Origin of the sequence: Patulibacter sp. (genome assembly GCF_030655195.1) — a bacterium.
Lineage (GTDB): Bacteria > Actinomycetota > Thermoleophilia > Solirubrobacterales > Solirubrobacteraceae > Patulibacter.
On record NZ_JAURWA010000151.1, the window covers coordinates 1 to 55803 of the forward strand.

The window sequence follows — 55803 nt, forward strand, 5'->3', positions numbered from 1 at the left end:
GGCGAGCGCGGCGCCGGTCCCGGCCCCGCGAGCGCGCGGCGCCACCACGGCTCGGGCGGCTGGACGGCCACGGAGTCGCGCGTGGACTGCTCGCGCAGCACGGGGGAGAGCGCGACGCCGCGGGACGCCAGGCCCCGGCGCAGCGCGCGCTCCAGGTCGAGCACCGTGCCGCGTGCGCCGGGGTCCTCGGCCACGACCCGGTCGATCGCGTCGAGGACGCCGTCGGGCAGGTCGGGTCGGCGCGGGCGCAGCGACGGGATGTGCGCGTGGGACCGCACGAGCGCGTCGGCGCGCTCCGGCTTCCCGGCGGGGTGCTCGCCGACGAACGCCTCGTGCAGGATCACGCCGAGCGCCCACAGGTCGCCCGCCTCGTCGCCCTGCCCGCCCGTCAGGCGCTCCGGCGCCATGTACGACAGGGTCCCGACGATGCGGCCCCTGCGGGTCTCCTCCTCGAGCTCCGTCGCCCGCGCGATCCCGAAGTCGGCGAGCTTCGCCGGCGGGACGTGGGGGTGGCAGGCGGTGCCCGGTCCGGCGCCGCGCCGGACGCCGCGCGCGAAGGCGTCCGCCGGCACCAGGACGTTGCGCGGCGTGACGTCCCGGTGGACGATCCCGTGGTCGTGCGCGTGGCGCAGGGCGACGCAGAGCGCGACGCCGATCTGCAGCAGCTCGTCGTCCGTGTGGGTGTCGTCGCGGATCGTCCGCCGGAGCGTGTCGCCGGCGACGAACTCGGTGACGAGCCACGTGCAGCCCTCGGCGCTGGCCAGGCCGTAGGTGGTGACGACCGTCGGGTGCCCGAGGCGGGCGGCTGCGCGGCCCTCGCCGAGTGCGCGGTCCCCGCCGTCGTTCGGGAGGCACTTCAGCGCGACGAGCCGGCCGAGGTTCTGGTCCTCCGCCATCCACACCGTGCCCGCGCCGCCGCGGCCGAGGATCCGCACCAGGCCGTAGCGGCCGAGCACGACGTCGCCGGGCCGGCGGTCGCCGCCCGCGAGCGGCCGCAGGCGGGCCGCCGTCGGGGCCGCGTCGTCCATCACCGGTGGGGTGACGGGCGCGGCCTCGGAGAGAGAGGGGCCGTCCGTTCCGGGGGCGGCTGCGGTTCCCGTGCGCACGGCGCGGTCTTCGCCCCCGTGCGGGACACTCCTCCCGTCGGGCCGCGATCGGCGCGCTCGCGCCGGCGGCGTCCGTCCGGCGGTCGTCCGAGGACCGGAGCGATCCCGGTTTGCAGGTGTTCCCGAAAAGAAGGACTCGCCGCCGGAAGGACGAAACGGCAGGCAAGACCGTCGGTAGCGTCCCTGAGGACCCGGCCGCACGCACCCCTCCCACCTTCCCCAGGAGCACCCCGTGTCGTTCTTCGACGACGACGACTTCGATGAGCCCACCCACGTCGCCGATGCCCCTCGGCGCGATGGCGGGCGCCCGGGCGGGCTCGCGGGTTTCGTCCGCAACGCGGCCGGTGGCCGGGGCGGCGGCGGTGGCGGCGGTCGACGGACGGCCCCCGGCGGGATCGACCCGCAGACCGCCCGCACGCGGCAGCTCGTCGCGCTGGGCGTCATCGTCCTCGTCCTCATCCTGCTGGTCTTCGCGGTCAACTCCTGCGTGAAGTCCGGGCGCACGTCCGCGCTGAAGGACTACTCCCGCGACGTCACGTCGGTGCTGCAGGAGTCGAGCTCCGAGGTCGCCGAGCCGATGTTCGCGGCGCTCTCCTCCGGCGAGGACGCGACGACGATCCAGTCCGCGCTGAACCGCCTCCGCGGCGTCGCCGAGGAGCAGGCCGAGACGGCCAAGAGCTTCAGCGAGCCGGGCGACGACAACGGCAAGGCCGCCCAGCGCGACCTCGAGCTGGCGATGAACCTCCGCGCCGAGGCGATCCGCGTGATCGCCGAGCAGGTGCCGGCGGCCAAGGCCGACGAGGGCACCGCCGACGCGGCGGTCCGCCAGATCGCCGGGCAGCTCAGCGCGTTCCTCGCGTCGGACGTCGTGATCCTCCAGCGCACCAAGCCGCTGATCGACCAGGCCCTGGCCGACAAGGACGTCAGCGGCGCCGACGTCAGCGCCCCGCGCACGGTCACGGACGTGACGGTCCTGGACCCGGTCACCGTGCAGGGCGCCCTGGGCGGCGGCGGCAGCTCGAGCGGCTCGTCGGGCAGCTCCTCCGGCCCCGTCCGCGACCGCTCCTCCGAGACCCCGACCGACCCGAACGTCACGCACGGCACCAACCTCGCCGGCGTCTCGTTCGGCAGCACGGCCCTCACCGCAGGCACCCCCGCCGACGTCACCGGTCGGGCGATCTCGGTCCAGGTCCAGAACAGCGGCCAGGCGGACGAGACGAACCTCGAGGTCGGTGCGACGTTCACGCCGTCCGGCGGTCGGGCCGCGTCGACGAAGAAGGCGCTGGCCTCGATCGCCCAGGGCGCCACGAGCACCGTCGAGCTGGAGCTCCCCTCGGGCGTGCGGTCCGGACAGAGCGGCGAGCTGGTCATCACCGTCGGCGGCGTCCCCGGCGAGGAGAACCTCGACAACAACGAGGCGACCTACACCGTGACGATCGGCGGCTGATCGGGTGGCCGGGAACGACGAGACGTTCCACCTGCTCGCCGTCGTCGGCGCCGGCCTCGCGCTCCTGGCCCTCGTCTGGCTCCTGGTGCTGTCGCTCCGGGTCCGGCGGCTGCGGCGCGACCAGGTCACCGTCCTGGGCGACCACGGCACGGACGACCTCGTCGCGCACGCGGCGGCCCTCAGCCGGCTCGTCACGCTCGAGACGGCCGAGTGGCGCACCGCGTCCGCCCGGCTCGCCGAGCGCATGGGCGGCATCGAGGGTGCCCTGCTGAACGTCTTCTCCCGCCACGGCCTCGTCCGCTACGACGCCTACGGCGAGCAGTCGGGCCAGCAGTCCTGCTCCCTGGCCCTGCTCGACGTGCGCGGCGACGGCTTCGTCATGACGTCGATCCACCACCGCGACCAGGCGCGCCTCTACATCCGGCGGATCAGCCGCGGCAAGCCGGAGCACCGCCTCGCCCCCGAGGAGGAGGACGCGCTCGCGCACGCCCTGCGCACCGGGGCGATCACGGCGGACGGCACCATCGACGGCGTCGCCGCCGAGCCGCGCGAGGGCGTCGACGAGGCCTGAGGTCGACCACCGGGCACGAACCCGCGTGACCCGTCGGTGAAGTGGGTGGACATCCGCAGGCCGGCGAGTATTCTCGATGGCCGGAGTGCGGGTGTTGCACACGGGAGAGCCCTCAGCCACCGTCGTGACCCTGCCGCCCCGCGGCGCCGGAGCTCCTCCGGTCCAGCCCAGGGGTGGTGGACACGCCACTGCGCGCCAACGCCGCTCGGGGACCAAGGCCGGTCCCTCGAAGGGTGCGCCGGTCGCCTCCGCGACGACCACCGAGGCGTCGCTCTCCGCCGGACCCGCCACGGCGCCCAGCTCCCACGTGCTCGTCCTGAACGCGACGTACGAGCCGATACACGTGTGCGGCATCAAGCGCGCGGCCGTGCTCCTGCTGAAGGAGAAGGCGGAGGTCATCGAGAACGGCGACGGCGAGCTGCACGCCGAGCACACCGCCATGGCGCGCCCCGCGATCATCCGGCTGCGCACCTACGCCCCGGTGCCCCGCCGCAGCCGCCGGCGGCTGACGCGTCGCGCCGTCTTCGCCCGCGACGACTGGACCTGCCAGTACTGCGGCGACCATCGCGACCTCACCGTCGACCACGTCATCCCGCGCTCCAAGGGCGGCTCCTCGGAGTGGGAGAACATCGTCGCGTGCTGCTCGTCGTGCAACCGGCGCAAGGCCGACCGCCTCCCGCACCAGGCGCGCATGTTCCCGAAGACCACGCCGCGCCCTCCGCACCCGTCCGTCTTCATCCAGGTCGCGTGCCCGCGCATACCGCCGAGCTGGGACTACTGGCTCGACGCCGCGGCGTAGCCTCGCCCGAGCCGGGCAGGGCGCCGAGGTCGGCGCAGCTCCCGGTGGTCTCCCGCCGAGATGCGCACCGGCATCACCTCGTCGCGACGATCGTCGTCTCGTCGGTCGGCCCCGAGGAGACGACCATGGTGGACCGGCTGTCCGGTCACGTCCACGGCGGGAACCGCACGCGCTCCCCACAACGACGCGCGGCGCCCCGAAGGACGCCGCGCTGAGTGTGCCGGGGGTGATCCCGACCGAGGTTCCGCTCCCCACCGTGCCAGTAACACGGGTGCGTATCCGCTGGGACCAGGGCTGACCCTCGATCGGCAGTGACGCGTGAGCGTCACCGACCTCCCGGATGACCGTCGTCAGACGACGGCCACCTCCTGAGTCCCGGAATTACTGTCGTAGATTCGGACCACCTCCTTTCTCTGGTGCAGTTCCTCGAACCTAGCAGGACGATTCGCGGAGGTCGAACGACAACCGGATCACCGTCCCTCACTCGTCCTGCGGGTTCGAGTCCGACCCGCCGATGCGGGACGGACCGTCCCGGCTGCGGGGCCCCCGACGGCCCTCGGACCGCGCGCGATCCGGCTCCGGGGGATCGGCACCGCCGACCCCCGGAACGACGGAGGGGGCACGACCGACCGGCCGCACCCCCTCGTCACCGCATCTCCGGGCCCGAGGCCCGGAACCGATCACTCCCCGTCGGGGACGTCCTCGTCCTCGTCGCGGTTGACGGTGCCGGGCGTGTCGTCCGCCTCGTCCTCGGGCGCCTCGTCGGAGCCCTGGTCCACCGGCTCGGACTCCACCACGTCGTCCGGCACCGGCGCGTCGGCGGCGGACAGGTCGACGGGGCCACCGCTGACCAGCGGGTTGCCCTCGGCGTCGACGAGCTCCTCGACGACGTCGGTCGTCTCGTCCTCGAGGATCCGGGCGATCGCGGAGACGCGGTCGTCGGACTTCATGTTCATGACCTTGACGCCCTGCGAGTTGCGGCCGTAGCGGTTGATGCCGCGCACGGCGGTCCGCTGGACCATGCCGCCCTCGCTGATGAAGACGAGGCCCTCGTGCTCACGGACGACCAGGGCGCCGGCCAGGCCGCCCTTGCTCTCGGTCAGCTGGATCGTCTTGACGCCCTTCGCCCCGCGCGAGGTCTTGCGGTACTCGCGGATCAGCGTGCGCTTGCCGAAGCCGTTCTCGGTGATCACGAGCAGGTCGAAGTCGTCGCGGGCGACGTCCATCGCGATGACCTGGCCGTCCCCGACGTCCATGCCGCGGACGCCGGAGGTGTCGCGGCCCATCGAGCGCGCGTCGTCCTCGGAGAAGCGGACGGTCAGCCCGGCCTTGGAGACCATCACGACCTCGTCGCCGTCGTCGACGCCGCGGACGGCGACGAGCTCGTCGTCGTCGCGGATCTTGATGGCGATGATGCCGTCGGCCTTGATCGGCGTGTTGTACTGCTGCAGCTCGGTCTTCTTCACCGTGCCGGAGCGGGTGGCGAAGATCAGGAACTCGGTCTCCGTGAAGTCGCGCGTGGAGAGCACGGACTGGATGCGCTCGCCCTCGCGCAGCGGCAGCACGTTGCCCAGGTAGCGGCCCTTCGCGGTGCGCGAGGCCTCCGGCAGCTCGTAGACCTTGGAGCGGTAGACCTTGCCGCGGTTGGAGAAGAACAGCAGGTAGTCGTGGCTCGAGCACACGAAGAGGTGCTCGATGTAGTCGCCGTCCTTCATGTCCATCCCGGTGACCCCGCGGCCGCCGCGCTGCTGCTGGCGGTAGGTGGCCAGCGGCAGGGACTTGATGTAGCCGGACTGCGTGATCGTGATGACCATCTGCTGGTCGGCGATCAGGTCCTCGATGTCGATGTCGCCTTCCGCGTGGGTGATGAGCGTCTTGCGCTCGTCCCCGAAGCGGTCGCGGATCTCGGTCATCTCCTCCTTGATGAGGTCGAGCACCTTCTGCTCGTCGCCCAGGAGCTCGCGGAGCTCCTTGATGCGCTCCATGACGTCGGCGTGCTCGCCGCGGATCGCGTCGCTCTCCAGCGCGGTCAGCTGCGAGAGGCGCAGGTCGAGGATGGCCTGGGCCTGGATCAGCGTGAGGCCGAACTGGGCGATCAGCTCGCCGCGGGCCGTCTCGCGGTCCTTCGACCCGCGGATCACGGCGATCACGGCGTCGAGGTTGTCCAGCGCGATGAGCAGGCCCTCGAGGACGTGCGCGCGGGCCTCCTTCTGCGCCAGCTCGTACTTCGCGCGGCGGACGACGACCTCGCGCTGATGGCCGACGTAGGCCGTCAGCACCTGCTGCAGGTTCAGCGTGCGCGGCACGCCGTCCAGCAGCGCGACCATGTTGACGCCGAACGTCGTCTGCATGTTCGTGTGCTTGTAGAGCTTGTTCAGCACCACCTTCGGCAGCACGTCGCGCTTGAGCTCGATGACCAGGCGCATGCCGCGGCGGTCAGTCTCGTCGCGGATGTCGGAGATCTCGGGGATCTTCTTGTCGCGCACCAGGTCGGCGATCTTGACGATCAGGCCGTTCTCGCCGCCCTTCTTGACCTCGTAGGGCAGCTCGGTGACGATGATCGCCTCCTTGCCCTGCGCCAGCGGCTCGATGTGCGCCTTGGCCTGGACGCGGATCTTGCCGCGACCGGTCTCGTAGGCGTCCTTGATGCCCTGGTACCCGAGGATGATCCCGGCGGTGGGGAAGTCCGGGCCCTTGAGGTGCTGCATGAGCCCCTCGACCGAGATCGACGGGTCGTCGATGAACGCGATCGTGGCGTCGATCGTCTCGCGCAGGTTGTGCGGCGGGATCTTCGTCGCCATGCCGACGGCGATGCCGGCGGAGCCGTTGACCAGCAGGTTGGGGTAGCGCGACGGCAGGACCGTCGGCTCCATCTTGCGGCCGTCGTAGTTCGGCGTGAAGTCGACGGTGTCCATGTCGAGATCGCGCAGCATCTCGAGGGACAGGCGCGTCAGGCGCGCCTCGGTGTACCGCATGGCCGCGGCGTCGTCGTCGTCGATCGAGCCGAAGTTGCCCTGACCGTCGACGAGCTCGTAGCGCATCGAGAAGTCCTGGGCCAGGCGCACGAGGGTGTCGTAGATCGACGCGTCGCCGTGCGGGTGGTAGTTGCCCATCACCTCGCCGACGATGCGCGCGCACTTGGCGTACGGCCGGGTCGGGCCGATGCCCAGCTCGGACATCCCGAAGAGGACGCGGCGGTGCACGGGCTTCAGGCCGTCGCGCACGTCCGGGAGCGCCCGGCCGACGATGACGGACATCGCGTAGTCGAGGTACGCGGTGCGCATCTCGTCCTCGAGGGCGCGGGGCTCGATGTTGCCCCCGCTGAGGGCGTCGGTCGTCGCCATGGATCAGGCTCCGGGTACGTGGGTGGTGAAGGTCGGGTGGGGCCTAGACATCGAGGTTGGCGACCTGGCGGCCGTGCTCCTCGATGAAGTCCCGGCGGTGCTCGACGTGCTCGCCCATGAGCATCGAGAACAGCCGATCGGCGCCGGCGGCGTCGTCGACGGTCACCTGTTGGAGGGTCCGGTGCGCCGGGTCCATCGTGGTGATCCGCAGCTGCTCGGCGTTCATCTCGCCGAGTCCCTTGAAGCGGGACAGCGCCACGCCCTTCTGGGCGACGCTGAGCACCCCGCGGCCGAGCTCCTCGAACGTGTCGGCGTCCTCGGTCCGCTCGCCGAGCCTGATCGTGAACGACGGCTGGCCGAAGATCCCGACGAGCTGCTGGTGGACCTTGACGAAGCCGACGTACTCCGGCGAGTCGAAGAGCGTCCGGTCGAGGTCCGTCGTGCGGGCCAGACCGGTCTTCTTCTCCGTCGTGCGGATCCGCAGGTGCGTGCCCTCCTCGGAGAGCAGCTTCACGTCGATCGCGGCGTCGATGCCCGAGACCTCGGCGGACTGCAGGCGCGAGAGGACCTCGGCGGAGCCGGTGATCCCGTCGTGGACGAGGCCCGTCGAGGCGAGGAAGTGGACCGTGTCCATGCCGTGCTCGGCGCGCAGCGCCGAGGCCCAGCCCTCGTGCTGCTTGCGCAGCCGGGCGAACTTCTTCCACTTCGCGTCGTTCAGCGCGACCTTGTCGCCGGCCGCGTTGATGATCTCGAACTTCTCGAGCTTGTCCGAGAGCAGGAACTCCTCGAGCTCGTGCTCCTTCTCGATGTAGCGGTCGTTGCCGCCCTGGCGCACCTTGTAGAGCGGCGGCTTGGCGATGTAGACGAACCCGGCCTCGATCAGCTCCTGCATCTCCCGGAAGATCAGCGTCAGCGCGAGCGTGCGGATGTGCGCGCCGTCGACGTCGGCGTCCGTCATCAGGATGATCTTGTGGTACCGGGCCGCGGTGATGTCGAACTCCTCGCGGATGCCCGTGCCGATCGCGGTGATCAGCGACTGGACCTCGGTGTTCTGCAGCACCTTGTCGATGCGGGCGCGCTCGACGTTGAGGATCTTGCCGCGGAGCGGGAGGATCGCCTGGGTGTGGCGGTCGCGGCCCTGCTTGGCCGAGCCGCCGGCGGAGTTGCCCTCGACGATGAACAGCTCGGCCAGCGACGGGTCCTTGACGGAGCAGTCGGCGAGCTTGCCCGGCAGACGGGAGTTCTCGAGCGCGCTCTTCCGGCGGGTCAGGTCGCGCGCCTTGCGGGCGGCGGACCGCGCCTGGGAGGCCTGGACGGCCTTGCGGACGACGGCGATGGCGTCGGAGCGGTTCTCCTCGAAGAACTCCATCAGCTTCTCGTTGACGACCTTCTGGACGAAGCTCTCGATGCCCGGGTTGCCGAGCTTCGTCTTCGTCTGGCCCTCGAACTGCGGGTTGGTCAGCTTCGCCGAGATGACGGCGGTGAGGCCCTCGCGGACGTCCTCGCCGGAGAGGTTGACGTCCTTCTCCTTCAGCTCGCCGTTCGTGCGCGCCCAGGCGTTGATCGTGCGGGTCAGCGCCGAGCGGAAGCCCGAGAGGTGCGAGCCGCCCTCGTGCGTGTTGATGTTGTTGGCGAACGAGTGGACCGACTCGGTGTAGGTCGAGTTCCACTGCATCGCGATCTCGACCGCGGCGCCCTCCTTCTCGTCCTCGGAGTCGAAGGCGATGACCCGCTTGCCGATCGGGTCCTTCGACTCGTTGAGGTACTCGACGAAGTCGGCGATGCCGCCCTCGTAGTGGAAGTCGACCCGCTTGCCGCTCTCGCGCTCGTCCTCGATGACGATGCGCAGGCCGCGGGTCAGGAACGCGGTCTCGCGCAGGCGGCTCTCGAGCGTCGACCAGTCGTACTCGGTCGTGTCGAAGATCTCGGTGTCCGGGAGGAACCGGATCGTGGTGCCGGTCTGCGCGCCCTTCGGGAGCGCCTCGCCCTTGGCGAGGTCCGCCGTCGGCGCGCCGCGAACGTAGGACTGCGTCCACACGTGGCCGTCGCGGCGGATCGTGACGTCGAACTCCTCCGACAGCGCGTTGACGACGGACGAGCCGACGCCGTGCAGACCGCCGGAGACCTTGTAGCCGCCGCCGTCGCCGAACTTGCCGCCGGCGTGCAGGACGGTCAGGACGACCTCGACGGTCGACTTGCCCGTCTCGTGCATGGCCACGGGGATGCCGCGGCCGTCGTCGGAGACCGTGACGGAGTTGTCCGGGTGGATGACGATCGTGACCGTCGAGGCGTGGCCCGCGAGGGCCTCGTCGACCGAGTTGTCGACGATCTCCCACACCAGGTGGTGCAGGCCGCGCACACCGGTCGAGCCGATGTACATGCCCGGGCGGTGACGGACGGCCTCGAGGCCCTCCAGCACCGTGATGTCCGCGGCGTCGTAGGTCGCGTCGGTCGCGGTGCGGGCCTTCGCGGCCTTCGTGGCCTCGGAGTTGGCGGCCTTGGCGGCCTCCTTGGCCGCCGCGAGCATCGCCGCCGCGTCTCCTGCGCCGGTGCCGGCCTCGCCGTCGCCGGCGGAGACGACCTCGACGGTCTCCTCCTCCGTCGTCGGCTCGTCGGGGGTGGTGTTCTCGTCAGTCGCCATAAGCCTCCATGCAGCGAAACGCCTCGGTCCCGTGGCCATCGAGGGCCGACCGAGGCGGAGCGTGCGAATCGTCCTCCAGGATACCACAGGGACCCCCCGCAAAACGGGGCGCGGACGGCCTCGAATCAGCCGTTGAGGCGTCGTTTGCGCCGCGTCTGTCGCCACGGGCCGCGACCTGCCCGGTCCCCCCTCATCCCCGCCCGCCGCGAGGCCGCCGAGGGCCGCCTGACGGTCGCCCGGTCCGGGGCCCGCCGCCGCTCCCGCCCGCACGGGTACGGATCGAGGTCACGTCGATGACCCCGGCGGCCCGCAGTCGACCCAGCAGCGTGGCCTCCAGCATCGAGATCTCGTGGGCCCAGGTGGCGTCCTCGCAGGCGACGTGCAGCGTGCCGTCGACGAACGCCACCGGTCGGCCGGCCCCCGAGATCGCCGGTCCGACGGCCCCGGGCCACGCCCGCTGGAGCCGCGCCAGGCCCACGTCGCCGGCGTCCTCCGGAGCGATCTCGTCGAGCAGCGACTCGAGGCCGGCCGCCGCGGAGTGGGGGGTCGACCGCCGCCGGCCCCTCACGACGACGACCCCGCCCGCCGGCCGCCGGCCACCGCGGTGGCGACCGCCGACCCCGGCGTCACGTCGATGCGCCCCACCGCGGCGTCGTCGGCGCCGGGGACGTGCGACGCCTCCGTCACCGTCACCAGGGCCTGACCCCGCTCGCTGATCAGCCCGACCAGGCGCTCGCGGCGGTCGGCGTCCAGCTCGCTCATCACGTCGTCGAGCAGCAGCACCGGGCGCGATCCCGACGCGTCCTCCATCACGTCGGCCTCCCCGAGGAGGAGCGCCAGGAGCGAGAGCCGCTGCTCGCCCTGCGACCCGAAGCGCGTGATCAGCCGCCCGTCGCGGCGGACCGCCAGGTCGTCGCGGTGCGGCCCGTGGTGGGTGAAACCGCGCTCGAGGTCGCCGGCGTGGCGCTCCTGCAGCGCGGCGAGCACGACCTCCGGATCCTCGGCGGCACGGGGCCGGTACGAGATCTCGAGCTCACCCGACAGCCCGAGCTGCGCGGCCCGCTCGTTCACGGCCGGACGGATCGCCTCCGCCGTCTCGCGGCGCGCCACGGTCAACCCGGCCGCCGCCTCGGCCAGCGTCCGGTCCCACGGCGCCAGCTCCTGTCCCGCCCGGTCGGCGTCGACCCCACGCGCGCGGAGCGACGAGAGGAGCGCGTTGCGCTGCCGCAGGGCCTCGTGGAACGCCCGCCGGACCGGCATCGAGGCCGGTCGCAGGACCGCGAGGAGCTGGTCGAGATGGGCGCGCCGCAACGCGGGACCGCCCTTCACGAGGACCATCCGATCCGGGAGGAAGACGCTCATCCTCGGGCGGGCCGGGTGGTCGAGCAGCGTCTCGACCGGGGACCCGTCGACCCGCAGGCGCCTGCCGCGGGGGGCCGCGGGGTCGATGCCCACGGAGAAGACGCTCGGCCCGGACGGGGCCATCACCGTCGCGGCGGCGTGACCGATCTCGGCGCCGCGACGGACGAGGTCCGCGTCGGCGGCCTGCCGGAACGACCGGCCGGTGCACGCCAGGTACGCGGCCTCGAGCAGGTTCGTCTTGCCGGCGCCGTTGGGGCCCGCGACGACGGTGAGCCCCGGTCCGAGCTCCACGTCCGCCTCGACGTAGGTCCGGACGTCCCGGACCCGCAGGCCGACCAGGTGCGTCGCCACCGCCGCCGTGCCCGCCCGGGGCGCGTCCGTCGTGGCCACGTGGTCGCCGGAGGCCGGGATCCCGCCTGCCCTAGGAGTTCAGGCGGATGGGCATGATCAGGTAGAGGAAGCCCTGATCGTCCGTCGTCTGCAGCAGGCCGGGACGGATCGGGCTCGTCAGGCGCAGCAGCACCTCGTCGCCGTCGATCGTGTCGAGACCGTCGCGGAGGTACTCCGGGTTGAAGCCGATCGCGAAGGGCTCCCCGTGGAACGGCACCGGCAACGCCTCGCGGGCCTCGCCGACGTCCTGCGTCTGCGCCGACACGACGAGCTCGCCCTCGGAGAACGACAGGCTCAGCGCCGCGGCCTTCTGCGCCAGCAGCGAGACACGCGAGACGACCTCGCGCAGCTCGCTCGTCGACACCCGCAGCTCGTGGTCGAACGTGTCCGGGATCAGCGAGCGGTACTGCGGGAAGGTGCCGTCGACCAGCCGGGAGCTGAGGACGTGCTCGCCCACCGTGAAGAGGACCTGGTTCTCGCCGCGGGCGACCGTCAGCGTCTCGGCGCCGCTGGCCGGCACGAGCCGCTCGAGCTCCTGCATGACGCGGGCCGGCACGTTGGCCTCGAACGAGCCCTCCAGGGCCTCCTCGAGCGTCGTCTTCTTCTCGGACAGCCGGTAGGAGTCCGTCGCCACCATCGTCAGGACCTCGCCCTCGGCGCGGACGAGCACGCAGGCCAGGAGCGGCCGGGTGTCGTCCTTCGCGGCGGAGCGGACGACCTTGGCCGTCGTCGCCACGAACGCGGCGGCGGAGACCTCGACGCCGGCGGCGCCCGACGGCTCGGGCAGCGGCGGGAAGTCCTCGCCACGGAGGGTGCGGAGGTGGAAGACGGCCGAGCCGGCGGTGACCTCGACGTCCTGCTCCTCCGTCCGCAGCTCGAGCGTCAGCCGCGGGCCGGGGGCCTGACGGGTGATGTCGAGGAGCAGACGGGCGGGGAGGACGACGGTGCCGGGGCGCTCGACGTCGCCCTCGAGGGCGATGCGCAGCCCGACCTGGAGGTCGGTGGCGCGCAGCTCGATGCCGTCACCCGTCGCAGCGATCTGGACCCCCGACAGCGTCGGGTTGGCGAGGCGCCCCGACGCGATGCGGCTGAGCGACTGGAGGTGCCCCAGCAGGTCCTGTGCGGCGGTGTGCAGTTTCACCTTGAAGTCCTCGGGAGAGAAGAGTGATCAGGAGTCGTAGGAAGGCCTGTGCGTCCTGTGCGTCCGACGGTCGGTCGACCCGCATCGCCCGTGGTCGACGGGAGACGGAGGACGGCCACCACGCACAGGGCGCTGTGCAGTCTGTCACCCATGCCGGTCGGCCTGTGGACCGTCCGCGGCCGGGCCCTCGCCGGCGCGCACGTCGAGCAACAGGGAACGCACACGCGTGAGGTCCACCTGTGCGCTCGGATCGCGGTCGATCCGCTCCTTGACGCTGCGGCAGGCCGTCATCACGGTGGTGTGGTTGCGGCCCCCGAAGTCGCGACCGAGGGACGGATACGACGCACCCGTCTCCTCGCGCGCGAGGTACATGGCGAGCTTGCGGGCCCACGACAGGCGACGGTCGTTGCGCTTCGACAGCAGGTCGTCCTGCGAGACGTCGAAGGTCTCGGCGATCGCCGCCAGCACGTGCGGGACGGTGACGGGCGCGAGGACCGGGTCGTCGGTCCGCTGGCCGGGGGTGCGCGGGCGACCGGGGTACAGCGACCCGAGGACCTCACGGGCCAGGCTCGCCGTGAGCGGCCGGTCCGTCAGGGACGCGTAGGCGACGACCCGGACGAGCGCGGCCTCCACGGCCCGCACGCTCGTCGAGACGTGGCGGGCGATCTCCTCGAGCGCGCCGGGGTCGGCCAGCTCGATGGCCTGTCCCGTGATCCGCTTGCGCAGCACCATCAGGCGCGTCGCGACGTCGGGCGGTTCCACCTCGGCGGCCAGGCCGGACGCGAAGCGGTCGCGGAGGCGCTGCTCGAGGTCGCCCATCTCGGGCGGCACGCGGTCGGCCGTGAGGACGAGCTGGGCGCCGGCCTCCTGCAGGGCGTTGAAGGTGTGGAAGAACTCCTCCTCCGTCTTCTTCTTGCCCATGAGGAACTGCACGTCGTCGACGAGCAGCAGGTCGAGCTCGCGGTAGCGCTCCTTGAAGGCGGCGATGCCCTTCGTGCGCAGGGCGCCCGTGAACTCGGTGGTGAAGGTCTCGGCCGTGCAGTACCGGACCCGCATGCCCTCGTGGTGTTGCCGGGCGTACTGCCCGATGGCGTGGAGGAGGTGCGTCTTGCCCGTGCCCGGGGGGCCGTGGAGGAACAGCGGGTTGTACGTGATGCCCGGGTTCTCGGCGACCGTCAGCGCGGCGGCGTGGGCGAAGCGGTTGGACGGACCGAGGACGAACTCCTCGAAGCGGAACCGCGGGGTGAAGGGCCGCTCGGCCGGCGGCGGCTCGGCCGGCGCCTGGTCCCCGGCGGCGGACCAGCCGCCGGTCCGTCCCGGCGCCGTGGGGCGCGGAGCCTCGTCCGGCGCCAGCACCACCTGGAGCGGCCGCCGCATGACGCGCGTGGCGCTCGCGCTCAGGAGGGGCGTCAGGCGGGCCTCGATCCACGTGCGCGCGTGGGAGGGCGCCTGGACCCAGAGCTGGTGCCCGTCGGTGGAGACGGGGCGCAGGACGGCGAGCCAGCTGTCCCAGGCACCGTCGCCGATCTGTCTGCGAGCGTCCTCGATGATGGCCGCCCAGGCGCGGTCGAGGTCGGAGTGGGTCACGGCAGCAGGAGGTGGCCGCTCGAGGAGCGACGGAGGATCCGGTGTGGGGCCGCGGACGGGCCCCGAGGAGGCCGTCACCATGGGTGACGGCGAGCCGCGAATATACCAGCGGCCCGCCGCCACGACGGCTCGATCGGGCCCGTCCCGACCGGACTTCCCGGAAAGAGCGCGAAAGCGTCGCGGAGGGTGCCGGGACGTCCGTCCGAGGGGTGCTCTATGCCGCTGCGCCCGTCCGCCGTCCGATCGCTAGACTGCCCGTTCCGTGCCCGCGCCGGGCAGGCCGTCGTGCCTGCCGTCGGAACGCGAGCCCCCCGACCCGAGCTCTTGAGATGAAGCGCACCTACCAGCCGAAGAAGCGCAAGCGCGCCCGCACCCACGGCTTCCGCGAGCGGATGTCCACGAAGGCCGGCCGCGAGGTCCTGAAGCGCCGCCGCGCCAAGGGCCGCAAGAAGCTCACCGTCTCCGTCTGAGTCCATGCCTGATCCCCGTCCGGCCGCTCCGCGGTCGAAGCGGGGTCGGCTGACCCGCAGCGCCGACTTCGAGCGCGTCTTCCGCAAGGGGCGCTCGTTCGGCAACCGCCACCTGGTGCTGCACCTGTTCCCGCGCGACGACGCCGACGAGGCCCGCGATCCGCGCGTCGGCCTCAGCGTCTCCCGCCGCGTCGGGGGCGCCGTCGAGCGCAACCTCGTCAAGCGTCTCCTGCGCGAGGCGGTCAACGAGCACGTCGACCGCCTGACGGCCGTGGACCTCGTCCTCGTGGCCCGTCCGGACGCGCTGGCCGTCGCCGAGCGCGACGGCCTGACCGGCATCGCGGACGCGCTCCGCGAGCTCGTCGACAAGGCCGTGCCCGCGATCCCCGCACCGGACGCGCCGGCCTGATGCCGATCCTCCGGTCCATCGTGATCGCGCCGATCCGGGCGTACCAGCGCGTCATCTCCCCGGCCCTGCCGCGCTCGTGCAAGTACGAGCCGACGTGCAGCCACTACGCCGTCGAGGCCGTCCGCACCGAGGGGGTCCTGCGCGGGCTCGTCCTCGGGACGTGGCGGATCCTCAGGTGCAACCCCTGGAGCCACGGCGGATACGATCCCGTGTCGGCCCAGCGGCTGTTCCGCTCCCGCCGTTCCTCATCGCCGTCCTGAACGACTGAACGAGTTCCATGCCCGCAGCCGTCATCGCCCCGATCCAGTGGCTCATCAACCTGTTCCTGCCGATCCTGGAGTTCTTCCACGATTCGATCGGACTCGGTTGGGGCCTCTCGATCATCGTCCTCACGATCCTGCTGCGCCTGTGCGTGCTGCCGCTGGGCATCAAGTCGTTCAAGTCGATGCGGGGTCTGCAGGCGATCACGCCGCAGATGAAGGCCCTGCAGGCGAAGTACAAGGACGACAAGCCGCGTCTCCAGCAGGAGACGATGAAGCTCTACTCCGAGCACAAGGTCAACCCGTTCGGGTCCTGTCTGCCGCTCCTGGTGCAGATCCCGTTCCTGATCTCGTTCTACTACATGCTCCGCACGGATCTGAAGTTCGAGATCTGTGGCGGTGGACGTGACCTGAACCTGCCCCACGACGTCGGCTGTCACGTCGTCCCGAACCCGTCGTCGAACTTCACGTACAACCCCGACACCTTCGATCAGGTCCGCAACGCCGCGGCCCGGGTCGGCGGCTTCGGCGAGGGCTTCATCGGCATCACGGACATCACGGCCGTCGCCACGGGCAGCCTGCTGATCCTCCTGCTGGTCCTCTACGTCGGCTCGCAGATGGCGTCGTCGATCGTGAACATGCCGCCCACGGCGGACAAGAACCAGAAGCGCCTGATGCTCGCGCTGCCGCTGGTCTTCGTCTTCTTCCTGATCCCGATCAAGCCGCCGTCCGGCCTGTTCATCTACTGGATCACGACGAACGTCTTCACGCTCGTGCAGCAGTGGGGCCTGATCCAGGTCTACGGCCACGTCAAGCCGGCCAAGGTCGAGGACGACGAGGACCTCGAGGTCACGCCCGGCGGTGCCGCGGCGGTCAAGACGAAGGCCAAGGCCGGTGGGTCGGGCGGGTCGGCCGGCTCCGGCGGCGTGAAGCCGCCCCCGCCGCCGCGTAAGCGCAAGAAGAAGCGCTCCGGCCGGAGGCGCTAGGCCATGGCCGCGCAGGACGAGATCGGCGGCCGCATCGCCGCCGAGGTCGGCACGATGGTCGGCCGCGTCGCGGTCGCCATCGAGGCCGGCGACGAGGTCGAGGTGACCCGCGAGGGCACCCGCATCACGGCCACCCTGCACGGCGACTCGGTCGCACCGTTCATCGGCCGGCACGGTCACGTGATCGACGCGGTCCAGCACCTGGCCACGCGCATCGCGGCGAAGCACGCGCCCGGTGGCGACTGGGTCGTCACGGTCGACGCCGGGGACTACCGGACCCGCCGCGAGGCCATCCTCGAGCGCATCGCCGACGAGGCCGCCGACCGCGCCCTGCGGACGGACGAGCCCGTCGCCCTGGATCCGATGACGGCCAGCGAACGGCGCTTCGTGCACGAGCGGCTCCGGGACCGCGGCGACGTCGGCACCCACAGCGAGGGCGACGAGCCCGAGCGCCACCTCGTCGTCTCGCGCCCGAAGGCGTGAGCCCCGTCGTGTCTCGCGGCCCGGTCGCGTCCCGGGCGGCGATCCGGCCCGCGTCGTCGTCCGTGTGCCGGGGAGCATCGGCGTGACCGTCAGGCGCTTCTCCGACCGCGTCGAGGGCCGCCTGGAGGCCCTGGCCGCCGAGCACGACCTGCCGGCCGTCGCGGTCGATCAGCTGCGGGTCCTGCTCGACGTCTACGAGACGGACGAGCACGCCGCGACCACCGTCACCGACCCCGAGGATGCGGTCGACCGACACGTCGCCGACGGTCTCTCGGGGCTCGTCGTGCCGTCGCTGTCCCGCGCGACCCGCATCGTGGACATCGGCACCGGCGCGGGCGTGCCCGCGCTCGTCCTCGCCGCGGCCCGCCCCGACACCGAGGTGGTCGCGCTCGACACCGTCGGTCGCAAGGTCGCCTGGACCGTCTCCTGCGGCGAGCGCATGGGCCTGTCCAACGTCCGGGGCGTGCACGCCCGCGCCGAGACGTGGTGGGAGGGACAGGGCTGGGCCGAGGTCGTGACCGCCCGGGCCGTCGCGCAGCTCGGGGTGCTCCTCGAGTACGCCTGCCCGCTGCTCGCGCCGGGTGGTCGGCTCGTGGCCTGGAAGGGCTCGATCGAGGGCGACGAGGAGACCGTCGCCCGGGCCGCCGCGAAGCGACTGCGCATGTCCCCGCCGGAGCAGGTCGAGGTCACCCCGTGGCCCGAGGCGGAGAACCGTCGCCTCGTCGTCCACATCAAGAGCGGCCCGACCCCCAAGGGCTTCCCGCGGCAGGCCGGCGAGGCCCGCCGCAAGCCGCTCGGCTGAGCCGGGAGCGCTCCGTCAGGCCCCCGTCGCCGGCGCCAGCTCCTCGACGAACATCACGATGATCCCCTCGGGGCCCCGCACGTAACACATGCGGTACAGGCTCTCGTGGTCGACGACCTCGCCGAGCAGCTCGTGTCCGGCCTCCCGGACCGTCGCCACGGTCGCCCGGACGTCGTCCACCGTGAACGCCAGGCGGCGGATGCCGTGGGTGTTCGGCGGTGCGTCCCGATCGGGATCGCGCATCTCCGGTGCGAGGAAGCGCATCAGCTCGAGGCGCCCGTGACCGTCGGGTGTCTGCAGCATGGCGATCTCCGACCGCGCCCCGTCGATCCCGACCACCCGGTCCACCCAGGCCCCCTCGACGATCGCGGCGCTGCCGCCGGGTCCCTCCCCCAGGCGCTCGAGACCCAGGCCGACGAAGAAGGCGGTGGCCGCCTCCAGGTCGTCGACGACGATCCCGACGTTCTCCAGCCCGCGGATGCCCATGGGTCGACGGTACCCGTGAGGGGCCGTGTCGTCTCGCGAGGATCCCTGCCGACGGACCCGTCGGTTCCAGGACGACGGCCGGCTGGGCGCCGATGCCGTCGACCGGGAGCTCCGGTCGGGCTGGCGCCCGAGGGCCGGGGCTCGCGAGCTCCCGGGCCGGCCTCGCGGCCGAGGATCGTCGATCGCGAGCTCCGGGCCGCCCTTGCGCCCACGCGCCGTCGGTCGCCGTGCGCGCGCGGTCGACGTGGCCGGCGACGGCAGCCAGACACCGGTCCCGCCCCGCCGCCCGCCCCTCGGGTCCCGCGAGGGTGATCCGGGGCCGACCCGATCAGACCCTCCCCGGGTGGCCGTGCGGACCCGATCGTGATCCCGAGCCACGCTCCTCCGTTTCACGTGAAACGGCCGTTGGCGTCCGATGGTGCGCCGTGAGGGACCCGTGCACATGGTCGGCGCGTCTCCGCGGCGGGGCATCGGGTGTGGACGACGGCTGGCCGTTGACACCCCTCATGCAGGCCCACGTGGGTGTTTCACGTGAAACGGACGTGATCTGTCCCGCAGCACCGCATCCCGATCCCCGACCCTCGTCCGGAGGGGTCGCCCGGTACCCTCGGTGGCCCTTGGGAACGATCTACGCCATCGCGAATCAGAAGGGCGGCGTGGGCAAGACGACGACCGCCGTCAACCTCGCCGCCTGCATCGCCGAGGCGGGGTACCGCACCCTCCTCATCGACATCGACGCGCAGGCCAACGCCACCGTCGCCCTCGGGGTGGACAAGCACATCGAGCCGAGCGTCTACGACGTCCTGCGCGGCGACGTCTCGGCCGCGGAGGCGGTCGTCGAGACGAGCATCGACGGGCTCTCCCTCCTCCCCGCCAACCCGGATCTGGCGGCGGCGACGGTCGAGCTCGCCCGCGAGGCCGGCAGCGACGGCCGCCTGCGCGACGCGCTGGCGGAGGTGCGGGAGGAGTACCGCTTCGTCCTCCTCGACTGCCCGCCGTCGCTCGGGCCGCTGACGATCAACGCGCTGGTCGCGGCCGACCGGGTCATCGTCCCCGTCCAGGCGGAGTACTTCGCGCTCGAGGGTCTGGCGGGTCTGCTCGACACCCTGGGCCTGATCCAGCGTCGCCTCAACCCGCGTCTGGCGATCGCGGGCATGCTCCTGACGATGCACGACACGCGGACCCGACTGGCCCACGACGTCGAGCGCGAGGTCCGCGAGCACTTCCCCGACCTGGTCTTCGACACCGTGATCCCGCGCAACGTCCGCATCAGCGAAGCACCGAGCTACGGCATCCCGGTGATCCACCACGACCCGCACTCGAACGGCGCGACCGCGTACTTCGACCTGGCGAAGGAGATGGTCGCCCGTGGCTAAGCCCAAGCAGCGCGGGATGGGTCGGGGCCTCGCCGCGATCCTCTCCGCCGACGAGCACGGCGAGTCCGGGGGCGAGCGGCGCGCCGAGCTCCGGACCCTGCCCGTCGAGCTCGTCGTCGCCAATCCGAACCAGCCACGCAGGACCTTCGATCCCGAGGCCCTGCAGGCGCTCGCGGACTCGATCACCGACCGGGGCATGCTCCAGCCGGTCCTGGTGCGCCCGATGCCCGGGGGCCGCTACGAGCTCGTGGCGGGGGAGCGTCGCTGGCGCGCCACGCAGCTCGCCGGCCTCGGGGAGCTGCCGGCCCTCGTCCAGGAGCGCGACGACGCGACGACGCTCCAGGCCGCGCTCGTCGAGAACATGGCCCGGGCGGACCTCAACCCCGTCGAGGAGGCACGTGCGATCTCGGCCCTGGTCGAGGACATGGGCCTGACGCGGGAGGCCGTCGGGCGGATGGTCGGCCGGTCGCGCGTGGCGATCTCGAACCTCCTGCGGATCCTCGACCTGCCGGACGAGACGCTGGACCTGATCGGTGAGGGCCGCCTGACCGAGGGCCACGGGCGGGCGCTGCTCCTGGCCGACGGGCACGACGTCCGCCGGACCCTGGCGCGCAGCGCCGCCGACCAGGGCTGGTCCGTGCGGGTCCTGGAGCAGAAGGCCCGCGCCGAGGGCACCGGAACCCGGGCGAAGCGGACGCGCGAGGTCGCTCCCGCGGACCAGGTCGCCGCGGCCACGGACCTGGGGGACCGCCTGGGCCGTCGCATGGGCCACGACGTCGAGGTCCGGCCGAAGGGTGACGGCTTCTCGATCGAGATCCGGCTCCGCGACGCCGGGGCGGCCCGCCGCCTGATGGAGCGGCTCGACGCCTGACGCCGCCGGGCGGCCCGGATCCCGGGTGAGGGACGGCGATCGGGGTCTGCGGACGGCGAGGCGCGATCATCGCACGTCCGCTAGTCTTCTCCGTCCTCGGGGCGATTAGCTCAGTCGGTTAGAGCGCTTCTCTGATAAGGAAGAGGTCCCTGGTTCGAATCCAGGATCGCCCATGTGAACGGCCCCTCAGGGGCCGTTCGTCGTTCCGGGGTCGCGGTGCAGGCCGTTCGCCGGGCGGCTCGCCGTGGTCGCGACCGTCGCCCCTCTCGCGGCGCGGCCCGTCGCCCACGGCGCCGCGGGACCGGCGGGCCCTCGGCCTATACTCGTGGTGCAGGATGCCGAGTCGGCCTTCTGGCCCCGCACCCTCCCCTCGGAGCAGATCCATGCAGGAGATGACCATCTACGGCGTGAGCTTCGACATGGTCGGCAAGCAGCCGATCGTGCTCCTGAAGTGCGCCGAGTCCAACCGCTTCCTCCCGATCTGGATCGGGCACCCGGAGGCCGCGGCGATCCTCATGCGGCTCCAGGGCGCATCGACGCCCCGGCCGATGACCCACGACCTCATGGTCGACGTCCTCGAGCAGTTCGAGGTCAAGTGCACCAAGGTGGCGGTCACCGAGCTGCGCGACAACACCTTCTACGCGACGATCACCCTCGAGCAGAACGGCAAGGAGGTCGAGGTCGACTCCCGGCCGTCGGACGCCCTGGCCTTCGCGGTGCGCAGCGGCGCGCCGATCTTCGCGGCCGACGAGGTCATCGAGGAGTCGGCGATCGAGTTCGACAAGGGCTCGGAGGAGGCCGACGACGTCGTCGACCGCTTCCGCAGCTTCCTGGACGACGTGTCGCCGGACGACTTCGGCCAGCAGGGCTGAGCCTCGGGCGGGGCGCCGTCGCGAGTCCGCCCTGCCCCACCGGCCCGCCGTCCTGCAGGATCCGTTGCAGATGGCGCGTCCGCGCTCGTCTGCACGTGATCGTGCAGAGCCGCCCTCGAGGATGCGCCGGGCGTCGCCCTCAGGCCGGTCCGGCCGACACCTGCAGCGCCAGGTCGATCAGGCGGGCGACGAGGTCGTCGAACTCGATGCCCGCGGCCTCGGCCGCCACGGGCAGGTAGCTCGTGTGCGTCAGGCCGGGCACCGCGTCGACCTCGAGGACGGTCAGCTCCTCCGTCGCCCGGTCGACGAGCAGGTCCACCCGGGCGAAGCCGCGGCAGCCCAGGGCGTGGAACGCCTTGAGGGCCAGCTCCTCGGCCGCCGCCGCGGTGGCGGGGGAGAGCTCGGCCGGGCACGTGAACGTCGTGCGACCGATCGTGTACCGCGCGGAGTAGCGGTCGACGTCGGTCGGCTCGACCTCGACGATCGGCAGCGTCGCGCCGTCGAGCACCGAGACCGAGAGGTCGCGGCCGTCGACGTGGTGCTCCAGCAGCACGCGGTCGTCGTAGGAGAGGGCCGCCAGCAGGGCACCCGGGGCCTCCTCCGCCTTCGCCACCATGCGCAGGCCGAGCGCCGAGCCCTGGCGGGACGGCTTGACGACGAGCGGATACCCCAGGCGCTCACCCACGCGACCGAGCGCGTCGGCGGCGCCGAGCTGCTTGAACGCGGAGCTCGAGACGCTGACGGCGTCCGGGGTCGCGACGCCGGCCGTCGAGAGCACCCGCTTGGCGACGACCTTGTCCCAGCACTGCTCGCAGGATCCCGGCCCGGAGCCGGTGTAGGGGATCCCCAGGACCTCCAGCAGCTCCTGGACGGTCCCGTCCTCGCCGTCCTCGCCGTGCAGCGCGACGAACGCGACGTCGGGCGCCAGATCGATGAGGTGCGAGACGAGGCCGTGGTCGATGTCGACGTGGTGGACCTCGTGGCCCAGGCGCCGCAGGGACTCCTCGACGCGCTGCCCGGACTGCAGGGAGACCTGCCGCTCGAGCGAGCGCCCGCCCTGGAGCACCGCGACCCGCATCAGGCGGTCCCGCGGCGACGGCCGGCGGTGCGCAGCGGCACGATCGACGAGTCGTCGGTGGTGGTCGAGGTGCGGGCGTCGCCGGAGCCCGACCGGGTCGAGCGGCCGCGAGGACGAGCGGTGCCCGCGATCGAGGCGTAGAGCTCGAGCTGCTCGGCGATGACGGAGCCGATGCGGCTGATGCCCTCGCGGATGTCGTCCTCGCCGACGCCGGAGAAGTTGATCCGCATCGAGTTGCCGCCACGGCCGTCGAGGAACGCACCGCGGCCGGGGACGAAGGCGACGTTGTGCTGCAGCGCCCGGGCCAGCAGGTCCGTCGTGTCCAGGTAGTCCGGGAGGGTGAGCCAGACGAAGAGCCCGCCCTTGGGCCGGGTCCACGTGGTCCCGTCGGGCATGTGGCGCTCCAGCGCCTCGAGCATCACGTCGCGACGGGCCTGGTAGACGGCGGACTGGTGGCGCACGTAGTCCCGCCAGTCGCGCTCCTTGAAGTAGTAGGCGACGAACAGCTGGGACATCGACGACGAGTTCAGGTCCGAGCCGGCCTTGCCGATGACCATCTTCTGCCGGACGGGGGCGGGGGCCACGGCCCAGCCCACCCGGATGCCCGGGGAGAGGATCTTCGACAGCGTGCCGGCGTAGATGACGAAGCGCCCGCCGTCGAGCGAGAGCAGCGTCGGCAGGGGGTCGCCCTCGTACCGCAGCAGCCCGTACGGGTTGTCCTCCAGCACGAGGATCTGCCGCTCCTGCGCGATCTTCACGAGGGCATGGCGCCGCTCCAGGGACATCGTCACGCCACCCGGGTTCTGGAACGTCGGGATCGTGTAGATGAACTTCGGCCGCCGGCCCTCGGCCTCGAGGCGGTCCAGCGTCTCCTCGAGGACGTCGATCCGCATGCCGTCGTCGTCCATCTCGACCTGCACGAGGTCGGCCTCGTAGGCGGAGAACGTGGGGACGGCCCCGGGGTAGGTCGGGGCCTCGGCCACGATCACGTCGCCCGGGTCCACGAGCGTCTTGCAGACGAGGTCGATGACCTGCTGGCCGCCCGTCGTCACGAGGATGTCGTCGGGGTCGACGATCGTGCCCTCGGCCGCCATGACCTCGGCCAGGCACGGGCGGATCTCCGCCATGCCCTCGGTCGGCGCGTACTGCAGCGCCCGGGCGGAGTCGCCGGCGGCCATGTGGGAGAGCACCTTGGCCAGGTCCTCGGCCGGGAACAGCGTGGTGTCCGCCAGGCCCCCGGCGAGCGAGATGACCTCGGGGCGCTCCGTGAGCGCCATCAGGTCCCGCATCGCCGAGCTCTTCATGACCCGGGTGCGCTGGGCGAACAGCCCGGCGTACCGCTCGCGGTCGCCCGGGGGGCGGGTCGAGGCCGCAGCCGGCGGGCCGGAACGGGTATCGGACGTCGAGGCGCCGCTCCCACCGGCGGCGGCACCGTCCGCCGGACCAGCGTCACGGGACCCGGGACCGGCGGCCGCTGCGGCCCCGGCGCGGGATGCGATCCCGTCCGTGCCCCGCGTGGCGGTCGGGTCCTGGTCCTCTACAGTCATGCTCGAAACGGTATCGCCCCCACGCACATGAACTATCTCCTCGACCTCCTCCAGGGCCTCGGCGTCGCCGCCGCGGCCGGCGCCAGCCCCTTCCTCCCGCTCGCGGTGGCCGCGCTCGCCGGTCTCGCGAACCTCGGGGCGGACTACGAGGGCACCTCGTTCTCGTTCGTCGAGTCGCCCGTGCTGCTGGCGCTCGCCGTCGTGCTGGCGGTCGCCGCGCTGATCGCCCGCCGCCGACTCGAGACGCAGACCGCCGAGCGCGTCCTCCTGGGCCTCGGCGTGGTGTTCGGTGCGGTCGTGGCCGCCGCGACGGTCGCGGACCGCAGCGACGTCTGGTGGCCCGCGCTGATCGCCGGCGGCGTCGTGGCGTTCGTGGTCGGCACGGCGGTGCAGGCGCTCCTGCGGCGCACGCGGGCCCGCCTCGAGGACGAGCAGCGCACGCTCCTGTCGATCGGCGGGGCCCTCGGCGCCGCACTGGTCGCCCTGCTGTCGGTCGTGCTCCCCCCGCTGGGTGCCCTGGCCGTCGCGGCCGGGGTCTGGCTGTTCGTCGGCGGACGGCGCCAGGACACCACGAAGCACGCCGGGCTGCGGATCCTCCGCTAGCGCACCGCCGGCACCCGCCCGATCCCGGACCACCGCATCGCGGACCCCGACCAGCGCCCGCCGCGGCGCCTGATCTTCGCGGTCGTCGACGGCTGCGCGCCCGCGCAGCTGCGGCGCGCGATCGACGGTGGCCGCGCCCCGATGCTCGCCCGGGCGGTGGCCGAGGGACGGCTGCACGACTCGGTGGCCGCCTTCCCGTCGGTCACGCCGGTCTGCGCGACCGCGCTGGCCACCGGCGTGCGGCAGGACCGCCACCGGATCCCGTCGATCAACTGGTGGGACCGCTCGCGCGACCGGTACGTCGAGTACGGGTCGAGCTTCCAGGCGTCCCGCCGCCTGGGGATCGCCCGGCAGCTCGCAGACGTCACGTACCACCTGAACGGCCGGCACCTGGCCCCCGAGGTGAGGACGGTCTACGAGGCGCTCGACGACGCGGGCGTGCGCACGGGCGGGACGACGTTCCTCATCACCCGCGGTCGTCACCGCCACCGCCTCGCGCGGGACCGCCCGGCCACCCGCCTGGCCGCGTCGGTCATGCGCTCCCCGCTGATGGGTCCCAAGGAGCTCTTCTTCGCCGACCTCGTCGCGACGCAGGACACGCCGTGCCGTTCGCGCTTCGGCCGGCCGGGGATGCGCGACCAGCACGCCGGGTGCGTCTCGGCGCACCTCGTCGCGCACGACCTCGTCGACTTCCTGCTGCTGTCGTTGCCCGACAACGACACGCACAGCCACGCCAACGGCCCGGACGCCCAGATCGAGTCGATCGAGGCCGCCGACGCCGAGATCGCCCGGGTCGCGGAGGCCGCCGGCGGCGTCGACCGGTTCTTCGCCGAGTGGGCGCTCGTCGTCGCGTCCGACCACTCCCACGCGCTGGTGACCCGACGGACCGACCCGCGCCCGGCGTTCGAGCCGTTCGGCATCACGGGGCCCGGTGCCCGCAGGACGCGCGACCGGATCGCGTACTGCCCGGCCTCCCGCGCGGCCATGGTCTACGTCCTGGACCCGGAGCAGCGCGGCTCCCTCCTCCCGCGGCTCGTCGCCACCGGCCGCGGGATCGAGGGGGTCGAGCTCGTCGTCTGGCGGGACCCCGAGGGCCGGGGCGTGATCTCCTCCGGGGCGGACGCGGCGGAGGCCGGCGAGCTGCGGTTCCGTCCCGCCGCGGCGTCGGGACGGCCCACGGACCCCGCGCCGGACGCCACGGGGGCGGACCCCGGGGAGCGGGTCGTGCGCGACGAACGCGGCGGCACGTGGATCGTCTCGGGGGCCCTCGCGGTCGTCGGGGCGACCGTGGAGGACGACGTCCTGCGCAGCGCGAGCCACCCCGATCCGCTCGGGCGCTGCTGGTCGGCCCTGACCTGCGTGAACTCGGGCGATCTGCTGCTCTCGGCGGGCGAGGGGGCCGAGTTCCCCGACTGGGGCGGCGTCGACCATCTGGGGGGCGGCAGCCACGGGTCGCTGCGCGCCGACGACGCGGTTGGCATCCTGATCCATCACGGACTCGTCGACCAGGACGACCCGCGCGGCCGACCCGAGCTCGCGGAGGACGCCTGGTCCATCGAGGACGCGACCCCGATGATCCTCCGCCACTTCGGAGTCGGGTCGACGCCCGGCAGCCCATGAGCACCTCCGAGTTCGAGCTCCCCGCCCCCGCCGCGCCCCTGCGCGTCCGCCTGGCCCAGGCCGCGCGGAGCCGCTCCGCGTGGACGCAGCTGCTGCGCTTCGCGGTCGTCGGGGCGACGGGTGCGGTCGTCAACCTGCTCGTCTACGCCGTGGCCGCCGGCCCGCTGGGCTGGGACTACCGGCTCGCCGCGCTCCTGGGCTTCGCCGTCGCCGTGACGAACAACTTCGCCCTGAACCGCCTGTGGACGTTCGCGGGCGCCACCGGGCACGCCGGGTTCCAGGCCGCGCGCTTCGTCGCCGTCAGCCTGGCCGGCCTCGGGGTCAACCTGCTCGTCCTGCACGTGCTGGTCGACGGGTTCGGCACGGGCAAGCTCGTCGGGCAGGCGATCGCGATCGGCGCGGCGACGCCGATGAGCTTCGTCGGCAACAAGCTCTGGAGCTTCGCCGAGCGATGAGCCCCCGCGCCCCGGCCGTCCTCGGGGTGCTGGTCGCCGTGATCCTCGCGCTCGCGGGACAGGCGTCCGTCGCCGCTGCGCAGACGACGACGACCGTCACCACGACCGTGACGTCGGGCCAGGCGCCCGCCGCCGGCACCGGCTCCGGACCCCTTCAGCAGGTCACGCGGGCCGGGTCGACCGACCCCAACGGCGTGGAGTACGCGCCGACCGAGACGGAGCCCCCGGCGGGGCACCGGCTCTCGGCCCGCGAGGCGTCGCGGATCGCCCGTCAGGACCCGAAGGGGCAGCGGGTCCGCCGCGAGAACCCGGGCAGCTACTACCGGGTCTTCATGAAGGGCCAGACCCGCTGGCAGATGTCGATCTACGCAAAGGGCAAGCCCCTGACCGAGATCGGCCAGGTGATCGTCGACGACGCTTCGGGGAAGGTCACCGAGTCGTGGGACGTGCCCTACGTCGCGTGGACGATGGCCCGCGGCTACGACGGTGCGTTCGGCCGCTCCATCACGAACCCGTACCTGTGGGGCGTCCTGCTCGTCCTCTTCCTGCTGCCGTTCGTCTCGTTCCGCCCCCTGCGCGGGCCGCCCGTGCCGATCCTGCTGCTCGCGGGGTTCTCCGCGCCGCTGGCGTTCTTCAACAACGCCCGCCTGGACTGGGCGGTGCCGCTGAGCTTCGGGCTGCTGGCGTCGCTCTTCCTCTGGTCGACGGTGCGCGCCCTGCGGCGGCCGCGCTCCGCCCCGCGTCCGCTGCTGCTGCTCGTCCCGACGTCGCTGCTGCTCGTCGTCGGCCTCGGCCTGCTCGTCTTCCGGATCGTGCTGAACGTCGAGGACGGCAACGTCATCGACGTCGGCTACGCGAGCGTCGTCGGGGCGGACAAGATCGGCGGCGGGATGCCGGTCTACACGCCGTTCCCGTCCAACGTCGGTCGCGGCGACACCTACGGGCCGCTCACCTACCTGGCGTACGTGCCGTTCGAGCAGCTCTGGCCGTGGTCGGGGAAGTGGGACGACCTCCCCGCGGCCCACGCCGCCGCGATCGGGCTCGACGCCCTGGCGGCGGCAGTCCTCTTCTTGGTCGGCCGGGCGCAGGAGACCGTCCGCGCCCTCGGCAACCGGCGCGGCACGCTCTACGCCTACCTCTGGCTGGCCTGCCCGTTCACGGCCTACTGCCTGAACTCCAACTCCAACGACGCCCTGCCCGCGATCGCCCTGGGCCTGCTGCTGCTCGTCGGCGCACGCCCGTTCGCCCGTGGGCTGGCGGCCGGGGCCGCCGGGGCCGCGAAGATCGCCCCGTTCGCGATCCTGCCCGTCCTGGCGACGGGGCGACGGGTCCCGCCGACTGTGCCCGTGCACCACGCGCCCCCGGCCTTCTGGCCGACGCGCGGCGAGGACGGGGTCCGCGAGCCGTTCGGGTCGCGCTTGCGCAGGGGCACGGTGTCCGGCCTGCTGGTGCTGCTCGGCGCCGGCCTCCTGGTCCTCGTCGTCTCGTTCATCGCCCTGCGCGGCCTGAACTTCCCGCACCTGCTGGACCGCACCGTCGGCTACCAGGCGGGGCGGCCCGCGCCGTTCATGCCGTGGGGCTTCCCGGACTACGACCTCCCCGGATGGGTGCGCGACGCGGTGCGCTACGTCGCCATCGCCTTCGCGGTGCTCGTCGCCCTGGTCCCGCGGCGCCACGACCTGACCGGCACCGCCGCGCTCGTGATGGCGGTCATCCTGGGCCTGCAGATGGCGACGGAGTACTGGTTCTACCTCTACCTCGTGTGGCTCGTCCCGCTGGTGATCGCCGCCGGGATCGGGGATCGCCCGCTGCGCTGGCCCGGTGCCCCGGCGGGCGGGCACCCGGGCGTGGTGCCGCGGATGCACGGCCCGGTGCCCGAGGAGGACGCGCCGTGGGCGGCCGACGTCCGGCGGCGCGAGGCGGCGCGGACGGGCTCCGGCGACCGGCGGGGCTGAGCCGCCGACGCCCTCAGACCTGGGGCGAGACCTGGATCGGCGTGATCGACGCCGCGCTGCACCGCCGCTCGCCGGCGCGGATCAGGACGGCGCAGAGCCACGGGTCCCGCTCGGAGGGCTCGAAGCGCACCGGCAGCTTCGTCCGCATCGCCTCGATCGCCAGCTCCTTCTTCACGCCGATCACGGAGTCGCGGGGCCCGCACATGCCCACGTCGGTGATGTAGGCGGTGCCCTTGGGCAGGACCCGCGCGTCCGCGGTCGGCACGTGGGTGTGGGTGCCGACGACGGCGGTGACGCGGCCGTCGAACTCCCAGCCCATCGCGACCTTCTCGCTCGTCGCCTCGGCGTGCACGTCGATCAGCACGTGGTCGCAGCCGCGGCGCAGCAGCTTCTCGACCTCGGCCTCGGCCATCGTGAACATGTGGCGGCCGGGGTCGAGGTAGAGGTTGCCCATGACGTTCAGGACGCCGAGCTTCACGCCGCCGGCCTCGACGACGCACGACCCGTGGCCCGGCATCGACGCCAGGTAGTTCGCGGGCCGGACGATCTGGTCGACTTCGTCGAGGTACGTCCACACCTCGCGCTGGCGGAACGCGTGGTTGCCCAGCGTGATCGCGTCGACGCCGATGGAGAACATCTCCTCGGCGATCTTCGACGTGATCCCGACCCCGCCGGCGCTGTTCTCGCCGTTGACGACGACGAACGTCGGGCGGTGCTCCTCGCGGAGGGCGGGGAGAGCGGCGCGGAGGGCGCGACGGCCGATCGAGCCGACGACGTCCGCGACGAACAGGATGGAGGGCGCGTCGGTCATCCGACCACTGTCGCACCGGGCGCGCCCGGGCGCCCGGTCAGCCGCGCGGCGGCGGTCGGAGGGGGAGGTCGAGGTCGACGTCCAGCCCGAGGTCGAGGTCGAGATCCGCGGCGTCCGGCCCCTGGCGACGGCGGTTCTCGGGTGGATCCTCGATCCGCTCGCGCAGCCCGACGATCGCCGCGGCGATGCCGGCGCGCTCGTCGTCGTCGGGGTGCCCCCGCAGGTGGCGCTCGGCCTCGGCCAGATGATCGCGGGCCCGCCGGTCGTCACCGAGCCGCCGGAAGCCCTCGCCGAGGTTCAGGTGCAGCGACGGGTAGAACGTCCGCACGCTGACGCCGTCGACCCCGCCCGCCTCGGCGGCGGCGTCCGCGGCGCGGAGGGCGACCAGGTCCCAGTGGACCTGCTCGGCGGGGTCGTCCTGGGCGTCGGCGGTCACGTGGGCGACCCAGACGCGGTGCATCGGGTCCTCGTCCCCGGCGTCGTCCAGCGCGGCCCAGAGGCGGTCGTAGACCTCGCGGGCCCCGGCGCGGTCGCCCTGGAGCAGCAGCCGCTGGCCCTCGAACGCGCGCCGCATGACGGGGTCGCCGTTCATCGTCCGTCCTCCCCGCGCCGCTCCATCGACCGGACGGTAGGCCCCGGTCCGGACGGCGGGGAGCGCCCGCGTCGGCCGTCCCCCTCGCCCGCCAGGCCTGCCCGCCCCGGCCGTCGTCCTACGATGCAGCGATGGCCTTCCCGCGCTCCCGACCCCGCCGTCTGCGGCGCACCCCCGCCCTGCGCGCGATGGTGCGGGAGACGTCGCTGCGTCCGGAGCAGCTCGTCCTGCCGATGTTCATCGGCGAGGGGCAGGACGGCCCGGTGCCGATCGAGGCGATGCCGGGGGTCGTGCGACACACGGTCGACGGAGCGGTGCGGGCGGCGCGCGAGGCGGCAGCCGCGGGTGTCGGCGGCGTGATGCTCTTCGGCATCCCGCTCCACAAGGACCACGAGGGGTCGGGCGCCTGGGACGACGACCAGGTGGTCCAGCGGGCCAGCCGCGAGATCCGCGCGCAGGTCGACGGCCTGACCGTCGGGGCCGACCTGTGCCTGTGCGAGTACACCGACCACGGGCACTGCGGGCTGCTCGACGACCACGGCCACGTGCTGAACGACGAGAGCCTGGAGCTGCTGGCCCGCGCCGCGGTGTCGCAGGCCGCCGCCGGCGCGGAGGTCCTCTACCCCTCCGACATGATGGACGGCCGGATCGGCGCGGTCCGCGACGCCCTCGACGCGGCGGGCCACCAGGACGTCGTGATCGTCGCGCACTCGGGCAAGCTCGCCTCGTCGTACTACGGCCCGTTCCGCGAGGCCGCGGGCTCCACGCCCGCGTTCGGCGATCGCCGCAGCTACCAGATGGATCCCGCCAACGGCGACGAGGCGATCCGCGAGGCCCGGCAGGACGTCGAGGAGGGCGCGGACATGATCATGGTCAAGCCCGCCGGCCCCGCGCTGGACCTGGTGCGCCGCACCCGCGACGCCGTCGACGTCCCCGTCGCCGGGTACCAGGTCAGCGGCGAGTACTCGATGATCAAGGCCGGCGCCGCGGCGGGCTACGTCGACGAGGCGCTGGTCTCCATGGAGTCCCTCCTCGCGATCCGTCGCGCCGGCGCGAGCGTCATCGCCACGTACTTCGCGGTCGACGCGGCCCGCCGCCTGCAGGGCTGACCCGAGCGCGGCGACCGTCGCCCGACCTGCCGGCAGGCCCTGGTGCGGTTCGCGCCGGCGGCGGTCGGCGGCGGGACCCGGACGGCCCGGCCCCCGCGCCGCCCTCCGTCGTCCGCGCCGGTGGCGGTCGCCGGTGGGACCCGGACGGCCCGGCCGTGGGGAACCGACGCTCCCGCCCCGGAGCCGTTCTGGCGCGGCCGACGCCCCGACCTGCCGGCAAGCCCTGATGCGGTTCGCGCCGGTGGCGGTCGGCGGCGGGACCCGGACGGCCCGGCCGTCGGGAACCGACGCTCCCGCGTCGGATTCGTCCTGGCGCGAACCGCACCCCCCTCCTCGTCCGTACGATGGATGGATCGACCTGAGGAGCCCGCATGGCCACCAGTGACAAGACGGCTGTCCCGAAGATCCGCAGCCGGAAGGACGGCGCCGCCGTCCCCTTGGACGCGACGGACAAGTCGCTGATGAACACCCTGCAGGGCGCCTTCCCGCTGGTCCCGCGCCCGTACGCCGAGATCGCGACGGTCGTCGGCATCTCCGAGGACGAGGTCCTGGCGCGCACCCAGCGCCTGGAGAAGGACCGGATCATCCGGCAGGTCACCCCGATCTACGACACCCGCGCGTTCGGCTACGGCTCGATGCTCGTGGCGGCGAAGGTCGACGCCGAGAACCCGTGGCGTCCGGCGAAGGTCATCAACGACCACCCGGGCGTGTCGCACAACTACCTGCGCAACCACGACTTCAACATGTGGTTCACGCTGGCGGTCGAGGAGGACTCCAAGCTCGGCCTGCAGGGCACCCTCGACGTGCTGCAGGAGCTCACCGGCGCGGAGTCGATCCGTCAGCTGCCGACGCTCCAGCTGTTCAAGATCCGCATGGACCTCGACATGGCCGGCGACACGAAGGACCTCGCCACGGCCGGCGTGGCCGTCGCCCCGGCCGAGACCGAGCGCCAGCCCTACGACGAGTTCGACAAGAAGGTCGTGCGCGAGACCCAGGGCTCGCTGCCGATCGTGCAGGAGCCGTTCGCGCCCGCCGCGAAGGCCCTGGGCATCTCCCAGGAGGCGCTGCTCGAGCACCTCGAGGGGATGACGGAGCGCAAGCTCCTGCGCCGCGTCGCCGCGATCCTCTTCCACCGTCGCGCGGGCTTCTCCGCCAACGGCATGGGCGTGTGGCAGGTCGACCCGGACCGCATCGAGGAGATCGGCATCCGGATGGCCGCCTACCGCGGCATCTCGCACTGCTACCAGCGGCCGACGTACGCGGACTGGAAGTACCAGGTCTTCACGATGGCCCACGGGCGCTCCAAGGAGGAGTGCGACGCGATCCTCGACGCGATCGCCAACGAGGTCCCCGGCATCGAGGACCGCTCGACGCTGTACAGCTCGACCGAGTTCAAGAAGATCCGGCTGCAGTACTTCACCGAGCAGTTCAAGGACTGGGAACGCCAGAACGCCGGGGTCTGACCCGGGCCGGCCGCGCGGGCGTCCTCCCGTCGGCCGGCCGCGTCCGCTGCGCCCACACCCGCTCTCCCGAGGACCCCGACCCGTGCCGATCTCCCTCACCGACGCCAAGTCCGCCGAGCTCTTCGCCCGCGCCCGCCGGGTGCTCCCCGGCGGCGTGAACTCCCCGGTCCGCGCGATGCGCTCGATCGGGCGCGACCCGCTGTTCGTCGAGCGCGCACGCGGGGTCGACCTCGTCGACGTCGACGGCAACCGCTACGTCGACTGGGTCTGCTCCTGGGGCCCGCTGATCCACGGGCACGCGCACCCGGACATCCTCGCCGCGATCCACCACGCCGCCGCCGCGGGGACCACCTTCGGCGCCCCGACGCTCGCCGAGGTCGAGATCGCGGAGGAGATCGCCTCCCGCGTGCCGTCCGTCGAGATGCTGCGGATGACCTCGTCGGGCACCGAGGCCTCGATGAGCGCGATCCGGCTCGCCCGCGCCGCGACCGGCCGCGACGTGATCGTCAAGTTCGCCGGGCACTACCACGGGCACGTGGACGGGCTCCTCGCGGACGCCGGCTCCGGGCTGGCCACGCAGGGCATCCCCGCCTCGGCCGGCGTCCTCGCCTCGGCGACCGCCGCGACGATCGTCGTCCCCTGGAACGACCGCGAGGCCGTGACCGCCGCACTCCGGGAGCACGAGGTCGCTGCGCTCGTCTGCGAGCCCTACCCCGGCAACATGGGCCTCGTGCCCCCTGCGGACGGCTTCCTGGCCTTCCTCCGGGAGCAGACGGAGGAGCACGGCGCGCTCCTGGTCTTCGACGAGGTCATCAGCGGGTTCCGCGTCGGTCCCGGCGGCGCCCAGGAGCGCGAGGGCGTCACGCCCGACCTCACGGTGATGGGCAAGGTCCTCGGCGGCGGGCTCCCGGCCGCGGCGTTCGGCGGCTCCCGCGAGCTGATGGAGCGCCTCGCGCCGCTGGGCGACGTGTACCAGGCGGGGACGCTGTCTGGCAATCCCCTGGCGGTCGCGGCCGGCCTCACGAGCCTGCGGATGCTCGACGACGCCGCATACGCCCGGATCGACGAGACGACCACGGCGCTCGCCGGCGGGCTGCGGGAGGCCGCCGGCGACCGGCCGGTCCAGGTCGTCAGCGTCACCGGCCTCGTCACCGTGTTCTTCAGCCCGACGCCGATCACGGACTACGACGAGGCGAAGGCGTGCGACACCGAGGCCTACGGGCGGTGGTGCCGCGGGCTCCTCGCCCGCGGGATCTACGCACCCCCGTCCCAGTTCGAGGCGATGTTCGTGTCGCTCGCCCACGAGCCCGAGCACGTGAAGCTGACGGTCGAGGCCGCCGCCGCCGCGTTCGAGAGCGCCTGGTGAGTCCCGGGGCGGCCGGCACGCCGGTCCTGGCCCGGCTCGCCGCGGCGCTCCGCGAGGAGGGCGGCCTGCCCCCCGAGGTCGTCCACGACCCCCTGCCGGACGCCGACGACCGGATCGGCCGGGCCGTGGCCGACGGTCCGCGCGCGGCCGACGTCGGCCCCGCCCTGTCCCTGGCGGCCGAGGCCACCCGCGAGGCCGAGCTGCTCCACCACGCTCCCGAGCACGCGCGCGTCGTGCGGACGGACGACCGCGACCTCGCCCTGCTGGCCGGCGACCGCCTGTACGCCCTCGGGCTCGAGCGGCTCGCGGTCGGGGGATGGACCGACGAGGTCGCGATCCTGGCCGACGTCGTCGCGCTGGTCGCCCGCCTCCACGGCCCCCCGGCCATGGCCATCGGCCCCGCGTCCGACGGTGAGGAGGCGGGCGGCACGGGGGCCCCGGACGAGGCCGCCGCGCGCACCACGGTCCTCTGGAGCGCCGCCGCGGCCGCTCTCGGCGGAGGTGCGGGATCTCGTGCAGCGGTACTCCTCCGGGACGTCCGCGACGGCGGACTGCCAGATTCCAACGCCCTAACCGCGGTCTCGGCCGCCTCGCCCGACGGGCCGCCCGAGCACTAGCACGCCGAGCGGACTCCAAGGACGGATCGCGATTGGGGCCCGGGCAGGTACGATCCGCCGGTCCTCACGCTTCCCTCGTGGGACGACGCAGGAGCCTCACACGTGTCAGACCGACGCCCAGCGCAGAGCAAGTACACCATCGACCGCGGAATCCCCGGAGCCTTCGAGGGGGAGACCGTCACGCGTCGCCGCCTCATGGTGTTCGCGGCCAACGCCACAGCGGGGGTCGCCATCGGCGGCGTCGCGCTCGCGGCGACCGGATTCGCGGTCGGCCAGCCGTTCGTGGAGGTGGACACGGGCTGGCACGACGTCGGCCCGCTGGACGAGATCCCGGACGACACGTACGTGCCCCGCGTCATCACCCTCGACCCGAAGACGGGTCAGGTCGGCAAGTCCACCGCCTACCTGCGCAAGCGCAACGGCACCGTGGACAAGGAGCCCGCCGACAAGTGGAACCAGGTCATCGCGATCTCGTCCCGCTGCATGCACATGGGCTGCCCCGCCCGGTACGTGCAGGCCGCGAAGAACTTCGTGTGCCCGTGCCACGGCGGCGTCTACGACTTCCGCGGCGAGGTCGCCGCCGGCCCGCCGGTGCGTCCGCTCGACCGCTTCTACACCCGCGTCGTCGACGGCCGGGTGCAGGTCGGCAAGCGCTTCTCGGTCAACTCGCAGATCGAGCGCTTCTCCCCGCGTCCGCCCGGCCAGCCGCTCGACGGCATCGGGCAGTACCTCTTCCCGTCGCGCCCGACCCAGCGCAAGATCCCGGGCACCTGATCTCATGGCGAAGCTGAAGCTCCTCCCCTCGCTGCCCGTCGGGCTGCGGGCACCGACCCGGCCGGGCGATCCGGTCGAGAAGAAGGGCCCGATCGGTCACGCCCAGGACGCCGGCATCCACGCCGTCGACTGGGTGGACGAGCGCACGTCCCTCTCGGGCACGATGCGCTGGGTCATGTTCCGGCCGATCCCCAAGGGGACGAACTGGTTCTACACCCTGGGCACGGCCACGATGGTGGCCTTCATCAACCAGGTCATCACGGGCATCGTGCTCGGCATGTACTACGAACCGTCCGCCACCCGCGCGTACGAGTCGATGAAGTACATCAACAACGAGGTCTTCCTCGGCGAGTTCGTGCACGGCATGCACCGCTGGGGCTCCACCGTGATGGTGGTGCTGATCTTCCTGCACATGGCCAGGACGTTCTTCTTCGGCGCGTACAAGTACCCGCGTGAGCTGAACTGGGTCATCGGCGTCGTCCTGCTCGTCCTGACGATGCTGATGTCGGTGACCGGCTACCTGCTGCCGTTCGACCAGCGCGCCTACTGGGCGTCGGTCGTGGCCATGAACATCGCGGGCAACGCGCCGATCGTCGGGCCGTTCACGCCGGACATCGCGCTCGGCGGACCGGACGTCACCACGCTGACGCTGTCCCGCTTCTACCTGATCCACATGATGATCATCCCGGGCGCCCTGATCGGCCTGATCGGCGCGCACCTCTACCTGGTGATCAAGCTGGGTACCACCGCCCCCCCGTGGGTCCGGGCTGACAAGGTCAGCGCCGGCCTGAAGGAGCACCAGGAATGAACCAGCGCGAGAAGGAGGAGTACCTCCGCGAATACGCCGTCCTGAAGGCGCAGGGGAAGCCGTTCTTCCCCTACATCATCGTCAAGGACGGCGTGATGATGATCGTCGTCATCGGGACGATCATGCTGCTCTCGCTGCTCCTGGGCGGCGAGCTGACGGCCAAGGCCGACGCGACGACCACCACCTACGCCCCGCGACCGGAGTGGTACTACTTCTGGGCGTTCGAGCTGCTGCGCGTCGTCAAGCCGCCGTACCTGGTGGGTCTCGCGACCGTCGGCATCCCGACGATCTCGATCCTGCTGCTGATCCTGCTCCCGTTCTACGACCGGAACCCGGAGCGGCACCCGCTGCGCCGGCCGATCGCGACGACGACGGGCATCTTCCTCATCGGCGCGATGTTCTTCCTCTCGTACCTCGGTGCCGAGGCCGGCGCCCCGTCCCGGATCGAGCTCGGGCCGCCCCCTGCGATCCAGGAGGCGGACCAGGCCACGCAGACCAAGTGGGACCTCGGGCGCAAGCTCGTCGCCCAGAGCTCGTGTGGTGGCTGCCACAAGATCGGTGAGAACGGCAACGACGGCCCCGGGCCGCCGCTGACCGAGATCGGCGATCGGCTGAAGGAGGGCGCGATCCGCGAGACGCTGATCAACCCGACCGCGCCGATGCCGTCCTTCGCGGACCTGGGCGCCGACCAGATCGACAAGATGGCCTTCTTCCTGTCGTCGCTGAAGAGCGGCGGCGAGGACGAGGGTGCGAGCGCCACCGGCGCCGAGGGCGGCGGAGCCGAGTCCGAGGGCGGATCGGCCCCGAGCAAGGCCCCGTAGGTCCCGCCCCGGGCGACGTCCCGGAGCGATCGGCAGGACACGGCGTCGGCCGGGCGAGAGCCCGGCCGTCGCCGTCCGAGGGCCGGGCGTCAGGGGACCATCGCGGCGCCTCGGCCCGGCCCACCCGGGTCCCTGGGGCGTTCGGCGGACGGGGGCCCGGCGGGCCCGTCCCGGTCGACGGGCCCGCACCCCGCCTCGCCGGCAGGTGCGGTCCGGCTACGCTCGTCCGGTGAGCACTGCGAACGGCGCATCCCAGGACCGCGTCCCCGCCGCCGTGCTGCCGATCCTCGCCGCCGCCGGCGACCACGTCCCCGCGGTCCTGGCCGACGTGGAGGCGGCGCTCCGGACGGCGGCGGCGCCCGGCTCAGGACCCCTCGACGCCGCGGCCCTCGACACCGTCGCCGCGGGCGGCAAGCGCCTGCGGCCGCTGCTGGCCATCGTGGTCGGCGGTCCGGACGTGGCCGATCCCGACGGTCCGGCCCGCGCGGCGGTGGTGCGCGCAGGCGTCGCGGTCGAGCTGACCCACACCGCGACGCTGCTGCACGACGACGTGCTCGACGCGGGCCTGCTGCGGCGCGGGCGCCCCACCGCGTTCGCCCGCGACGGCCGTGCCGCCGCGACGTGCCTGGGCGACGTCCTCTTCGCCGCCGCCTTCGGCACCCTGGCCGGCGGTGGGGACGCCCGGGCGCTGCGCGTGCTGGCGCGCGCGTCACGAGAGCTGGCCCAGGGCGAGCTCCTGCAGCGCGCCGACGCCTGGAGCGCCGACGTGGACGAGGAGCGCTACCTGCGGCGCTGCCACCTGAAGACCGGCGCGCTGTTCGAGGCCTCGGCGCGCCTCGGGGCACTCGCCGCCGGCGAGGAGGACGAGGCGTTCGCCCGCTTCGCGTCGGCCATAGGTGTCGCGTTCCAGCTGTTCGACGACGTCCTGGACGTCGTCGCCCCGCCCGAGCAGACCGGCAAGCCCCGGGGGACCGACCTGCTGGACGGCACGGTCACGCTGCCGATGCTCGTGGCCCGGGAGCGCGACCCGGAGCTCCGCGCCCTCGACGTCCGGACGATCACGACCGCCGAGCAGGCCGCCGACGTGTGCGACCGCATCGCGGCGACCGGGGCGACGGACGTCACCGAGGAGCGGGCCCGGGCCCTGGTGGCCGACGGCGTCGCGGCGCTGCCCGACGGCCTGGACGAGGCGCGGCGGACGGCGCTCGGCCTGGTCGCGCGCGGCGTCGTCGATCGACGGCTCTAGGCCTCTGCGGGCCGGCCCCGCGGGCCGCCGAGCGTCCAGGTCTGCATCCGGTGGGCGTCCGGGGGCGTTCCCTTCCGTGAGATGACCTGGGAGGATCCCACCATGCCCCTCGCACTGATCACCCCGGTGACTGCCGTCATCGTCCTCGCGGTCGTGCTGCTCGTCCTGGGCCCGAAGCGCCTCACGGGCGTCGGCAAGGCCCTCGGCTCCAACATCCGGGACTTCCAGAAGTCGGTCACCTCCGGTGACGACGACAAGAAGGACCTCCCCTCGGCGCAGCACGCCGACGGGACCGAGGCCGTGACCGGCGAGCCGGTCGACGAGCCGCGCCGCACCCCGCGCGCGTAGCCCTCCATGGCGAAGCTCCGGCCGGTCTCCCACGAGGACCGCTTCACGCTGGTCGAGCACCTCACGGAGCTGCGGACGCGGATCATCACGATGATCGCGATCTTCATCGTCGCGTTCGCGTTCGCCTACTGGCAGAACGGCAACATCCTCGAGATCGTCAACTCGCCGCTCGAGAAGTCGCAGAAGGTCAACGCGAAGAAGTGCACGGGCAAGAGCAACGACAGCCAGCAGTCCGTCTGCTTCGAGCGGTCCGTCGCCGCCGCCCTGCGGGCGTTCGAGCCCCTCGTCGTCGCACCGGCCCCCGGGGACTCCCGCACCGAGGCGCTGCAGAAGGCGCAGGCGCTGAAGGCGCTGCGGACCACGCAGGAGCTCGCGCCCACGAGCACGACGCGCAAGCCCGTGACCCTGGGCGTGGCGGAGCCGTTCTTCCAGACGCTGAACGTGGCGATGTACGGCGCCCTGGTGCTGTCGCTGCCGCTGCTGCTCTACCAGCTCTACGCGTTCCTGATCCCGGCGTTCACCTCACGCGAGAGACGGGCCATCGTCCCGCTGCTGATCGGGGTGCCGTTCCTGTTCTACGCCGGCGTGGCGTTCGCGTACTTCCTGGCGCTGCCACGAGCGGTGGACTTCCTCCAGAACTTCAACGCCGACAACTTCGACATCCTGGTCCAGGCCAAGGACTACTACAAGTTCGTCGCCCTGTTCGTGGCCGGCTCCGGGCTGATCTTCCAGGTCCCCGTCCTCGTCATCGCGCTCTCGCGCCTGGGGATCCTGAGCGCGAAGCAGATGCGCAAGAAGCGCGGCTTCGTGGCGATCGTCGCCGCAGTGGTCGCCGCCGTCATCACCCCGACGCCGGACGCCGTGACGATGCTGCTGATGATGGCCCCGCTCGTCGTGCTGTTCGAGCTGAGCGTCGCGGTCGCGTCGCTGCTCGAGCGACGGGCCCCCGTCGGCGGCGTCAGCGGACGGCTCTCCGAGTGGCGGGAGTTCGGCGAGCAGGGGTACCGCGAGGAGGACGACGTCTCCGAGCGCGACGACGAGGACGACGACCGCCCCCGCCCGCCGCGCCCCGCCCCGGCCTCCTCCGCGGAGGAGGACCCGGACGACGACGACGAGGACTTCGGTCCCGGCGGATCCTTCGACCACTTCGCGCTGGACGACGAGGACGACGACGAGCCGCCCCACGGCGAGGACCCGGACCCGGCGCTGCTCGGCGACCCGGCCGGTCCCCGTCCCGCGGGTCCCGGGGACGTCGTGCCCAAGCCGGCGCCGGAGGACTGGGAGTCCCGCGCCGACGCCCTGGACGCCGCGGACCCGTACGCCGAGGACGACGCACCCGGGACCCGGGGCGCCGGGTCGGGCGACGGCTCCGCGAGGCCCGAGGGCTGGGAGGCCGAGGCCGACGCGCTCGACGCGGCCGACCCGTACGCCCGGGCCGACGACGCCGACCGCCCGGAGCCCCGCTCCGAGGTCGAGACCGAGGACGCGTCGGACGACGACGCGCCCGGTCCGCCGGCGCGCTGACCCGCAGCTCGGGGACGCCCGCCCGGGACGTCGTCGACGGCGTCCTCGGCGGGGCGGTGGGAGGCCGGTGGCGGGTGAACGCTCGCCGCCCTCTATCCTGGCCCCATGCTCTTCGACCTGCGCGCCCCGGGCCGCAAGCGCGCCGTCCAGGTGGTCTACGTCGTCCTCGCCGTGGTCCTCGTCGGCGGCACGATCCTCTTCGGCGTCGGTACCGGCCTGCCCGGCATCTTCGGCGGCAACAGCAACTCCGCCAGCACGCAGTCGCTGAGCGACCAGAACCAGGATCGCCTCGACGCGCTGGAGAAGCGCGTCGCCGCGAACCCGCGCGACGCCGCGGCCTGGGGCTCGATCGCCTCGCTGCGCTACGCCGCCGGCGTCGAGCAGATCCCGCAGGACGCCACGGCGGCGACCCCGGAGGCCAAGGAGCAGTTCACGCGGGCCGCTGCCGCGTGGTCGAAGTACCTCGCGCTCAAGCCGGACCCGGTCGACGTGCAGGTCGCCAACCGCATGGCGACCGCGTTCTCCCCGGAGAACCTGAACCGCCCGGCCGACTGGGCCGACGCCCAGGGCCTGTCGACGCAGGCGGTGGAGGAGAAGTCGGAGGCCGACGGCACGCCGGTCCCGGCCGAGACCTACATCGCCCTGCTGCAGGCGCAGTACGCCGCCAAGCGCGAGCGGCTGGCCAAGATCACCGAGACCAAGCTGCGCGACGTCGCCCCCAAGAGCGACGAGAAGCTGATCGACGCCACGATCGCGCTTGCCAAGAACCCGAACGACACGAAGGCCCAGGCCGCGCTGCAGGCGGCGCAGGGCGGCGGGACCACCCCGGGCGGCACGGTGACGCTCCCGGACGAGGGCAAGTAGCCCCTCCGGCCACGCGACATCGATCCCGGAGCATCTTGTACGATGCTCGGGCCTCGGTAGCTCAACTGGTTAGAGCAGTGGACTCTTAATCCGAAGGTTGAGGGTTCGAGTCCCTCCCGAGGCACTTGGGAAGAAGCCCCCGTCATCGACGGGGGTTTCGTCGTTCCGGGCCCGGAACGACGCCCTCCGGCCGTCCGACGGTCGGGGCCGTGGCACCGGTCCTCCCGCCGGCGGTTCTCGCCCTCCGAGCCGCCGCCGGGCTTGAATCGCCGCCGGGCTCAGCCGCCGCCGGGCTCGAGCCGCCGCGCGACTCAGCCGCCGCGCGTCGAGGGCCCGCCGGCCGCCGGGGTCTGCGGCTTGACGGCGTCGGGGGCCGGAACGCCGGGCACCGGGTACAGCGGCGTCCAGGGCGACGGGCCGTCGCGGGTCGGCGGCGCCCCCGGGACGTCGCCCTTCGTCCACCACGCCGCGCGGTAGGGCAGCCCGTCCTTCAGGACCCGCGCTCCCTGGCGGTAGGCGGTCGCCCTCGACCAGGCGGGGTGGGTGCCGGGGGCGCTGCGCGCGATCACGGGCGGGCGATCGCCGCGCAGCACGGGACCGACGAGGGCCCACGGGTGGTTCGTCACGTCGACCGGGGCGTCCGGCGTCGCGCCCTGCGTGAACCAGCGGGCCTGCCAGACCGCCTGGTGCCAGACGATCTTCGTCCCGGTGGTGTATCCGCCCGCCGGGGTCCAGACGGGGTAGGGACTCTTGGCGGGGTCGTCGACGGAGGCGACCGTCGCCCGGGGCTGCGCCGCCTCGGAGGGCGTGCGACGGGCGGCCGCCCGGGCGTTGCCCGCCAGGCGCCCCAGCACCCGGGTGAACTCGTGGTCCTCCTGCTTCACGCCGCTGCAGAGGTTCGACCGGGTGCCGACCACGAGGAACGTGACGCCGCACGGCGCGTCCCGGTTGAGCGACCACATCGACACCCGGCCGAGCGCCTTCTGGCGGGCGAAGGCGGCGACCCGCCGGGCGCCGGCGACGCTCAGGCGCTCCGCCGGGACGTCGTTCTGGCCGATCATCACGGTCACGCCGAGCCGACGCCAGACGTCGGCGGCGGGGAGGGCGCGGCCCCGGGCCGCGTAGAGCGCGCCGAGCTGTGCGTGGCTGGCCCGGAGGGCGGCGGTGATGGCCCCGGGCATGTCGGTGTGCGCGTCGCCGCCGAAGTCCATCGCCATGACGTTGACGCCGGCGACGTCGATGCCGGCGGCGAGGGTGCCGCGGACGAACGCCACGGCGTCCGCCTGGAGCCCGGTCGGCAGCACCGGGACCGTCAGCCAGACGGCCAGCCGTCCGCCGGACGCGCGCGCCTCCCGCTGCAGGGTGGCGATCACCGCGGCCCGCCGGGCGTTGGCCACCACGTTGCGCAGCGCCCAGCCCTCGACGTCGATGTCGATGGTGTCGGCGGAGTACCGGTCGAGCGTCTCGCGGTACGCCCGGGCCAGCGCCCCCGGATCGCGGCAGGTCAGGGCGAGCTCGGAGTTTGCCTGCCCCCCGAACGAGACGATCGCGTCGCCGCCCTGCCCGCGGACCTGGGCGACCCGTCGGTCGAGGTCCAGCACGGCCGCCGCGTCGTCGAGGGAGTGGAATCCGCCCCAGCTCGGGCGGCAGCCGTCCTTCGGGTCCGCGACGACGAACCCGAGGACGAGGTCGCGGGCGAGGTGGACGGCCCGGTCCTGGAAGGCCAGGGTCGGCGTGAGCGTCACGTCCACGTAGGGCGCGAACCACGTCCCGGACGCGGCTGGTCGCGGCTCGTCCGTCGTGCTCCTCGCGGACCCGGGCGGGGACACGGCGAGCCAGGCGCCGGCGGCGACCAGCACGCAGACGGCGAGGGCCAGCGCGACCCGGACCGGCGAGAGCCGCGGCTCGGGCGCATCGCCGAGGGTCGAGGGGTCGGGTCCGGGCGGGACCGGGGCCGGTCTGCTCGCCCGCGGGGGGAGGCCGTCCCTGCTCATCGGTCCAGGCTCTCGGGTCGGTGCTCGGCGATCGAGGACAGCGCGGTGGCCGCCACCGCGAGGCCCGCCGTCGCGGCGGTGGCGGCCGCGGGCGGCACCACGACGGGCGTCGTCCCGACGACGACGTCCGGCGGCCCGGGACGGACCGGAGGCGGGACGCGCGGGACGACGGGATCGTCGCCGGCGAGCTCCCCGAGGACCGCGGCCCAGTGGGGCGTGGCCGGGGCCGCCGGCGTCCGCACGGTCGTGACGCGGCGACGGGCGCGGATCGGGGCCGGTCGCGCGGTGTCCGACGGCCGGTGCAGCCAGGAGAGGACGTTCACGCCCACGTCCACGACCGAGTTGCGGACCCCGATGTAGGCGACGATGGCGAACGACGCGAGGATGCCGTTGATCGCGGCGAAGCCCGCGTTGAGCCAGCGCTCCCGTCCGAAGTCGCCGAGGAACGTGACCACGGAGAACGCGACGAAGACGTACGGGGCGAGGACGAACAGGAGGGACGGAGCCGTCCGCCCACGCACCTTGGGGGTGCGGCGGAACGCCGCCTTCGTGCTGGTCAGTCCCTGGACCAGTGAGCTGATCACGCCCATCAGGTTGACGGCGAGGAGGACGAGGTTGAAGCCGTAGATCCCGAGCACGTCCCGGGCGCGGTACCCGCACGACCGCAGGTCGGCTGCGAGCGCCACGAAGTACGGCACGGAGATCAGGACGATGAACGGGCTGAGCAGCCGGTCGTCGAAGCGGAACACCAGGAGGTACAGGAGCCCCGCGGTGCTCCACGCGATCGAGGCCATGTAGTTGACCCGGAGGAAGACCTCGCCGAACCGCGGGCGCTCCCCGCGCCGCCGGCGGGCCCGGACCTGCTGCCACAGCCGCGGGAGGATGAGCAGGCCACCGTTGGCCCACCGCCCGCGCTGGATCGAGAGCGCCCCGAAGTCCGCGGGAGTGGCGCTGTAGCTGAGCCGCTCGGGGTAGTTCAGGAGCCCCCACCCGTGCGTGCCGAGGTCGATGCTGGACTCGGTGTCCTCGATGACCGTCCGGTCCGAGACGTAGCGGCGGATCTCCCAGTCGCCCTCGTGGTCGACCTCGCAGAGGTCGTCCAGCGCCCGCTTGCGCAGCACCGCGTTGGCGCCGACCCAGAACGTCGCGCCGTAGGCGGTCATCCCCTGGTGCACGAGGTACTGCAGGTCCGTGGTGGCGCCCGCGATCCGCTCGATCCGCGTGGACGCCCCGGGGAAGGCGCTGTACGGGGCCTGGGCGACGGCGATCCGCGCGTGCTGGGCCTGCTCGAGCAGGCGGGTGATCCGCAGGCAGTACCCGGGCAGCAGCAGGCTGTCGGAGTCCAGGGTCAGCACGAAGTCGGGATCGCGGACGACGAGGTCGGCCTCCGCCTCCGGGGCGGGCACCAGTGCGACCCCGTCCGGGCCGGTCCGCTCGCGGAAGGCGCCGCCCATCAGCCCGAGGTAGCTGTTCAGGTTCATCGCCTTGTTCGGCTCGTGCGAGAGCGAGACGTAGCGCTTGCGCGAGAAGCTCGAGATGCGGGCCCCGAAGATGTGCGGCAGGCGCTGGAGGTGGCCGCGCAGGGCGGCTCGCGGGAGGGTCGCGCCGGCGTCCGTGGCCTCGCGGAGGGCCGCGGCGGTCGCACGCAGGTCCCGGGCGAGCGCGAGCAGCACGTGCTCGACGAGGAACCGGTCGGTGTGGTCGACGACGACGTACTCGGCGCCGGACCGCTCCAGCCACGCGGCCGCGTCGTCGTGGGCCTCGGCGACCCGGAGCGCCTCGTCCGCCGCCTGAGCCGAGCGGCCGTCGGTGCGCTCGTCGAAGGCGTCGAGGGCACGCAGGGCACGGCCGAGGGGCTCGGCCAGCTGCCGTTCGAGCTCTCCGGGGAGTCGCCGGGCGTCGGCGAGCATCGCGGCCGGGCGTGCGTACCGCGGCGACGGCGGATCGTCGATCAGCAGCACGAGCTCGAGGTCGGGGTACTCCTGCAGCGCGGCGGACAGCAGCGTGAGCCGGTTGACGCGGTCGTCCTCCTGGTAGGACGGGACGAGCACGGTGAGCGTCGGCGCCCGTCCGGCGAAGTCGCGCAGCTCGCGCACGCTCGCCCGACGGTGCGTCCGCGTGCGGGCGAGGTGGCCCAGGCGCGCGATCAGGTAGGCGAGCGCCGAGCACCCCAGGAGGGTGGTGACCACGACGTACCCGACGAGGCCGGCGTCGATCGGGAGCTCGCCGCCCCCCAGGGCCGTCGTCCGCGACGCGCTGAGCACGATGAAGCCGAGCCAGCCGACGACGGTCAGGACGACCGCGAGCTTGCTCAGCGCGATGCCCACGTCCGACGCGGGAGGGGCCACCGGGTCGGGCGCGTCGCGCCGGTCCGAGCCCCACTGTCGGCGCGGTCCTTCGGTGTCGGTCCTGCGGGTCCGTCGGCGCATCCATCGGTCCTTCGTCGCACATCGAGGCGACGTCGAGGAAACGCCTCGGCGAGCATAGGTCACCTGCGGGCCGGGGAGCCGATCCCGCCCCGTTCCGTAGGTCGTCCGTCCAGTCGCCCTCCGTCGTCCCGGCCCGGAGCCGGTCGCGGGCGACGCCGGCGGGGGTCAGTCGATCTCGACGCCGGGGTCGAGCAGCTCGGCGCCCTGGTTCTTCACCGCGTTGACCTTCTTCGAGGCCGGCGACAGGGTGACGCGGTCGTCGGCGAGCGGCTGGATCAGCTCGATCGCGTCCTCGGCCCCCAGGTCGGGGTTCAGCCAGGCGAGCTCCTCCTCGCGCCCCGCCAGGACGGCGGGCATGCGGTCGTGGACGCGGGACGCGGGGCCGTTGGCGGTGGTCGTGACGATCGTGACCGTGGTGATCGGCTCATCGAGGTCGTCGACCTTCGTGGTGTTCTTCAGGCCGGCGAACGCGAACCATCCGCCGCCGTCGACGACGTGGTGGAACGGGGCCGGCTTCTCGCCCTTCGCCTCGGCCTTGATCCACTCGTACCAGCCGTCGGCGGGGATCAGCACGCGGTGCGACGCCGTGTTGAGCAGCGGCCGCCACATCTTCGACTCGAGCAGCTTGTCGTTGCGGGCGTTGATCGGCTGGAGGCGGTCCTTGCTCGTCTTCGCCCACCGCGGCAGCAGGCCCCAGCGGGCCGTCAGCCCGGCCAGGTCGCCGTCCTCCGCCCGCTCGACCACGCCGACCTGCTGGCGCGGAGCGACGTTGTAGCGCCCCAGGGACGAGCCGAGCTCGGCCGCGGAGGCGTCGAAGCGGGCGTCGAACTCGGCCGGCTGACCGGCGGTGGTGTAGCGGCCGCACATGGCGCGAGCGTATCGCGACGCCCGCGTCCCGCCGGGGAACCCGCCCGCGGGCGACCGGTCGTGCCCCTCAGCGGATCGCGGCCACCGCGACGACCCGCTCGATGGCGGTGCGCAGGGCCTGGGCGGTCGTCGTCTCGTCGTAGGCGACGAGGCGACGGTGACCGCGCTCGAGCAGCTCCGCGCGCAGCTCGCGGTCGCCGAGGACGGCGTCGAGCAGGCCCGCGACGACGCCGAGGTCCTCGTCGGCGGTGAGGAGGGCCGCGTCGCCGGCGACCTCGGCCACGCCGCCGGACGGCCGGCCGACGACCGGCAGGCCGTAGTGGAAGGCCTCGAGGATCGGCACGCAGAAGCCCTCGTGCTCCGACATGCAGCAGAGGGCGTCGGCGCCGCGGTAGCGGTCGGCGAGCTCGTCCTGGGTCAGGCCGCGCTCCCAGGTGAACGCCCCGGGCCCGAGCAGGCGGTCGCCGAGCTCCTGGACCATGGCCCCGTAGTGGTCGTTGACCGGCTCGCCGATGATGCGGAGCGTCGCGTCCGGGCGGTGTCGGGCGCGCAGGAGAGCGACGGCGCGGATCAGCGAGTCGTGGCGCTTGTGGGGGCAGAGCCGTCCGACGAAGAGGATCTCGCCGCCGCCGGGCGCCGGATCGCGCAGACCGCCCCGCCGCCCGTAGCGCTCGGCCTCGAAGAGGATCGGGATGACGGTGTCGGCCCCGAACTCCTCCGCGGTGTACCGCGACGCACCGGCGGGGACCGTGGCGGCGGCCATCACGCGCTCGGCGTCGCGCCGGCCGAGGTAGCACTGCAGGGCGGTCAGCGGGTCGTACTGCCAGAACCACTCCGGCGGGGTGATGTTCTGGCACAGCACGAGCGATCGTCCGTGGCCTTCGAGCAGGTCGCGCAGTCCCGGCGTGTAGGCCGAGTACTGGGTGAAGATCACCTCGTCGGGGTGCGGCACGAGGGACCGCATCGGGACGAACTTCGACGTCATCCGCGGGTCGATGTGCACCGCGGCGTCCGTCCCGCCCCAGCCCCAGCGGTCGAAGAGCCGCCGGAACCGCAGCGCCTGGTTCGTGATCGCGTCGTAGGGCCCGGCGCCGCCGATGACCTGGTGGACGACGACGCTCATCGGGCGCCGTCCTCCGGTCCGGAGCCGGCGGCGGTCCCCGCGGTGGTGGCGCCGGCGGATCCTGCGGTCGCGTGGTCCCCGTGGGCCGGGCGCCCGCCCTGCGCGAGATCCGTCGCGACGGCGAACGGGTCGGACGGGGCACCCGGATCGGGGTTCACGGGGGACGGGGCCTCCGGGAGCGGGTCGCCGAACGTCTGCGGGGGCCCGACGGGGTCGGCGGGCGGCTGCACCCCGGCGCGGGCCTCGAGCTCCTCGACCCGGGCGTGCAGGCCGCGGATCTCGGCCTTCATCGCCTGGATCTCCTCGCGCATCAGCGTCGAGCGCAGGGACAGGTGCACGTTCAGCCGGTTCTGGACCGACTGGACCTGGGCGTGGTACTGGCCCAGCAGCCGCAGCTGGCCCTGCTTCACGGCGGTGACGGCCTTGCCGACGGGGCCCGCGCGCGTCGAGCGGACCTCGCGCAGGTCGGGCTCGATGACGGCCCACTGGACGAGCTGGTCGTCGCTGGGCTGGTCGGAGCGCTCGACCTCGAGGCCGCCGGCCGGGATCGTCGTCCCGGCGTGCTCGCCGGCGAGCCGCCGGGCGTGGGCGAGGGCGTCCTCGGGCCTCATGCGTCGTCCTCCTCGGAGCGGTCCCCGGTGACGGGTCCGGTCGTGCCGGCGGCGACCTCGGCCAGGTGGTCCGTGCCGCGGACCGGGGCGGCCTCGCCCTCCAGGAGGCGGACGTACTGCTGCAGGACGACCTCGGTGGGACCGTCGGCGGCGACCCGGCCGCCCTCGAGCAGCACGGTCCGGCGACAGGTGCGCTCGATCAGCGACAGGTCGTGCGAGACGAGGACGAGCGTCGAGCCGCCGGCGACCTGGGCGGCGATCCGCTCCTCGCACTTGCGCTGGAACGCGCCGTCGCCGACCGCGAGGACCTCGTCGATCAGCAGCACGTCGGCGTCGAGGAACGCCACGATCGCGAACGCCAGCCGCACGAGCATGCCGCTGGAGTAGGCCTTCAGCGGCAGGTCGACGAACTCGCCGAGCTCGGAGAAGGCGACCATCTCGTCGAGCCGCTCCTCGACCTGGCGGCGCGTCAGGCCGTAGAGGGCGCCGCCCATCATGATGTTCTCGCGGCCCGAGAAGTCCCGGCTGAAGCCCGCGGCGAGGTCGAGCAGCGCGGCGACGTGGCCGCCGATCCGGACGGTGCCGCCGTCGAGCGGGACGATGCCTGCGAGGACCCGCAGGGTCGAGCTCTTGCCGGCACCGTTGCGCCCGACGATGGCGACGGTCTCGCCCGGCTCGATCCGCAGGTCGACGCCGCGCAGCGCCCAGACCTCCTCCGGACCGCGGACGCCCTTGCGCCGCGCGCCGGACCGCAGGACGAGCTCCTTCAGCGTCCGTCCGGCGTCGGCCTGGACGCGGAACGAGCGCGTGGCGGCCTCGAGCTCGATCGTCCCGGCGGGGACGCGGTCCTGCTCGTAGCCGCCGCTCACAGCATCACCGCGAGGTCGCGCTGCAGCCGGCGGAACAGCGCCGCACCGACGACCAGCGCGACGACGGCGACCACGACGAGGTAGACGAGCGTCTGGGCCGACGGCACGGCACCGTCGTAGAGGATCGTGCGCACGGCCTCGGCGAACGGGGCGACCGGGTTCAGCCACTCCAGCGCGAAGCGGGCGAGCGACTGGTCCGTGATGTCGGTCGGCCGGTAGAAGATCGGCGTCACGAAGAACCACGGGACGAGGATCGCCCCGACGATCGGCTGCACGTCGCGGAAGTGGGCGTGCAGCCCCGAGATCGCCAGCGCGAGGCCCTGCACGAAGAGCACGAGCAGCAGGACGACGACCGGCAGCAGCAGCAGCTGGAACCCGAGGGTGCCGCGGAAGGCGACCGTCAGCACGGCGACGATCGCCAGCAGGGCGGCGAACGTCAGCGCCTGCACGGTGACGACGGCGGTCGGGATGATCTCGCGCGGGAACCGGGCCTTGCGCAGCAGCGCGGCCTGGGCCAGCAGGCTGTCGCCGGCCGCCGGCAGCGTCTGCTGCACGAACAGCCAGACGACCATGGCGGTCATGATGAACAGCGGGTAGGCGGGGTGGCTGAAGCCGGGCTTCAGCACCACGCCGAACATCAGGTAGTAGGCCCCGAGCAGCAGCAGCGGGTTGACCAGGTACCAGAGCAGGCCCAGGACGGAGCCCTGGTACTTCTGCCGCAGCTCGCGCTGGACGAGCTGCTGGAAGAGGAAGCCGTGGCCCTTGAGGTCCGACGGGCGGGACGCGGAGGTCGAACTCAAAACGCGCCGCGTCGCCCGAAGACGGCGGGGATGGTCTTCACGAGGATCGACATGTCGAGCGAGACGGACCAGCGCTCGAGGTAGAGGAAGTCCAGGCGGACCATGTCGTCGAAGTCGAGGTCCGAGCGGCCCGAGACCTGCCACAGGCCGGTGACGCCGGGCAGCACGAGGTAGCGCTTCTTGTGCCACTCCTCGAGCCGGTCGTAGTCGCGCTGGGGCAGCGGACGCGGACCGACGAGCGACATCTCGCCGCGGAGCACGTTGATGAGCTGGAGGAGCTCGTCGAGGGACAGCCGGCGCAGCATCCGCCCGATCGGCGTGACCCGGGGGTCGTTGCGCATCTTGAAGATCGCGCCGCCGGCCTCGTTGAGCTCCTCCAGCTCGTGCTGACGGACGTCGGCGTCCTCGTACATCGTGCGGAACTTCAGGCAGTCGAACGGCACGCCGCCGACCCCGGGTCGCCGCGAGCGGTAGACGACCGGGCCCGAGCTGGTGAACCGCACGGCGGCGGCGATCATCAGCAGCAGCGGGCTGAGGACGACGAGGATCGCGCTCGACACGAGCAGGTCGAACGTGCGCTTGATCGCGAAGTCGAGGCCCTCGGAGACCGGGGGCTTGAGCTCGAACAGCGGGACGGTCTGGCCCGGCAGGAACTCGGCGCGGTGGACGAGGATCTCCATCGTCGACGGCGCGACCCGCACGGCGATCCCGAGCCGGTGGGCCTGGTCGACGATCTCGAGCGCCTGCTCCTCGGGGAACGCCGGGTCGGTGATGATCACCTCGTCGATGTTCCCGGCGCTCAGCAGGGCCGGCAGGTCGGCCGCGACGCCGAGCGACCGGGCGCGCTGGGGCCGCACGTCGCCGACGTCCGTGGTGAGGATGCCGGTGACCTGGATGGCCGAGTCGACGTCCTCGGACAGCGCCGCCGCGACGGCGTCGGAGTGCTGGCTCGTGCCGACGAGGATCGCCCGGCGCTGCTGCCCGGAGGACTTCAGGAGCCGGGCGCTCGAGGTCTCGTACGCCAGACGGAGGAGCCCGATGTAGACGACTCCGACGATCACCGAGCCGTAGAAGATGTAGTAGCTCGAGAACTGCTCGCGCTGGCCGTTGATCAGCACGAAGACCATCGCGAAGACCATCACCTGGAACAGGCCGGTGACGATCTTGCCCAGGCCCGGCCGCTCGGTCCGGCGACCGTAGAGGCCCATCCGCCCGAAGTTCAGGAGGACGACGAGGATCGTGAACGGCGCGATCTCACGCGCCTGATGCGCGTGCCAGCCCGGGGTGAACGTCCCGAGCCACGCGGCCTTGAGCGCCAGAGCGGTGAAGATCGCGGCGTAGACGCTGGCCGCGTCGATGGCCAGGAGGGCGATCAGCCGCATCGCCTTGCGCAGCGTGTCGCGGCTGAGCACGGACTGCACGACCGCCGGGCGCTTGGCCCGGATGTCGACGGCTGGCCGCAACGGGGTGACCGACGCGGGCTGGTGGAGCTCGCGCCTCACGGTCGGTTCAGGGCCCCGGTCGGAGCTGTGCCTCGCCTGATGCACCAACCGTGAAGCCTCTCACAGGTCTGGGAAGTCCGTCGCAGCAGGGCGTGCAGCCCTGCGTACGGGGTCAATTCAGCGTGCCGCGGAGTGCGTCGCGGCCGGCGAGCTCGATGGTCTTGCGGAGGCCGTCGGTGAGGTCGACGGTGGGCTCCCAGCCGAGGATGTCCTTGGCGCGGGTGATGTCGGGGCGGCGCTGCTTGGGGTCGTCCTTGGGCAGCGGCTGGTGGACGATCTCGCTCTTGGAGCCGGTGACGTCGATGACGGCCTTGGCGAGCTCCACGAGGGTGAACTCGCCGGGGTTGCCGATGTTGACGGGCTGGTGCTCGCCGGATTCCGCCAGGGCGATGATGCCGCGGATGAGGTCGTCGGAGTAGCAGAAGGACCGGGTCTGGGATCCGTCGCCGAACATCGTGATCGGCTCGTCGCCGAGGGCCTGACGGAAGAAGGTCGGGATGGCGCGGCCGTCGTTGGGGCGCATGCGGGCGCCGTAGGTGTTGAAGATGCGGACGATGGCGGTGTCGACGCCCTGCTGGCGGTGGTAGGCCATCGTCAGCGCCTCGGCGTAGCGCTTGGCCTCGTCGTAGACGCCGCGGGGGCCGATCGGGTTGACGTGGCCCCAGTAGGACTCCTCCTGCGGGTGGACCTGCGGGTCGCCGTAGACCTCGCTGGTGGAGAAGAGCAGGAAGCGGGCGCGGTGGCGCTTGGCGAGTCCGAGTGCGTGGTGGGTGCCGTGGGAGCCGACCTTGAGGGTGTGCAGCGGCAGCCGGAGGTAGTCGATCGGCGACGCGGGGGAGGCGGCGTGGTACACGAAGTCGACGGGCTCGTCGACGTGGAAGGGGGAGACGATGTCGACCTGGCGGAACTCGAACTCGGGTCCGCGGATGTGCTCGATGTTGTTGAGCGAGCCGGTCTCGAGGTTGTCGACGCAGATCACGCGGTGGCCGCGGGAGAGCAGCTCGTCGCAGAGGTGCGATCCCAGGAACCCGGCACCGCCGGTGACGAGACAGGTGGTCATGGTCGGAGAGCCTAGTGCCGCGCGGGGCGCGGCGGCCGCCGCCGGAGGTCGGACGCGTCCCGTCGGCCCGGCCGGCGGCTACTTGCGGGCGGCCTTGAAGGCCTTGCCCGGGACCTTCGTCGCCGGCTCGTAGTGGCGCTTGTCCAGCCGCTCGGCGAGGCCGGCGGTCTCCAGGCGCTTCCACACGACGGGGCACTTCTTGCACCGCGGGCCGCTCTTGCAGCACTTCTTCTTCACGGTGACGACGTCGGGCATTCCACGGCCCACGGTACCCCTCGGGGCGCGCCGGGACGCACGCCGCGCCACGGAGCCGGGGTACAGTTGCGCGCATGCCCGCCCCCGAGTTCGTCGACGCCCTCAACGAGCAGATCGCGCACGAGTTCGCCGCCAGTCAGCAGTACGTCGCCGTCGCGGTGCACTACGACCGCGAGACGCTGCCGCGCCTGGCCGGCTTCTTCTACGCCCAGGCCGTCGAGGAGCGCGGCCACGCGATGAAGATGATCCAGTACCTGATGGACGTCGACGCGGACGTCGTGGTGCCGCCGGTGCGCGGCCCGCGCAACGGCTTCGCGGACATCGTCGAGCCGATCCAGATCGCGCTGGACCAGGAGAAGCAGGTCACGGAGCAGATCTCGCGCCTGGCGAAGATCGCCCGCGAGACCGGCGACTACCAGTCCGAGCAGTTCATCCAGTGGTTCCTGAAGGAGCAGGTCGAGGAGGTCTCGACGATGGGTGACCTCCTGACCACCGTCAAGCGCTCGGCCGCCAACCCGCTGTGGGTCGAGGAGTTCCTGGCCCGCGAGTCCTTCGGCGGCGGCGACGAGGGCGACGCGGGCGCGCCGCCCACCGCCGGCGGCGACCTGTAGGCCGGCGACCCCGCCGCCGACCCCTTCCGCCTTGGGTTCTCCGCCCGCCCGTCCGCAGGGCTCCTCCGCGCCGTCCGGTCCCCGGCCCGGCGACGCGCCGACGTCGCCGACGGCCCGTCCGGACCGGCCGGCGTCGTGGCGCTCCCGCGAGGCGGCCCTCGTCGCGGGGCTCGTCCTGCTCGCGCTCGTCCTGCGCCTGCCGACGGCCGGCCTGCAGAGCTTCTGGCTCGACGAGGTCTACACCGGCCGGATCGTCGACGGCTCGCTCGGCCACGCCTGGTCGACGGTCCAGCGCACCGAGAACACGCCCCCGCTCTTCTACCTCCTCGACTGGGGCTGGGGCAGGCTGTTCGGCACGAGCGAGTTCGCGCTGCGATCGCTCTCGGCGCTCGCCGGGGCGCTCGCCGTGCTGCCCGTGGCGCGCCTCGTGCGCTCGATCGGCGAGGCGACGGACACCGGGCGGGGGCGCGCCGTGCCGCCCGTCGGTCCGGAGCCCGCGGGTCCTGCGTCCGCCCCCGGAGTCCCGGTGTCGGCCGGCACCGCGGCGGCGACGCCGCTGGCCGCGTCCCCGGGCCACGCCGAGCGCCTGGCAGCAGGGCTGGTCGAGGCGATGCGGCGTCCGGTCTCCGGCGAGGGTCGCGGCTTGCCGCTGTCCGTCGTCCTGGCAGGGGGGCTCCTCGTCGTCGTCAGCCCGCTGGCCCACTGGTTCTCCCAGGAGGCCCGCAGCTACGCGCTGTTCGTCCTGCTCTCCGGCCTCGCGTGGCTCGCGCTGGTCCGCGCGCTCCGGGAGCCGACGCCGCGGGCGCTCGGGCTCTGGGCCGTCGCGGCGGCTGCGGCGACGTGGACCCACTACTTCGGCGGGCTGCTGTTCCTCGTGGGCTGGTCCGCGATTGTCGTGGTGCTGGTCGCCGCCGCCGGCGACCGACGCCGTGCTGCGCTGCGACCGGTGCTTCTGCCCGCGGGCCTCTCGGCCGTCGGGGTGCTCGCGCTCTTGCCGATCGCGCTGAACCAGCAGTCGACAGGCATGTACGAGGCGATCTCGAAGGTCAAAGGCCTGCCGGACCGGATCGTCGAGACGCCGAAGCAGTTCGCCGTCGGGTACAGCGCGCCGGCCGAGGCGGTGACGGGGGCCGTCGTCGTCCTCGTCCTGACGGTGCTCGTCGCCGCGGGCGCCTGGCCGCGGGGGGGCCGCGCCACCCGGGGCACCGTCCTGCTCGGGCTCGTCGCGACGGTGTGGCTCCTGCCGCTGGTGGCACTCGCCGGCGGGTTCGACGTCGTCCTCACCCGCAACTTCGTGCTGCTTCTCCCGCCGCTCTTTGTCCTCGCCGCGCTCGGCGCGGGCCGGCTGGGGCGCGGCGGCTTGGTCGCGCTGGGTGCCGTCACGGTCGCGCAGGTCGCCGTCATCGTCCTCGTCGCGCTCACCCCGGTCTACCAGCGGGAAGACTGGCGCGGGATCATGGCCGCGGCGCAGGACGGTCAGCCGGCCCCGGAGCTCCTCTTCATCACGGCCTACCAGGGCCCGGCCGCGACCTACTACTCGCCGACCCTCCGGAGGGCCGACCCCCGTCGGCCGGTCGCGCTGCGCTCGCTGGCGGTCGTCGACCGGCTCGTGGACGGGAAGGCCCTGAAGGACGCCCCCGTGCCGCAGCCCCCGCCGGGCTTCGTGCTCTCGCGGGTGGAGCAGCGGGATCAATGGCACGTCTTCGTCTGGACGGCGCCGAGGCCAACCCGGATCTCGCCCGAGCTCCTGCGGTCGCTCCAGGTCACGCCTCCGCGCACCGCGGTGCTGCGGCCCTGAGGTCCGGTCCGGGCGCGTCCGCCTCAGTCACCGGGCGGGTAGTCATTGCCCCGTGCGGCCTCGGCGGCCGCGCGGCGGCGGCCCAGCACGATCAGCCCGATCGCCGCGATCAGGATGAGCGGGACGCTGGCGATCGCCCACCACGGCGCACCGTCCTCCTCGCCGGAGACGTCGACGATCCGGCCCTCGCCGGCCTCGGGACCGGCCGCCGCGGTGTCGTCCGTCGTGGTGGCCGGCGCCTCGCCGGTGGTCGTGTCCGTCGCGGTGCCGGGGGAGGTGCCGCCGGAGGCCGGTGCGTCGTCGCCCGACGCGGCCTGCTCGTCACCGTCTGCCCCCGTCGCGCCGCCGCCCGCGGTCGCCGCGGGGTCCGGGCCGGGCGGGTTGGCCTCGGCGTTGCTGACCCGCAGGCGCTCGCCCGTGCTCAGGCGGACGACGGCGGAGACGTCCCACGAGCGCCAGTCGCCGCGGTCGGCGGTCGGGACGTCGGTGTGGGCGATGCCCGCCGCGTCGCGGGTCGTCGTCGCCCGGAAGGTCTCGCCGCCGGCGGGGCGGATCCAGTAGGTGACGGTCGCGCCCTCGCCGGTGCCGCGGCCCTCGATCGTGGTCGAGACGTCGATGGCCTCGCGGCCGGCCGGGGTCTGCGTCTCGGCGGCGTTGACGAGGATCTTCACGCCATCGCCGCCGCCCTCGGCGATCGTCGTGCCGCCGTGCGCGCCGGCCGGGGACGCGGCGCCGAGCGCGGCGATCCCGGTCAGGGCGACGACGAGGAGCGGGCGGAGGGCCGCGGTGCGCATCGGCCCATGCTGACAGGCGACCACGGCGGCTCGCGTCGCGTGGCGCGGGCGGCCGACGGGCACGGGGCCGCGCCGGCCGGCGCGGC

Annotated in this window: 52 protein-coding genes and 2 tRNA genes; 31 read left to right on the forward strand and 23 right to left on the reverse strand. The window is 73.1% G+C overall.

Features of this window, described 5'->3' with window-relative positions; genetic code table 11:
- The coding region (locus Q7T67_RS17020) for a serine/threonine-protein kinase (RefSeq protein ID WP_304792422.1) at positions 1-1028 on the reverse strand (1028 nt) is incomplete at its 3' end.
- Between the two features lie 310 nt (positions 1029-1338).
- On the opposite strand from Q7T67_RS17020, the gene Q7T67_RS17025 reads away from it, so the two are divergent.
- The 3 genes from Q7T67_RS17025 (at position 1339) to Q7T67_RS17035 (ending at position 3923) form a co-directional block, all read left to right on the forward strand.
- Entirely contained in the window at positions 1339-2553 is a 1215-nt protein-coding gene (locus Q7T67_RS17025; RefSeq protein WP_304792425.1) for a hypothetical protein, read from the forward strand.
- A 4-nt stretch (positions 2554-2557) separates the two neighbouring features.
- Positions 2558-3124: a DUF4446 family protein gene (locus Q7T67_RS17030; protein ID WP_304792428.1), complete on the forward strand. Its 567-nt coding sequence runs from the start codon at positions 2558-2560 to the stop codon at positions 3122-3124.
- Between the two features lie 307 nt (positions 3125-3431).
- Positions 3432-3923, forward strand: coding sequence for an HNH endonuclease (locus tag Q7T67_RS17035; protein ID WP_304792431.1), 492 nt, complete (start codon positions 3432-3434; stop codon positions 3921-3923).
- 680 nt (positions 3924-4603) lie between these two features.
- On the opposite strand, the gene gyrA is transcribed toward Q7T67_RS17035, so the two are convergent.
- The 6 genes from gyrA to dnaA all read right to left on the reverse strand — a co-directional run bounded on the left by gyrA (position 4604) and on the right by dnaA (position 14388).
- Positions 4604-7267: a DNA gyrase subunit A gene (gyrA, locus tag Q7T67_RS17040; protein ID WP_304792434.1), complete on the reverse strand. Its 2664-nt coding sequence runs from the start codon at positions 7265-7267 to the stop codon at positions 4604-4606.
- 43 nt (positions 7268-7310) lie between these two features.
- Positions 7311-9908 (reverse strand): DNA topoisomerase (ATP-hydrolyzing) subunit B, encoded by a 2598-nt coding sequence (gene gyrB / locus Q7T67_RS17045; RefSeq protein ID WP_304792437.1) that lies wholly within the window; start codon positions 9906-9908, stop codon positions 7311-7313.
- A gap of 190 nt (positions 9909-10098) precedes the next feature.
- Complete coding sequence (locus Q7T67_RS17050; protein WP_304792440.1) at positions 10099-10476, reverse strand: DUF721 domain-containing protein; 378 nt, start codon at positions 10474-10476, stop codon at positions 10099-10101.
- Positions 10473-11660, reverse strand: coding sequence for a DNA replication/repair protein RecF (locus tag Q7T67_RS17055; protein WP_304792443.1), 1188 nt, complete (start codon positions 11658-11660; stop codon positions 10473-10475). Before Q7T67_RS17055 ends, Q7T67_RS17050 begins: the two co-directional genes overlap by 4 nt.
- Positions 11661-11691: 31 nt before the next feature.
- Positions 11692-12801: a DNA polymerase III subunit beta gene (gene dnaN, locus Q7T67_RS17060; protein ID WP_304792446.1), complete on the reverse strand. Its 1110-nt coding sequence runs from the start codon at positions 12799-12801 to the stop codon at positions 11692-11694.
- Positions 12802-12945: 144 nt separating this feature from the next.
- Positions 12946-14388 (reverse strand): chromosomal replication initiator protein DnaA, encoded by a 1443-nt coding sequence (gene dnaA, locus Q7T67_RS17065; RefSeq protein ID WP_304792450.1) that lies wholly within the window; start codon positions 14386-14388, stop codon positions 12946-12948.
- Between the two features lie 329 nt (positions 14389-14717).
- On the opposite strand from dnaA, the gene rpmH reads away from it, so the two are divergent.
- From rpmH to Q7T67_RS17095, 6 genes are all read left to right on the forward strand, one after another.
- Positions 14718-14858 carry a 50S ribosomal protein L34 gene (rpmH, locus tag Q7T67_RS17070; RefSeq protein ID WP_304792453.1) on the forward strand — a complete coding sequence of 47 codons (141 nt, stop codon included), beginning with the start codon at positions 14718-14720 and terminating at the stop codon, positions 14856-14858.
- A 4-nt stretch (positions 14859-14862) separates the two neighbouring features.
- Complete coding sequence (rnpA, locus tag Q7T67_RS17075; protein ID WP_304792456.1) at positions 14863-15267, forward strand: ribonuclease P protein component; 405 nt, start codon at positions 14863-14865, stop codon at positions 15265-15267.
- The gene (yidD, locus tag Q7T67_RS17080) at positions 15267-15527 is read left to right on the forward strand and encodes a membrane protein insertion efficiency factor YidD (RefSeq protein ID WP_304792459.1); all 261 of its coding nucleotides are present in this window, start codon (positions 15267-15269) and stop codon (positions 15525-15527) included. The genes rnpA and yidD overlap by 1 nt, the downstream gene beginning before the upstream one ends.
- A 17-nt stretch (positions 15528-15544) precedes the next feature.
- A complete protein-coding gene (locus Q7T67_RS17085) occupies positions 15545-16513 on the forward strand; it encodes a YidC/Oxa1 family membrane protein insertase (protein WP_304792462.1) in 969 nt (322 codons plus the stop codon).
- Positions 16514-16516: 3 nt separating this feature from the next.
- Complete coding sequence (locus Q7T67_RS17090) at positions 16517-16996, forward strand: R3H domain-containing nucleic acid-binding protein (RefSeq protein WP_304792465.1); 480 nt, start codon at positions 16517-16519, stop codon at positions 16994-16996.
- Positions 16997-17078: 82 nt separating this feature from the next.
- Positions 17079-17798: a 16S rRNA (guanine(527)-N(7))-methyltransferase RsmG gene (locus Q7T67_RS17095; RefSeq protein WP_304792467.1), complete on the forward strand. Its 720-nt coding sequence runs from the start codon at positions 17079-17081 to the stop codon at positions 17796-17798.
- 15 nt (positions 17799-17813) lie between these two features.
- On the opposite strand, the gene Q7T67_RS17100 is transcribed toward Q7T67_RS17095, so the two are convergent.
- Positions 17814-18284, reverse strand: coding sequence for a VOC family protein (locus tag Q7T67_RS17100; RefSeq protein WP_304792469.1), 471 nt, complete (start codon positions 18282-18284; stop codon positions 17814-17816).
- Positions 18285-18901: 617 nt separating this feature from the next.
- On the opposite strand from Q7T67_RS17100, the gene Q7T67_RS17105 reads away from it, so the two are divergent.
- From Q7T67_RS17105 to Q7T67_RS17120, 4 genes are all read left to right on the forward strand, one after another.
- Positions 18902-19660: a ParA family protein gene (locus Q7T67_RS17105; protein WP_304792472.1), complete on the forward strand. Its 759-nt coding sequence runs from the start codon at positions 18902-18904 to the stop codon at positions 19658-19660.
- Positions 19653-20531 carry a ParB/RepB/Spo0J family partition protein gene (locus tag Q7T67_RS17110; RefSeq protein ID WP_304792475.1) on the forward strand — a complete coding sequence of 293 codons (879 nt, stop codon included), beginning with the start codon at positions 19653-19655 and terminating at the stop codon, positions 20529-20531. The genes Q7T67_RS17105 and Q7T67_RS17110 overlap by 8 nt, the downstream gene beginning before the upstream one ends.
- Positions 20532-20630: 99 nt before the next feature.
- Positions 20631-20704 (forward strand) — tRNA-Ile (locus tag Q7T67_RS17115).
- Between the two features lie 210 nt (positions 20705-20914).
- Positions 20915-21403 carry a bifunctional nuclease family protein gene (locus tag Q7T67_RS17120; RefSeq protein ID WP_304792478.1) on the forward strand — a complete coding sequence of 163 codons (489 nt, stop codon included), beginning with the start codon at positions 20915-20917 and terminating at the stop codon, positions 21401-21403.
- Positions 21404-21542: 139 nt separating this feature from the next.
- Here the strand turns inward: Q7T67_RS17120 and Q7T67_RS17125 are convergent, their stop codons facing one another.
- Together Q7T67_RS17125 and Q7T67_RS17130 are read right to left on the reverse strand one after the other, a co-directional pair.
- The gene (locus Q7T67_RS17125; RefSeq protein WP_304792481.1) at positions 21543-22481 is read right to left on the reverse strand and encodes a D-alanine--D-alanine ligase; all 939 of its coding nucleotides are present in this window, start codon (positions 22479-22481) and stop codon (positions 21543-21545) included.
- Positions 22481-24028 (reverse strand): PLP-dependent aminotransferase family protein, encoded by a 1548-nt coding sequence (locus tag Q7T67_RS17130; protein ID WP_304792484.1) that lies wholly within the window; start codon positions 24026-24028, stop codon positions 22481-22483. The genes Q7T67_RS17125 and Q7T67_RS17130 overlap by 1 nt, the downstream gene beginning before the upstream one ends.
- A 27-nt stretch (positions 24029-24055) precedes the next feature.
- On the opposite strand from Q7T67_RS17130, the gene Q7T67_RS17135 reads away from it, so the two are divergent.
- From Q7T67_RS17135 to Q7T67_RS17150, 4 genes are all read left to right on the forward strand, one after another.
- A complete protein-coding gene (locus Q7T67_RS17135) occupies positions 24056-24631 on the forward strand; it encodes a DUF4126 family protein (RefSeq protein WP_304792487.1) in 576 nt (191 codons plus the stop codon).
- Positions 24632-24703: 72 nt separating this feature from the next.
- Positions 24704-26251, forward strand: coding sequence for an alkaline phosphatase family protein (locus tag Q7T67_RS17140; RefSeq protein WP_304792569.1), 1548 nt, complete (start codon positions 24704-24706; stop codon positions 26249-26251).
- Entirely contained in the window at positions 26248-26706 is a 459-nt protein-coding gene (locus Q7T67_RS17145; protein WP_304792490.1) for a GtrA family protein, read from the forward strand. Before Q7T67_RS17140 ends, Q7T67_RS17145 begins: the two co-directional genes overlap by 4 nt.
- Positions 26703-28661 (forward strand): hypothetical protein, encoded by a 1959-nt coding sequence (locus Q7T67_RS17150; RefSeq protein WP_304792493.1) that lies wholly within the window; start codon positions 26703-26705, stop codon positions 28659-28661. Before Q7T67_RS17145 ends, Q7T67_RS17150 begins: the two co-directional genes overlap by 4 nt.
- 13 nt (positions 28662-28674) lie before the next feature.
- On the opposite strand, the gene Q7T67_RS17155 is transcribed toward Q7T67_RS17150, so the two are convergent.
- A complete protein-coding gene (locus Q7T67_RS17155; protein ID WP_304792495.1) occupies positions 28675-29472 on the reverse strand; it encodes a TIGR00282 family metallophosphoesterase in 798 nt (265 codons plus the stop codon).
- 37 nt (positions 29473-29509) lie between these two features.
- The gene (locus tag Q7T67_RS17160) at positions 29510-30064 is read right to left on the reverse strand and encodes a hypothetical protein (protein ID WP_304792499.1); all 555 of its coding nucleotides are present in this window, start codon (positions 30062-30064) and stop codon (positions 29510-29512) included.
- A 131-nt stretch (positions 30065-30195) separates the two neighbouring features.
- Here Q7T67_RS17160 and hemB point away from each other — a divergent pair, with 131 nt between their 5' ends.
- The 12 genes from hemB to Q7T67_RS17220 all read left to right on the forward strand — a co-directional run bounded on the left by hemB (position 30196) and on the right by Q7T67_RS17220 (position 41128).
- Positions 30196-31173 (forward strand): porphobilinogen synthase, encoded by a 978-nt coding sequence (gene hemB, locus Q7T67_RS17165; RefSeq protein WP_304792501.1) that lies wholly within the window; start codon positions 30196-30198, stop codon positions 31171-31173.
- 371 nt (positions 31174-31544) lie between these two features.
- Positions 31545-32636, forward strand: coding sequence for an AsnC family transcriptional regulator (locus tag Q7T67_RS17170; RefSeq protein WP_304792504.1), 1092 nt, complete (start codon positions 31545-31547; stop codon positions 32634-32636).
- Between the two features lie 82 nt (positions 32637-32718).
- Positions 32719-34002: a glutamate-1-semialdehyde 2,1-aminomutase gene (gene hemL, locus Q7T67_RS17175; protein ID WP_304792507.1), complete on the forward strand. Its 1284-nt coding sequence runs from the start codon at positions 32719-32721 to the stop codon at positions 34000-34002.
- Positions 33999-34619, forward strand: a complete 621-nt coding sequence (locus Q7T67_RS17180; protein WP_304792510.1) for a hypothetical protein — start codon at positions 33999-34001, stop codon at positions 34617-34619. The genes hemL and Q7T67_RS17180 overlap by 4 nt, the downstream gene beginning before the upstream one ends.
- 102 nt (positions 34620-34721) lie before the next feature.
- A complete protein-coding gene (locus Q7T67_RS17185; protein WP_304792513.1) occupies positions 34722-35393 on the forward strand; it encodes a ubiquinol-cytochrome c reductase iron-sulfur subunit in 672 nt (223 codons plus the stop codon).
- A gap of 4 nt (positions 35394-35397) precedes the next feature.
- On the forward strand, positions 35398-36201 hold the full coding sequence (locus Q7T67_RS17190; protein WP_304792516.1) for a cytochrome b N-terminal domain-containing protein: 804 nt from the start codon (positions 35398-35400) through the stop codon (positions 36199-36201).
- The gene (locus Q7T67_RS17195) at positions 36198-37022 is read left to right on the forward strand and encodes a c-type cytochrome (RefSeq protein ID WP_304792519.1); all 825 of its coding nucleotides are present in this window, start codon (positions 36198-36200) and stop codon (positions 37020-37022) included. The genes Q7T67_RS17190 and Q7T67_RS17195 overlap by 4 nt, the downstream gene beginning before the upstream one ends.
- A 229-nt stretch (positions 37023-37251) precedes the next feature.
- Complete coding sequence (locus tag Q7T67_RS17200) at positions 37252-38268, forward strand: polyprenyl synthetase family protein (protein ID WP_304792522.1); 1017 nt, start codon at positions 37252-37254, stop codon at positions 38266-38268.
- Between the two features lie 102 nt (positions 38269-38370).
- Positions 38371-38616: a twin-arginine translocase TatA/TatE family subunit gene (locus Q7T67_RS17205; protein WP_304792525.1), complete on the forward strand. Its 246-nt coding sequence runs from the start codon at positions 38371-38373 to the stop codon at positions 38614-38616.
- Between the two features lie 6 nt (positions 38617-38622).
- Positions 38623-40140 (forward strand): twin-arginine translocase subunit TatC, encoded by a 1518-nt coding sequence (gene tatC / locus Q7T67_RS17210; RefSeq protein WP_304792527.1) that lies wholly within the window; start codon positions 38623-38625, stop codon positions 40138-40140.
- 105 nt (positions 40141-40245) lie between these two features.
- Positions 40246-41004 carry a hypothetical protein gene (locus Q7T67_RS17215; RefSeq protein ID WP_304792529.1) on the forward strand — a complete coding sequence of 253 codons (759 nt, stop codon included), beginning with the start codon at positions 40246-40248 and terminating at the stop codon, positions 41002-41004.
- A 50-nt stretch (positions 41005-41054) separates the two neighbouring features.
- Positions 41055-41128: transfer RNA gene (locus Q7T67_RS17220), tRNA-Lys, on the forward strand.
- A gap of 187 nt (positions 41129-41315) precedes the next feature.
- Here Q7T67_RS17220 and Q7T67_RS17225 read toward each other — a convergent pair.
- From Q7T67_RS17225 to Q7T67_RS17270, 10 genes are all read right to left on the reverse strand, one after another.
- Positions 41316-42998, reverse strand: a complete 1683-nt coding sequence (locus Q7T67_RS17225) for a chitinase (protein WP_304792532.1) — start codon at positions 42996-42998, stop codon at positions 41316-41318.
- Positions 42995-45427, reverse strand: a complete 2433-nt coding sequence (locus Q7T67_RS17230) for a glycosyltransferase family 2 protein (protein WP_304792535.1) — start codon at positions 45425-45427, stop codon at positions 42995-42997. The genes Q7T67_RS17225 and Q7T67_RS17230 overlap by 4 nt, the downstream gene beginning before the upstream one ends.
- Before the next feature lie 165 nt (positions 45428-45592).
- A complete protein-coding gene (locus Q7T67_RS17235; protein WP_304792538.1) occupies positions 45593-46294 on the reverse strand; it encodes an SOS response-associated peptidase in 702 nt (233 codons plus the stop codon).
- A 67-nt stretch (positions 46295-46361) separates the two neighbouring features.
- Entirely contained in the window at positions 46362-47417 is a 1056-nt protein-coding gene (locus Q7T67_RS17240; protein ID WP_304792541.1) for a glycosyltransferase, read from the reverse strand.
- Positions 47414-48028: a hypothetical protein gene (locus Q7T67_RS17245; protein ID WP_304792544.1), complete on the reverse strand. Its 615-nt coding sequence runs from the start codon at positions 48026-48028 to the stop codon at positions 47414-47416. Before Q7T67_RS17245 ends, Q7T67_RS17240 begins: the two co-directional genes overlap by 4 nt.
- Complete coding sequence (locus tag Q7T67_RS17250) at positions 48025-48897, reverse strand: ABC transporter ATP-binding protein (protein WP_304792546.1); 873 nt, start codon at positions 48895-48897, stop codon at positions 48025-48027. The genes Q7T67_RS17245 and Q7T67_RS17250 overlap by 4 nt, the downstream gene beginning before the upstream one ends.
- Positions 48894-49697 (reverse strand): ABC transporter permease, encoded by an 804-nt coding sequence (locus Q7T67_RS17255; RefSeq protein WP_304792548.1) that lies wholly within the window; start codon positions 49695-49697, stop codon positions 48894-48896. Before Q7T67_RS17255 ends, Q7T67_RS17250 begins: the two co-directional genes overlap by 4 nt.
- A complete protein-coding gene (locus Q7T67_RS17260; RefSeq protein ID WP_304792551.1) occupies positions 49694-51199 on the reverse strand; it encodes a sugar transferase in 1506 nt (501 codons plus the stop codon). The genes Q7T67_RS17255 and Q7T67_RS17260 overlap by 4 nt, the downstream gene beginning before the upstream one ends.
- A 112-nt stretch (positions 51200-51311) precedes the next feature.
- Positions 51312-52259: a UDP-glucuronic acid decarboxylase family protein gene (locus Q7T67_RS17265; RefSeq protein ID WP_304792554.1), complete on the reverse strand. Its 948-nt coding sequence runs from the start codon at positions 52257-52259 to the stop codon at positions 51312-51314.
- A 78-nt stretch (positions 52260-52337) separates the two neighbouring features.
- Entirely contained in the window at positions 52338-52514 is a 177-nt protein-coding gene (locus Q7T67_RS17270; RefSeq protein WP_304792557.1) for a hypothetical protein, read from the reverse strand.
- Between the two features lie 74 nt (positions 52515-52588).
- On the opposite strand from Q7T67_RS17270, the gene Q7T67_RS17275 reads away from it, so the two are divergent.
- Together Q7T67_RS17275 and Q7T67_RS17280 are read left to right on the forward strand one after the other, a co-directional pair.
- Positions 52589-53125, forward strand: a complete 537-nt coding sequence (locus tag Q7T67_RS17275; RefSeq protein ID WP_304792560.1) for a ferritin — start codon at positions 52589-52591, stop codon at positions 53123-53125.
- A 31-nt stretch (positions 53126-53156) separates the two neighbouring features.
- Positions 53157-54923 carry a hypothetical protein gene (locus Q7T67_RS17280; protein WP_304792563.1) on the forward strand — a complete coding sequence of 589 codons (1767 nt, stop codon included), beginning with the start codon at positions 53157-53159 and terminating at the stop codon, positions 54921-54923.
- Between the two features lie 23 nt (positions 54924-54946).
- Here the strand turns inward: Q7T67_RS17280 and Q7T67_RS17285 are convergent, their stop codons facing one another.
- Positions 54947-55717, reverse strand: coding sequence for a hypothetical protein (locus tag Q7T67_RS17285; RefSeq protein WP_304792566.1), 771 nt, complete (start codon positions 55715-55717; stop codon positions 54947-54949).
- Positions 55718-55803: the final 86 nt, after the last annotated feature.

Coding starts and splice junctions, on each gene's coding strand:
- gyrA (WP_304792434.1), bottom strand. CDS start 7,267: ATGGCGACGACCGACGCCCTCAGCGGGGGCAACATCGAGCCCCGCGCC.
- gyrB (WP_304792437.1), bottom strand. CDS start 9,908: ATGGCGACTGACGAGAACACCACCCCCGACGAGCCGACGACGGAGGAG.
- rpmH (WP_304792453.1), top strand. CDS start 14,718: ATGAAGCGCACCTACCAGCCGAAGAAGCGCAAGCGCGCCCGCACCCAC.
- rnpA (WP_304792456.1), top strand. CDS start 14,863: ATGCCTGATCCCCGTCCGGCCGCTCCGCGGTCGAAGCGGGGTCGGCTG.
- yidD (WP_304792459.1), top strand. CDS start 15,267: ATGCCGATCCTCCGGTCCATCGTGATCGCGCCGATCCGGGCGTACCAG.
- Q7T67_RS17085 (WP_304792462.1), top strand. CDS start 15,545: ATGCCCGCAGCCGTCATCGCCCCGATCCAGTGGCTCATCAACCTGTTC.
- Q7T67_RS17090 (WP_304792465.1), top strand. CDS start 16,517: ATGGCCGCGCAGGACGAGATCGGCGGCCGCATCGCCGCCGAGGTCGGC.
- Q7T67_RS17100 (WP_304792469.1), bottom strand. CDS start 18,284: ATGGGCATCCGCGGGCTGGAGAACGTCGGGATCGTCGTCGACGACCTG.
- Q7T67_RS17120 (WP_304792478.1), top strand. CDS start 20,915: ATGCAGGAGATGACCATCTACGGCGTGAGCTTCGACATGGTCGGCAAG.
- Q7T67_RS17125 (WP_304792481.1), bottom strand. CDS start 22,481: ATGCGGGTCGCGGTGCTCCAGGGCGGGCGCTCGCTCGAGCGGCAGGTC.
- Q7T67_RS17130 (WP_304792484.1), bottom strand. CDS start 24,028: ATGACTGTAGAGGACCAGGACCCGACCGCCACGCGGGGCACGGACGGG.
- Q7T67_RS17135 (WP_304792487.1), top strand. CDS start 24,056: ATGAACTATCTCCTCGACCTCCTCCAGGGCCTCGGCGTCGCCGCCGCG.
- Q7T67_RS17145 (WP_304792490.1), top strand. CDS start 26,248: ATGAGCACCTCCGAGTTCGAGCTCCCCGCCCCCGCCGCGCCCCTGCGC.
- Q7T67_RS17150 (WP_304792493.1), top strand. CDS start 26,703: ATGAGCCCCCGCGCCCCGGCCGTCCTCGGGGTGCTGGTCGCCGTGATC.
- Q7T67_RS17155 (WP_304792495.1), bottom strand. CDS start 29,472: ATGACCGACGCGCCCTCCATCCTGTTCGTCGCGGACGTCGTCGGCTCG.
- Q7T67_RS17160 (WP_304792499.1), bottom strand. CDS start 30,064: ATGAACGGCGACCCCGTCATGCGGCGCGCGTTCGAGGGCCAGCGGCTG.
- hemB (WP_304792501.1), top strand. CDS start 30,196: ATGGCCTTCCCGCGCTCCCGACCCCGCCGTCTGCGGCGCACCCCCGCC.
- Q7T67_RS17170 (WP_304792504.1), top strand. CDS start 31,545: ATGGCCACCAGTGACAAGACGGCTGTCCCGAAGATCCGCAGCCGGAAG.
- Q7T67_RS17190 (WP_304792516.1), top strand. CDS start 35,398: ATGGCGAAGCTGAAGCTCCTCCCCTCGCTGCCCGTCGGGCTGCGGGCA.
- Q7T67_RS17195 (WP_304792519.1), top strand. CDS start 36,198: ATGAACCAGCGCGAGAAGGAGGAGTACCTCCGCGAATACGCCGTCCTG.
- Q7T67_RS17205 (WP_304792525.1), top strand. CDS start 38,371: ATGCCCCTCGCACTGATCACCCCGGTGACTGCCGTCATCGTCCTCGCG.
- tatC (WP_304792527.1), top strand. CDS start 38,623: ATGGCGAAGCTCCGGCCGGTCTCCCACGAGGACCGCTTCACGCTGGTC.
- Q7T67_RS17215 (WP_304792529.1), top strand. CDS start 40,246: ATGCTCTTCGACCTGCGCGCCCCGGGCCGCAAGCGCGCCGTCCAGGTG.
- Q7T67_RS17225 (WP_304792532.1), bottom strand. CDS start 42,998: ATGAGCAGGGACGGCCTCCCCCCGCGGGCGAGCAGACCGGCCCCGGTC.
- Q7T67_RS17230 (WP_304792535.1), bottom strand. CDS start 45,427: ATGCGCCGACGGACCCGCAGGACCGACACCGAAGGACCGCGCCGACAG.
- Q7T67_RS17235 (WP_304792538.1), bottom strand. CDS start 46,294: ATGTGCGGCCGCTACACCACCGCCGGTCAGCCGGCCGAGTTCGACGCC.
- Q7T67_RS17240 (WP_304792541.1), bottom strand. CDS start 47,417: ATGAGCGTCGTCGTCCACCAGGTCATCGGCGGCGCCGGGCCCTACGAC.
- Q7T67_RS17245 (WP_304792544.1), bottom strand. CDS start 48,028: ATGAGGCCCGAGGACGCCCTCGCCCACGCCCGGCGGCTCGCCGGCGAG.
- Q7T67_RS17265 (WP_304792554.1), bottom strand. CDS start 52,259: ATGACCACCTGTCTCGTCACCGGCGGTGCCGGGTTCCTGGGATCGCAC.
- Q7T67_RS17270 (WP_304792557.1), bottom strand. CDS start 52,514: ATGCCCGACGTCGTCACCGTGAAGAAGAAGTGCTGCAAGAGCGGCCCG.
- Q7T67_RS17275 (WP_304792560.1), top strand. CDS start 52,589: ATGCCCGCCCCCGAGTTCGTCGACGCCCTCAACGAGCAGATCGCGCAC.
- Q7T67_RS17285 (WP_304792566.1), bottom strand. CDS start 55,717: ATGCGCACCGCGGCCCTCCGCCCGCTCCTCGTCGTCGCCCTGACCGGG.